Annotated in this window: 57 protein-coding genes, 1 tRNA gene and 6 pseudogenes (2 of these 64 cut by a window edge); 22 read left to right on the plus strand and 42 right to left on the minus strand. The window is 58.2% G+C overall.

What is annotated here, in order from left to right; all coding sequences use genetic code 11:
- The 17 genes and pseudogenes from AC0L39_RS08380 to AC0L39_RS08460 form a co-directional block, all read right to left on the minus strand.
- Positions 1 to 67: the 5' portion of an NAD(P)H-dependent oxidoreductase gene (locus AC0L39_RS08380; RefSeq protein WP_473257063.1), read on the minus strand. It extends 566 nt beyond the left edge of the window; only the first 67 of its 633 coding nucleotides appear in the window; its start codon is at positions 65 to 67; its stop codon lies beyond the left edge, outside the window.
- A 106-nt stretch (positions 68 to 173) separates the two neighbouring features.
- Complete coding sequence (gene rpsD, locus AC0L39_RS08385; protein WP_473257065.1) at positions 174 to 788, minus strand: 30S ribosomal protein S4; 615 nt, start codon at positions 786 to 788, stop codon at positions 174 to 176.
- 198 nt (positions 789 to 986) lie between these two features.
- On the minus strand, positions 987 to 1253 hold the full coding sequence (locus AC0L39_RS08390; RefSeq protein ID WP_473257067.1) for a hypothetical protein: 267 nt from the start codon (positions 1251 to 1253) through the stop codon (positions 987 to 989).
- 107 nt (positions 1254 to 1360) lie between these two features.
- Positions 1361 to 1660 (minus strand): hypothetical protein, encoded by a 300-nt coding sequence (locus AC0L39_RS08395; protein WP_473257068.1) that lies wholly within the window; start codon positions 1658 to 1660, stop codon positions 1361 to 1363.
- A gap of 49 nt (positions 1661 to 1709) precedes the next feature.
- A pseudogene (locus tag AC0L39_RS08400) lies at positions 1710 to 2448 on the minus strand (RNA methyltransferase).
- A 6-nt stretch (positions 2449 to 2454) separates the two neighbouring features.
- Positions 2455 to 2931: a transcriptional regulator NrdR gene (nrdR, locus tag AC0L39_RS08405; protein ID WP_473257070.1), complete on the minus strand. Its 477-nt coding sequence runs from the start codon at positions 2929 to 2931 to the stop codon at positions 2455 to 2457.
- Positions 2932 to 2943: 12 nt separating this feature from the next.
- Positions 2944 to 4254, minus strand: a complete 1311-nt coding sequence (gene glyA / locus AC0L39_RS08410) for a serine hydroxymethyltransferase (protein ID WP_473257072.1) — start codon at positions 4252 to 4254, stop codon at positions 2944 to 2946.
- Positions 4251 to 4730: an RpiB/LacA/LacB family sugar-phosphate isomerase gene (locus AC0L39_RS08415; RefSeq protein WP_473257074.1), complete on the minus strand. Its 480-nt coding sequence runs from the start codon at positions 4728 to 4730 to the stop codon at positions 4251 to 4253. Before AC0L39_RS08415 ends, glyA begins: the two co-directional genes overlap by 4 nt.
- A gap of 85 nt (positions 4731 to 4815) precedes the next feature.
- The gene (gene parA / locus AC0L39_RS08420; RefSeq protein WP_473257075.1) at positions 4816 to 5436 is read right to left on the minus strand and encodes a ParA family partition ATPase; all 621 of its coding nucleotides are present in this window, start codon (positions 5434 to 5436) and stop codon (positions 4816 to 4818) included.
- Between the two features lie 137 nt (positions 5437 to 5573).
- The gene (locus AC0L39_RS08425; protein WP_473257077.1) at positions 5574 to 6347 is read right to left on the minus strand and encodes a sterol desaturase family protein; all 774 of its coding nucleotides are present in this window, start codon (positions 6345 to 6347) and stop codon (positions 5574 to 5576) included.
- 20 nt (positions 6348 to 6367) lie between these two features.
- Positions 6368 to 7717, minus strand: a complete 1350-nt coding sequence (gene rpoD, locus AC0L39_RS08430) for an RNA polymerase sigma factor RpoD (RefSeq protein ID WP_473257079.1) — start codon at positions 7715 to 7717, stop codon at positions 6368 to 6370.
- Positions 7718 to 7727: 10 nt separating this feature from the next.
- Positions 7728 to 7931 (minus strand): annotated as a pseudogene (locus AC0L39_RS08435) (RNA polymerase sigma factor RpoD); the annotation flags it as partial.
- The gene (locus AC0L39_RS08440; RefSeq protein ID WP_473257081.1) at positions 7861 to 8391 is read right to left on the minus strand and encodes an RNA polymerase sigma factor region1.1 domain-containing protein; all 531 of its coding nucleotides are present in this window, start codon (positions 8389 to 8391) and stop codon (positions 7861 to 7863) included. The pseudogene AC0L39_RS08435 and the gene AC0L39_RS08440, both read right to left, overlap by 71 nt.
- Positions 8392 to 8400: 9 nt before the next feature.
- Positions 8401 to 8607, minus strand: a complete 207-nt coding sequence (locus tag AC0L39_RS08445) for a hypothetical protein (protein WP_473257083.1) — start codon at positions 8605 to 8607, stop codon at positions 8401 to 8403.
- A 736-nt stretch (positions 8608 to 9343) separates the two neighbouring features.
- Positions 9344 to 10613 (minus strand): annotated as a pseudogene (gene dnaG / locus AC0L39_RS08450) (DNA primase); the annotation flags it as partial.
- Between the two features lie 44 nt (positions 10614 to 10657).
- Positions 10658 to 11422 carry a hypothetical protein gene (locus AC0L39_RS08455; protein ID WP_473257085.1) on the minus strand — a complete coding sequence of 255 codons (765 nt, stop codon included), beginning with the start codon at positions 11420 to 11422 and terminating at the stop codon, positions 10658 to 10660.
- Positions 11423 to 11435: 13 nt separating this feature from the next.
- The gene (locus AC0L39_RS08460) at positions 11436 to 11885 is read right to left on the minus strand and encodes a GatB/YqeY domain-containing protein (protein ID WP_473257088.1); all 450 of its coding nucleotides are present in this window, start codon (positions 11883 to 11885) and stop codon (positions 11436 to 11438) included.
- Between the two features lie 159 nt (positions 11886 to 12044).
- Here AC0L39_RS08460 and carA point away from each other — a divergent pair, with 159 nt between their 5' ends.
- The 7 genes and pseudogenes from carA (at position 12045) to greA (ending at position 18836) form a co-directional block, all read left to right on the plus strand.
- Positions 12045 to 13223 (plus strand): glutamine-hydrolyzing carbamoyl-phosphate synthase small subunit, encoded by a 1179-nt coding sequence (carA, locus tag AC0L39_RS08465; protein WP_473257090.1) that lies wholly within the window; start codon positions 12045 to 12047, stop codon positions 13221 to 13223.
- Positions 13223 to 13798, plus strand: coding sequence for a hypothetical protein (locus AC0L39_RS08470; RefSeq protein ID WP_473257092.1), 576 nt, complete (start codon positions 13223 to 13225; stop codon positions 13796 to 13798). The genes carA and AC0L39_RS08470 overlap by 1 nt, the downstream gene beginning before the upstream one ends.
- A 10-nt stretch (positions 13799 to 13808) precedes the next feature.
- Positions 13809 to 14054 carry a hypothetical protein gene (locus tag AC0L39_RS08475; protein ID WP_473257094.1) on the plus strand — a complete coding sequence of 82 codons (246 nt, stop codon included), beginning with the start codon at positions 13809 to 13811 and terminating at the stop codon, positions 14052 to 14054.
- Positions 14029 to 14388: a hypothetical protein gene (locus AC0L39_RS08480; protein WP_473257096.1), complete on the plus strand. Its 360-nt coding sequence runs from the start codon at positions 14029 to 14031 to the stop codon at positions 14386 to 14388. The genes AC0L39_RS08475 and AC0L39_RS08480 overlap by 26 nt, the downstream gene beginning before the upstream one ends.
- Positions 14385 to 14921, plus strand: a complete 537-nt coding sequence (locus AC0L39_RS08485) for a hypothetical protein (RefSeq protein ID WP_473257098.1) — start codon at positions 14385 to 14387, stop codon at positions 14919 to 14921. The genes AC0L39_RS08480 and AC0L39_RS08485 overlap by 4 nt, the downstream gene beginning before the upstream one ends.
- Positions 14921 to 18245 (plus strand): annotated as a pseudogene (gene carB, locus AC0L39_RS08490) (carbamoyl-phosphate synthase large subunit). The gene AC0L39_RS08485 and the pseudogene carB overlap by 1 nt, the downstream one beginning before the upstream one ends.
- Positions 18246 to 18359: 114 nt before the next feature.
- Entirely contained in the window at positions 18360 to 18836 is a 477-nt protein-coding gene (greA, locus tag AC0L39_RS08495; RefSeq protein WP_473257099.1) for a transcription elongation factor GreA, read from the plus strand.
- Positions 18837 to 18846: 10 nt separating this feature from the next.
- Here greA and AC0L39_RS08500 read toward each other — a convergent pair whose 3' ends face one another.
- The 6 genes from AC0L39_RS08500 to AC0L39_RS08525 form a co-directional block, all read right to left on the minus strand.
- A complete protein-coding gene (locus AC0L39_RS08500) occupies positions 18847 to 19344 on the minus strand; it encodes a GNAT family N-acetyltransferase (RefSeq protein ID WP_473257102.1) in 498 nt (165 codons plus the stop codon).
- 32 nt (positions 19345 to 19376) lie between these two features.
- Positions 19377 to 19607, minus strand: a complete 231-nt coding sequence (locus AC0L39_RS08505; protein ID WP_473257104.1) for a DUF4170 domain-containing protein — start codon at positions 19605 to 19607, stop codon at positions 19377 to 19379.
- A gap of 100 nt (positions 19608 to 19707) precedes the next feature.
- Positions 19708 to 20298, minus strand: coding sequence for a hypothetical protein (locus AC0L39_RS08510; RefSeq protein ID WP_473257105.1), 591 nt, complete (start codon positions 20296 to 20298; stop codon positions 19708 to 19710).
- Entirely contained in the window at positions 20291 to 20659 is a 369-nt protein-coding gene (locus tag AC0L39_RS08515; protein ID WP_473257106.1) for a hypothetical protein, read from the minus strand. The genes AC0L39_RS08510 and AC0L39_RS08515 overlap by 8 nt, the downstream gene beginning before the upstream one ends.
- Positions 20656 to 21120, minus strand: a complete 465-nt coding sequence (locus AC0L39_RS08520; RefSeq protein ID WP_473257108.1) for a phage holin family protein — start codon at positions 21118 to 21120, stop codon at positions 20656 to 20658. Before AC0L39_RS08520 ends, AC0L39_RS08515 begins: the two co-directional genes overlap by 4 nt.
- Positions 21121 to 21144: 24 nt before the next feature.
- On the minus strand, positions 21145 to 21735 hold the full coding sequence (locus AC0L39_RS08525; protein ID WP_473257110.1) for a hypothetical protein: 591 nt from the start codon (positions 21733 to 21735) through the stop codon (positions 21145 to 21147).
- Positions 21736 to 21928: 193 nt separating this feature from the next.
- Between AC0L39_RS08525 and eno the strand changes: the two are divergent.
- Positions 21929 to 23211, plus strand: a pseudogene (eno, locus tag AC0L39_RS08530) (phosphopyruvate hydratase).
- Between the two features lie 36 nt (positions 23212 to 23247).
- On the opposite strand, the gene AC0L39_RS08535 reads toward eno, so the two are convergent.
- The 4 genes from AC0L39_RS08535 to ribB form a co-directional block, all read right to left on the minus strand.
- Positions 23248 to 23823, minus strand: coding sequence for a MarR family winged helix-turn-helix transcriptional regulator (locus AC0L39_RS08535; protein ID WP_473257111.1), 576 nt, complete (start codon positions 23821 to 23823; stop codon positions 23248 to 23250).
- Between the two features lie 225 nt (positions 23824 to 24048).
- Positions 24049 to 24192, minus strand: coding sequence for a hypothetical protein (locus AC0L39_RS08540; RefSeq protein WP_473257113.1), 144 nt, complete (start codon positions 24190 to 24192; stop codon positions 24049 to 24051).
- A 239-nt stretch (positions 24193 to 24431) separates the two neighbouring features.
- Positions 24432 to 24854, minus strand: a complete 423-nt coding sequence (gene ribH / locus AC0L39_RS08545; protein WP_473257115.1) for a 6,7-dimethyl-8-ribityllumazine synthase — start codon at positions 24852 to 24854, stop codon at positions 24432 to 24434.
- 7 nt (positions 24855 to 24861) lie between these two features.
- Positions 24862 to 26109: a 3,4-dihydroxy-2-butanone-4-phosphate synthase gene (gene ribB, locus AC0L39_RS08550; RefSeq protein ID WP_473257117.1), complete on the minus strand. Its 1248-nt coding sequence runs from the start codon at positions 26107 to 26109 to the stop codon at positions 24862 to 24864.
- Between the two features lie 529 nt (positions 26110 to 26638).
- Between ribB and AC0L39_RS08555 the strand changes: the two genes are divergently transcribed.
- Complete coding sequence (locus tag AC0L39_RS08555; protein WP_473257119.1) at positions 26639 to 28000, plus strand: hypothetical protein; 1362 nt, start codon at positions 26639 to 26641, stop codon at positions 27998 to 28000.
- Between the two features lie 31 nt (positions 28001 to 28031).
- On the opposite strand, the gene AC0L39_RS08560 is transcribed toward AC0L39_RS08555, so the two are convergent.
- Positions 28032 to 29183, minus strand: coding sequence for an AlbA family DNA-binding domain-containing protein (locus AC0L39_RS08560; RefSeq protein ID WP_473257121.1), 1152 nt, complete (start codon positions 29181 to 29183; stop codon positions 28032 to 28034).
- 144 nt (positions 29184 to 29327) lie between these two features.
- Between AC0L39_RS08560 and AC0L39_RS08565 the strand changes: the two genes are divergently transcribed.
- The 6 genes from AC0L39_RS08565 (at position 29328) to AC0L39_RS08590 (ending at position 33357) form a co-directional block, all read left to right on the plus strand.
- Positions 29328 to 30476 (plus strand): tyrosine-type recombinase/integrase, encoded by a 1149-nt coding sequence (locus tag AC0L39_RS08565; RefSeq protein WP_473257123.1) that lies wholly within the window; start codon positions 29328 to 29330, stop codon positions 30474 to 30476.
- Positions 30477 to 30501: 25 nt separating this feature from the next.
- Positions 30502 to 31089, plus strand: coding sequence for a hypothetical protein (locus tag AC0L39_RS08570; RefSeq protein ID WP_473257125.1), 588 nt, complete (start codon positions 30502 to 30504; stop codon positions 31087 to 31089).
- A 112-nt stretch (positions 31090 to 31201) separates the two neighbouring features.
- A complete protein-coding gene (locus AC0L39_RS08575) occupies positions 31202 to 31426 on the plus strand; it encodes a helix-turn-helix transcriptional regulator (RefSeq protein WP_473262328.1) in 225 nt (74 codons plus the stop codon).
- The gene (locus AC0L39_RS08580; protein ID WP_473257127.1) at positions 31423 to 31596 is read left to right on the plus strand and encodes a hypothetical protein; all 174 of its coding nucleotides are present in this window, start codon (positions 31423 to 31425) and stop codon (positions 31594 to 31596) included. Before AC0L39_RS08575 ends, AC0L39_RS08580 begins: the two co-directional genes overlap by 4 nt.
- On the plus strand, positions 31593 to 32021 hold the full coding sequence (locus AC0L39_RS08585; protein ID WP_473257129.1) for a bifunctional DNA primase/polymerase: 429 nt from the start codon (positions 31593 to 31595) through the stop codon (positions 32019 to 32021). The genes AC0L39_RS08580 and AC0L39_RS08585 overlap by 4 nt, the downstream gene beginning before the upstream one ends.
- On the plus strand, positions 31993 to 33357 hold the full coding sequence (locus tag AC0L39_RS08590; protein ID WP_473257131.1) for an AAA family ATPase: 1365 nt from the start codon (positions 31993 to 31995) through the stop codon (positions 33355 to 33357). Before AC0L39_RS08585 ends, AC0L39_RS08590 begins: the two co-directional genes overlap by 29 nt.
- Positions 33358 to 33507: 150 nt before the next feature.
- On the opposite strand, the gene AC0L39_RS08595 is transcribed toward AC0L39_RS08590, so the two are convergent.
- From AC0L39_RS08595 to AC0L39_RS08610, 4 genes are all read right to left on the minus strand, one after another.
- Positions 33508 to 33774, minus strand: coding sequence for a hypothetical protein (locus tag AC0L39_RS08595; protein WP_473257132.1), 267 nt, complete (start codon positions 33772 to 33774; stop codon positions 33508 to 33510).
- A 303-nt stretch (positions 33775 to 34077) separates the two neighbouring features.
- Positions 34078 to 34587, minus strand: coding sequence for a hypothetical protein (locus AC0L39_RS08600; RefSeq protein WP_473257134.1), 510 nt, complete (start codon positions 34585 to 34587; stop codon positions 34078 to 34080).
- A 5-nt stretch (positions 34588 to 34592) separates the two neighbouring features.
- Positions 34593 to 35339 (minus strand): hypothetical protein, encoded by a 747-nt coding sequence (locus tag AC0L39_RS08605; RefSeq protein ID WP_473257136.1) that lies wholly within the window; start codon positions 35337 to 35339, stop codon positions 34593 to 34595.
- Positions 35340 to 35399: 60 nt separating this feature from the next.
- On the minus strand, positions 35400 to 35975 hold the full coding sequence (locus AC0L39_RS08610; protein WP_473257138.1) for a hypothetical protein: 576 nt from the start codon (positions 35973 to 35975) through the stop codon (positions 35400 to 35402).
- 434 nt (positions 35976 to 36409) lie between these two features.
- Here AC0L39_RS08610 and AC0L39_RS08615 point away from each other — a divergent pair, with 434 nt between their 5' ends.
- The 4 genes from AC0L39_RS08615 (at position 36410) to AC0L39_RS08630 (ending at position 43260) form a co-directional block, all read left to right on the plus strand.
- Entirely contained in the window at positions 36410 to 36559 is a 150-nt protein-coding gene (locus AC0L39_RS08615) for a DUF5818 domain-containing protein (RefSeq protein WP_473262330.1), read from the plus strand.
- Positions 36560 to 36862: 303 nt separating this feature from the next.
- Positions 36863 to 39658 (plus strand): NACHT domain-containing protein, encoded by a 2796-nt coding sequence (locus AC0L39_RS08620; protein WP_473257140.1) that lies wholly within the window; start codon positions 36863 to 36865, stop codon positions 39656 to 39658.
- Between the two features lie 286 nt (positions 39659 to 39944).
- Positions 39945 to 42620, plus strand: coding sequence for a hypothetical protein (locus AC0L39_RS08625; protein ID WP_473257142.1), 2676 nt, complete (start codon positions 39945 to 39947; stop codon positions 42618 to 42620).
- Complete coding sequence (locus tag AC0L39_RS08630; protein WP_473257143.1) at positions 42541 to 43260, plus strand: hypothetical protein; 720 nt, start codon at positions 42541 to 42543, stop codon at positions 43258 to 43260. The genes AC0L39_RS08625 and AC0L39_RS08630 overlap by 80 nt, the downstream gene beginning before the upstream one ends.
- A gap of 141 nt (positions 43261 to 43401) precedes the next feature.
- Here the strand turns inward: AC0L39_RS08630 and AC0L39_RS08635 are convergent.
- Positions 43402 to 43477 (minus strand) — tRNA-Lys (locus AC0L39_RS08635).
- Between the two features lie 104 nt (positions 43478 to 43581).
- Positions 43582 to 43740, minus strand: coding sequence for a hypothetical protein (locus AC0L39_RS08640; protein WP_473257145.1), 159 nt, complete (start codon positions 43738 to 43740; stop codon positions 43582 to 43584).
- A gap of 339 nt (positions 43741 to 44079) precedes the next feature.
- Here AC0L39_RS08640 and AC0L39_RS08645 point away from each other — a divergent pair, with 339 nt between their 5' ends.
- Complete coding sequence (locus tag AC0L39_RS08645; RefSeq protein WP_473257147.1) at positions 44080 to 44856, plus strand: helix-turn-helix transcriptional regulator; 777 nt, start codon at positions 44080 to 44082, stop codon at positions 44854 to 44856.
- Positions 44857 to 44867: 11 nt separating this feature from the next.
- Here the strand turns inward: AC0L39_RS08645 and rodA are convergent, their stop codons facing one another.
- The 5 genes and pseudogenes from rodA to AC0L39_RS08670 all read right to left on the minus strand — a co-directional run bounded on the left by rodA (position 44868) and on the right by AC0L39_RS08670 (position 50626).
- Positions 44868 to 45986 (minus strand): rod shape-determining protein RodA, encoded by a 1119-nt coding sequence (rodA, locus tag AC0L39_RS08650; protein WP_473257149.1) that lies wholly within the window; start codon positions 45984 to 45986, stop codon positions 44868 to 44870.
- Positions 45983 to 48063, minus strand: a pseudogene (mrdA, locus tag AC0L39_RS08655) (penicillin-binding protein 2). The gene rodA and the pseudogene mrdA overlap by 4 nt, the downstream one beginning before the upstream one ends.
- Entirely contained in the window at positions 48063 to 48626 is a 564-nt protein-coding gene (gene mreD / locus AC0L39_RS08660) for a rod shape-determining protein MreD (RefSeq protein ID WP_473257151.1), read from the minus strand. The pseudogene mrdA and the gene mreD overlap by 1 nt, the downstream one beginning before the upstream one ends.
- Positions 48623 to 49531: a rod shape-determining protein MreC gene (mreC, locus tag AC0L39_RS08665; RefSeq protein ID WP_473257153.1), complete on the minus strand. Its 909-nt coding sequence runs from the start codon at positions 49529 to 49531 to the stop codon at positions 48623 to 48625. Before mreC ends, mreD begins: the two co-directional genes overlap by 4 nt.
- Before the next feature lie 51 nt (positions 49532 to 49582).
- Positions 49583 to 50626, minus strand: a complete 1044-nt coding sequence (locus AC0L39_RS08670; protein WP_473257155.1) for a rod shape-determining protein — start codon at positions 50624 to 50626, stop codon at positions 49583 to 49585.
- 188 nt (positions 50627 to 50814) lie between these two features.
- Here AC0L39_RS08670 and mutL point away from each other — a divergent pair, with 188 nt between their 5' ends.
- Together mutL and AC0L39_RS08680 are read left to right on the plus strand one after the other, a co-directional pair.
- Positions 50815 to 52650 carry a DNA mismatch repair endonuclease MutL gene (mutL, locus tag AC0L39_RS08675; protein WP_473257157.1) on the plus strand — a complete coding sequence of 612 codons (1836 nt, stop codon included), beginning with the start codon at positions 50815 to 50817 and terminating at the stop codon, positions 52648 to 52650.
- Positions 52650 to 53138 carry a hypothetical protein gene (locus AC0L39_RS08680; RefSeq protein WP_473257159.1) on the plus strand — a complete coding sequence of 163 codons (489 nt, stop codon included), beginning with the start codon at positions 52650 to 52652 and terminating at the stop codon, positions 53136 to 53138. Before mutL ends, AC0L39_RS08680 begins: the two co-directional genes overlap by 1 nt.
- Here AC0L39_RS08680 and AC0L39_RS08685 read toward each other — a convergent pair.
- From AC0L39_RS08685 to ychF, 3 genes are all read right to left on the minus strand, one after another.
- Positions 53135 to 53869, minus strand: a complete 735-nt coding sequence (locus AC0L39_RS08685; protein ID WP_473257160.1) for a MauE/DoxX family redox-associated membrane protein — start codon at positions 53867 to 53869, stop codon at positions 53135 to 53137. The two genes, AC0L39_RS08680 and AC0L39_RS08685, sit on opposite strands and share 4 nt — an antisense overlap.
- Positions 53870 to 53919: 50 nt before the next feature.
- Positions 53920 to 54735, minus strand: a complete 816-nt coding sequence (locus tag AC0L39_RS08690) for a DUF1206 domain-containing protein (protein WP_473257162.1) — start codon at positions 54733 to 54735, stop codon at positions 53920 to 53922.
- Between the two features lie 64 nt (positions 54736 to 54799).
- Positions 54800 to 55770, minus strand: partial view of a redox-regulated ATPase YchF gene (ychF, locus tag AC0L39_RS08695; protein ID WP_473257163.1) — the 3' portion only. It continues 130 nt past the right edge of the window; the window shows 971 of its 1101 coding nt (coding positions 131–1101); its start codon lies beyond the right edge, outside the window — the gene reads right to left on this strand; its stop codon occupies positions 54800 to 54802.

The following is a 55770-nucleotide window of genomic DNA, read 5'->3' on the forward strand; positions in this document are numbered from 1 at the left end:
AGATATCGAGCAGGTGCGAGCAATATCGTCCTTCGTCCGGATGCCCGTCGATCAGCAGCACGTTCATCGAGCAATCCCCCTAGCGGCACAGTCGATTGTGTGCCTGCATCGCGCGCAAAAGGAAAGGGCGGCCCCGGAGGACCGCCCTTTGAAAATTTCGCTGTTCCCGCGGATCAGCGCGAGTAGAACTCGACCACGAGGTTCGGTTCCATAGTGACCGGGTAGGGCACTTCGTCGAGCTTCGGCGCGCGGCTGAAAGCGACCTTATCGTTGCCTTCCGGCACGACGTAATCGGGAATCTCACGCTCGGGCAGACTCTGTGCTTCGATCACGAGAGCCATTTCCTTGGCCTTGCTACCCAGGCTAATGACATCGCCCAGATCGCAGCGGCGCGACGGAATGTTGCACTTCACGCCGTTCACATAGATGTGGCCGTGGTTGACGATCTGACGTGCAGCGAAGATCGTCGGAGCGAACTTCGCGCGGTACACGATCATGTCGAGACGGCGTTCGAGCAGGCCGATCAGGTTCTGGCCGGTGTCACCCTTCATGCGGGTGGCGTCCTTGTAGGTCGAGCGGAACTGCTTCTCGGTCACGTCGCCGTAATAGCCTTTCAGCTTCTGCTTGGCGCGCAGCTGCAGGCCGAAATCGCTCATCTTGCTCTTCCGGCGCTGACCGTGCTGGCCTGGGCCGTAGGACCGCTTGTTGACCGGGGAATTCGGGCGACCCCAGATGTTTTCACCCATCCGGCGGTCGAGTTTGTACTTGGCGCTCTTGCGCTTCGACATAAGTCTTTCCTTCAAATTTGCTGAGCCACCCGAACTGGTGGCCATTCAACCCGGCATCGCACCGCCGAGAATTGCTTCTCGGCGCGGCCACCGCTTCACCGGGGTGCGGGGCCCATTTGCGAAGGCGCGCAATTAGCAGGAATCTGCCGCGCGTCAAGGTTCAGTTGCAGCGCCTCCGGCAACCGGATCACGCTGTAATCAACGGCGCTGGTTGAATTCGCGCCACTCGTCGGACGTCTTGCATACCTTGGTCGCGCGCCGGCTGCTCATGTCGAGCTTTACCCGGCGGCAGATGCGCTTTTCTTCCTTCACCTCGGGGATGACAATGGTGGTGCTCTCGCTCTTGTCCTTGGCATCGTCAGCTTTCGCCTGCGCTTCGCCTGCTTCCTGTTCGGCTTCGGGCTGGTGGGCGAGGACGGGCGCAGCGAAAATAAGCGCTGCAGCGCCAATCACAGTCAGTTTCATGATATATCTCGTGGAGTTAAGGCTTGGAGGGGCCTGCTGAATAACAAGGCCTTGGGGCAGTGTCCATGCCGCAATCCAGTCGGCTCTTCACCAAATTGGTCGGTTGCTTAGCGGTCAGACCGCCGACTGGCATCGATCGCGCCTCTGTCCTGTATCATCAGGCCTATATCCTGAGCGCGGTTACGTATCTGCTTCCATTGCGCTGCGGTATAGCAGACCTTTTCTCTGACCCGCGTGCCGGTCTTTGCGTATCGTTTGCAGATTATGCGGTCGGCGTCGTCCTTGGCCTTGTCCTTCGTGTCCTTGACTGCGGCATCCTGCGACTGAGTGTTCGCAGCCTCGGAAGTGGTAGCGGGCGATGCCTGTGCCATCGCCGCTGCAACGAGAAAAATAAGTCCGTTGGTCATGGTTCCTCCTCCTTGAATGGCAGCAGTCCCCTCTGCCTCGAGACGGAAATTAGTCCATCTCCTCTATATTTCTCGCCTTTCCGGACGTGCGAGTCAATGAGGAGAGCGCGCCGCGCAAGGTCCGCACTTCGAGGTGATTCCACCCGGGCTTGGTCAGAACTGTGCGCAGGGTTCGCCGGGATGCTTCCGCGCGGTCGGGCGGAAAAAAGTACCCTTTCGGCTCCAGCATGCCTTCCAGGTGCTGAATGAGACCGTCGAGCTCCTCCTGCGGAGCCGGTGGCAACAGCTCTTCATCGGTCGGCTTTACGAGACCGACATGCTTCGACCATTCATAGGCGCAAAGTATCACAGCCTGGGCGAGATTCAGCGATCCAAATTCGGGATTGATCGGGACAGTCAGGATGTGGCGGGCAAGCGAAACATCCTCGGTCGCCAGCCCCGATGCCTCGCGCCCGAACAGGATCGCATGGCGCCCGCTTTTTCCATGCATCAGCCGCGCCGCCTCGTCGGGGCCGACCACCGGCTTGGTCACGCCGCGTTTGCGCACGGTGGTGGCGTAGACATGCTCGCAATCGGCCACCGCATCTGCCGTGGTTTCATAGACTTGCGCCTGATCAAGGACGATATCCGCTCCGGCTCGCAGCAGGCCCGGTCGAGGGGTTGGGCCAGCCATCGCGCGGTGCGACCAGCCGCATCTCCGTGAGGCCGAAATTCAGCATCGCGCGCGCGGCCTTGCCGATATTCTCGCCCAGTTGCGGGCGGACGAGCACGATAATGGGGGCGGTCATTTGCCGCTAATCCTTCGCCGCGTCGGCAACAGTGCTGGCAAATTCCTCGAAATCCCGCGCTTCTGAAAAGTCGCGGTAGACGCTGGCGAAGCGGATATAGGCGACGCTGTCGATCTGCTTTAGCCCGTCCATCACCATCTCGCCGATCTTGGCCGAGGCGACTTCCGGCTCGCCCGCAGTTTCAACCTGCCGCTGGATGCCCGAGATCAGCTGGTCGATCCGCTCCTGCGTAACATTCCGCTTGCGGCAGGCGAGCGAGACCGAGTGCTCCAGCTTCGATCGGTCGAAGGGTTCGCGGCGCGGCTCCGAACCGTCCTCGCCCGCCTTGACGATAATAACTTCGCGCAGCTGTATGCGTTCGAAGGTGGTGAAGCGTGCGCCGCAATGCGAGCATTGGCGGCGCCGGCGGATCGCGGTCGCGTCCTCGGTCGGACGGCTGTCTTTTACCTGGCTATCATCGTGAGCGCAGAAGGGGCAACGCATGCGGTTTCAGACTCAGGCGTCGGGGTAGACCGGGAAGGCCGCGCACAATTCGGCCACTCGGCCGCGCACGTTTTCCTCGACCTGAGCATCGCCTTCCGCGCCGTTCTTGGCGAGGCCATCGACCACCTCTGCAATCAGCTTGCCTACGGTGCGGAATTCAGCCGGACCAAAACCGCGGGTCGTGCCCGCAGGCGTGCCGAGGCGAATACCGCTGGTGACGAAGGGCGAGCGGGTGTCGAAGGGAATGCCGTTCTTGTTACAGGTGAGCCAGGCGCGATCGAGGCCTTTTTCTGCGTCCTTGCCGGTCACGCCCTTGGCTGTCAGATCGACCAGCATCGAGTGGTTGTCCGTTCCGCCCGACACGATCCGCAAGCCGTTTTCCTCAAGGCTGGCGGCGAGCGCGCGTGCGTTTTCGACGATGTGGTGGGCGTAGGTCTTGAAATCGGGCTGCAATGCCTCGCGGAACGCAACCGCCTTGGCCGCTATCACGTGCATCAGCGGTCCGCCCTGAAGGCCGGGGAAGACCGCCATGTTGAGCGGTTTGGTCAGCTTCTCATCATTCCACAGGATGATGCCGGAGCGCGGACCGCGCAGGCTCTTATGCGTCGTCGAGGTGACGATATCGCAATGCGGGAAGGGCGAAGGATGCGCGCCGCCAGCGACCAGGCCGGAAATGTGGCTCATGTCGCACAGCAAATAGGCGCCAACTTCATCGGCAATATCGCGAAATGCCTGAAAATCCCAAGTCCGCGAATAGGCCGTTCCGCCGCAGATGATCAGCTTGGGCTTGTGCTCGCGCGCGGTCGCGGCGACCGCATCCATATCGATCAGCTCGTCGCCTTCACGCACACCGTAGCTGACGGGATTGAACCACTTGCCGCTCATGTTGACGGGCGAACCGTGGGTGAGGTGGCCGCCCGAATTGAGGTCGAGGCCCATGAAAGTGTCGCCGGGCGAAAGTAACGCCAGGAACACAGCTTGGTTCATCTGGCTGCCCGAGTTCGGTTGCACATTCGCAAAATCGCACCCGAACAGCTGCTTGGCGCGCTCGATTGCCAGCGTCTCGACCACATCGGCATAGTCGCAGCCGCCGTAATAGCGCTTGCCCGGATATCCCTCGGCATACTTGTTGGTGAAGACGCTTCCGGTGGCTTCGAGCACGGCCTTCGACGCGATATTCTCGCTCGCAATCAGCTCGATCTTGTCCTGCTGGCGTTTCAGCTCCTTATCGATGGCGTCCGCAATTTCCGGATCCGCGGTGGCAAGGTCGTCATTCCAGAATGCATCCATCGAATTCAGGACTTCGTTTGGCTGTGTGCTCATTGGTGGGTCTCGATATGATCGGGAGAGGTTGGCGGATTGCCGAGCTTTGCGACGCGGCGTTGGTGGCGACCCGAAGGATCGCCCGCATCAGCAAATTCGGTATTCAGGAAGGTAGCTACGCAAGACTTCGCCATTTCGATGCCTATCAGGCGTGCTCCCATGGCGAGACAGTTGGCGTTGTTGTGTTCACGCGCGAGAGCAGCGGACAGCGGCTCGGACACGAGCGCGCACCGCACGGAAGGGTGGCGATTGACGCTGATCGAGATGCCGATCCCCGAGCCGCATAGAGCGATACCGAATTCGACCGTGCCATCGGCGACGACACTGGCGAGCTTGTAACCGTAGTCGGGATAGTCGACGCTTTCGCCCGCACCGGGGCCAAGATCGGCGACTTCGTGTCCTTCATCGATCAACCATTCGGCCAGGTCGGCTTTCAGGTCGGTCGCGGCGTGATCTGAGGCAATGGCAATACGCATGGGATACACATAGGAGCGCCGAGCGATTCTCTCCACCCCGAAGACACGGCTTTTCGACCGATGGAGCGCGCGCTCCTCGATGGCGTCAGGCGAGCTTCTTGTTAAGCCACTTCCAGAGTTTCTCGATCTCCCTTGCTGCCTTGCCTTCGGGATCGATCTCGGCGGCTGTCTCGCCCTTCGCCGATGATCGGTGGAATGCCGCGCGATCACCGAGAGTGACAGAGCACATTTTCAGCCCCATTTCCCTCGCAGATTTGCGCGCGTCTTCGGACAGTACGGTTGCCCCCGCCGGCACGGAATTGAGCACAACGAAGGCGGGCTTTTTCGCAAAGGACACAAGGTCGGCAATCGGTTCGAGCGCGTGAAGATCGAATGCGCGCGGTTTCGACGGGATCAGCACGATGTCAGCCACCTTGATCGCCTCGCGCGCTGCAGCGTCTGCATGAGGCGGCGTATCTATGACGACGAAATCGACGCCGTTCTTCTTGGCGCTGTCGATGGTGCGGCCGAGCCGGGCAGGGGGGCTGGTGACCACCACGGGGAGGAAATCCCCGCGCCAATCGCTCCACGCAGCGGCCGTGGCCTGCGGATCGGTATCGATAACGCAGCTTTCCCGCCCAGCCTGCGCGGCACGCGTCGCAAGGTGAACGGCGAGGGTGGTTTTGCCCGAGCCGCCTTTCTGGCTGACGATAGCGATGGTTGGCAAAGCTGGTGTTTCCTCAAGCTGCGGCGGCTGAATATTTCGGGCAATCGGACCGGCATACCCCGTCGTGCGACCATTCTGGTGGGCGCCAGAGATAAGCGATCTTATCCTGCCAGCGCGGCGCGGTGTCGATGCGGTCCTTAAGCTGTTTGAACCCTGCGAATTGCGCTGTCAGCGGATTGTAGTCGTAGACCGGCTTTACAAGCCCAGGATTGGGCTCTTCGCCCAGATAAGCGGCGCTTCCAAAGATCCTGTCGAACAACAGCGACACCTGGCTGTAATTCCGGTCGATGTATTGCGGCTGATTCTGCGTGGTGAATTTTATGCATCTTGGGCGTCATCAAAACACGGTCGACCCAGCCGAGCTGTCCAACCCAACTGGCGTGGTTCCAGATACCAAAGGCGTTGGTGAATACACTGACAGCGATATAGAGCACCGGATCGATACCGATGACCGCTGGGATCAGCGCAAACAGACCTTTCAACTGGCCATCAAGGAAGAATCCCCGCGCAGCGGTGGTATGGTTGAACTCGTTCGAAGAGTGGTGGATTGCATGAAAGGCCCACAGCAGGCCGATCCGGTGGCCAAACCGGTGGTCCCAGTAATACGCAAATTCGTGCGCCACGAAGGCGATCGGAATTGCAAGCAGCAGCGGAATCGCATCGAAGACGCGAAAATTGTCGTAGACCAGCACATACAGCGCTAGGGGAACCAGCAAGCCAATCGCGAGATTGAGGGCACTCGAAATCAGATTGAGCCCGATCGAATTCAAGGCGTCCTTGTTGTGGTAATCGGGGTTCGCCCTGAAAGCCCAAAGCCGTTCGAGGATGACGCTGCCGAAATAGACAACAGCCAGAATGGTAAGGGCGGCAGGACCACCGATGAAGTCAATAGCTGTTTGAATGCTCTCCATCGGCGTGTCCCTTCGTCAGTTCACTGATCCAGGAAACTGCGCATCTTGCGGCTCCGCGATGGATGCTTCAGCTTGCGCAGCGCCTTGGCTTCGATCTGGCGGATACGTTCGCGGGTCACGCTGAACTGCTGGCCGACTTCCTCGAGGGTGTGGTCGGTGTTCATCCCGATGCCAAAGCGCATGCGCAGCACGCGTTCTTCGCGCGGCGTCAGCGAGGCGAGGACGCGGGTGACCGTTTCCTTGAGGTTCGCCTGAATGGCGGCGTCGACCGGAATGATCGCGTTCTTGTCCTCGATGAAATCGCCGAGATGCGAATCTTCCTCATCGCCGATGGGCGTCTCGAGGCTGATCGGTTCCTTGGCGATTTTCATCACCTTGCGCACTTTTTCGAGCGGCATGGACAGGCGCGCTGCCATTTCCTCGGGGGTTGGCTCGCGGCCTTCCTCGTGCAGGAACTGGCGCGATGTGCGCACGAGCTTGTTGATCGTCTCGATCATGTGGACCGGAATACGGATCGTGCGGGCCTGATCGGCAATCGAACGGGTGATTGCCTGACGGATCCACCACGTCGCGTAAGTCGAGAACTTGTAACCGCGGCGATATTCGAATTTGTCGACCGCCTTCATCAGGCCGATATTGCCTTCCTGGATGAGGTCGAGGAATTGCAGGCCGCGATTGGTGTATTTCTTGGCAATGGAAATCACGAGACGCAGGTTCGCCTCGACCATTTCCTTCTTCGCGATACGTGCTTCGCGCTCGCCTTTCTGCACCATGTTGACGATGCGGCGGAATTCCGGAAGCGCCATGCCGGTCTGAGCGGCGATGTCGGTGATTTCCGCACGGATGCGGTCGATCGCGGCCTCTTCCTTCTCGGCGAAGGCTTTCCACTTCTTGTCCTTTTTCGCATTGGCGATGATCCAGCTGTCGTCCAGCTCGTTACCGACATACGATTTCAGGAAGTCGATCCGCTTGATCTTGTGGCGCTCTGCCAGACGTAGCATCTGGCCGCCCAGCGCGGTCAGGCGGCGGTTGAAGGCGTAAAGGTTGTCGACCAGGAATTCGATCTTGGTCGCGTGGAACTGCATGCTTTCAACTTCGGCGGTGAGTTCATCGCCGAGCTTTTCGTACTTGTTTTCCTTCGCCTTTGGGAATTCGCCGCCAGCAGCCAGCGTCTCAACGCGCTCGGCCTGAAGTTTCTCGAAGGTTTTGAACAGCTTCGTGATGCGGGCAAAGCGCTCGATCGCGTCGGGTTTCAGCGTGGCTTCCATCTGCGCGAGCGAGAGGGTGTTGTCCTCCTCTTCCTCGTCGTCCTTCTTGGATCTCGCCGTCTTCGCCTTCCTCGTCGGTGTCGTCAGACTCGTCTTCGTCATCATCGCGAATGGTCGGGCCGGCGGTCTCTTCGGAGATTTCGCCGTCGTCTTCCTCGTTCTCCTCCTCCATCTTGTCGGGCGGAGGCTCCTTGGAAAGCATCGCGTCGAGATCGAGGATTTCGCGCAGCTGCATGTCTTCTGCGTTAAGCGCTTCGGACCACTGGATGATGGCGTGGAAGGTGATCGGGCTCTGGCACAGGCCCATGATCATCATGTCGCGGCTCGGATTCGATGCGTTTCGCAATGGCAATTTCGCCCTCGCGGCTCAGCAGCTCCACCGCGCCCATTTCGCGCAGGTACATGCGCACCGGATCATCGGTGCGGCCATCGGCAGCGGCTTTCTTTACCGCAGGAGCCTTGGCATCTTTCTTGGTTTCTTTCTTGGCATCGGCGCCGACAGAGATCTCTTCGACCTCGTTTTCCTGTTCCGCCTCGGCCTCGGCATCCTCGTCGTTCTCGACGATTTGCACGCCCATTTCGGACAGCGCCGTCTGGATGTCCTCGATCTGGTCGGGGCTCATCTCACCCGAAGGCAAAGCCTCGTTGAGCTCATCATAGGTGATGTAGCCCTTCTTCTTCGCCTTGGTCATCAGCTTCTTCACCGACGCCTCGTTGAGGTCGATCAGTGGAGCGTCTTCTTTGTCTTGCTTTTTGCTTTTAGCGGTCGAGGCCATGTAACGCTATCAATCCATCTCGAGGTTGTCTGCCGTCTCGCCCCCTTGGCTGTCCGGCACCACCGAATTTTCTTCCGTGGCCGCTGAAGAAGCGGCCCTTTTGCGCCCGAATGCTTTCAGACGCTCGTCAACTGTCATGAGCTGCTGCCGCAAGCGGGCCTGTTCTGCAAAGGACCCTTCCGGATCATCCTCAAACTTCGCAATCGTCGCTGCCATGGCAGCTTCGAGTGCTGGTTTATGGGCCAGCAACGACACAGCTTCGGCCAGTTCCTCGCGCGCTTCACCGGGGGCGCGCCTTCTCGGAGGAAGGTGTAACGATTGTCTACCGGTGGGGCAGGATAGCCTTGCTCCGCTGATATGGCGCTTTGAGCGCCTGAATCAAGCGTTTCCGATAGCTCTATCAGCGATTCAATTGCAGGTGCGGTCATTGCATCACAATTCTAGCGATCCGCCGCTCACGCTCTACGATCTTTTGCTTCACTTCGACAAGCCTAAGGAACTCTAGCTCATTCTCGGGTGAAGGGTCTGCTTCAATCTTCTTCATCGCTTGATCTAGATGTTTGGCTACCTTGGGCTTGTCGACCAAAACGACAAACGCCTCGTCAAGGCATTCTTGCACATATCCTCGTGTGGCGTCCTTCGCCAAAAATGGAAAGGCAATCGGACCTTTCCATTTTGCAATTTCCTCCAATTTTGTTGGCAGAGCGGAGCCATCATTAAGCGAGTCATTTGCCTCCCAAAACACATCGATTGCCTCCTCAATCTCAGGGCTAGGCGGCTCGTATTCGTCGATGGAACTCTTGTATCGCTCGAACAGTTCGGGATGGCGCGCAATTGCGGCTAGAGATGCACGTAATAATGCCTCGCGACTTCCACTCGCCACGAAATAACTGAGCCTAGCTAGGTTCTCTTTAGAAAGAAGCCCATGACCATTCGTCTTCGAAGTCCCAAATTTTTTCGGGTAAACGTGCTGATAATATAGATCGACAAGTTCGCGTCGATAAAGTCGCCGAAGTTCCTCATCTTGGATCGTATACGCTTGATCTATGAGACGACGTCGCAAGTAAGCTTTCTGCTCAGGTGTATCGAGCGGAGTAGCATCGCGTTCCGCCTCCCAAAGGAACCGGACAAGTGGAGTGGTGTCATTCAATAAGTTTTCAAAAGAACCTGCACCGCGTTTTCGAACCAAGTCGTCGGGGTCCATTCCTACGGGCAACTGAAGGATTTGCAGTGAATTCGGCGCCTTGAGTAGCGGGAGCGCTCGCTCGACCGCTCGCATCGCGGCGCGCTGGCCTGCATTGTCCCCGTCGAAGCAGAGCACCGGCACCTCGACCATCCGCCACAGCATTTCGAGCTGCATTTCGGTAAGCGCCGTGCCGAGCGGGGCCACAGCGTCCGTAAAGCCGGCCTGCGACAGCGCAATCACGTCCATATACCCTTCGACCACAATGACCCGGCTCGGTCTGGCGTGAGGCGGGCGCGGCGCGGTGCAGATTGTAAAGCGTGCGCCCCTTGTCGAACAGCGGTGTATCAGGGGAGTTGAGGTATTTCGCGACGCCGTCCCGGTCCGCAAGGATACGCCCGCCGAACGCGATCACCCGCCCGCGCGCGTCCTGGATCGGGAGCATGACGCGCCCGCGAAAACGGTCATAGGTCGTGCCGTCATCGGTCTTGATCCGCATGCCGGTGTCCACCAGCATTTCTTCATCGTAGCGAGACAATGCACGATTGAGCGCCTGCTTGCTTTCCGGGGCATACCCAAAACCGAATTCGCGCAGTGTCTCGTCCGTGAGATCGCGGCGGCGCAAATATTCGAGCGCTTCGTGTCCGTCTGCGCTGCGCAGGTTGTCCATGAACCATTCCTGCGCATCGGTCGTCACGTCGATCAGGCTGGCGCGCTTTTCCGCTTTCTTTGCCGCGACCGGGTCGGGGGCGGGGACTTCCATCCCGGCCTCAGCAGCGAGTTCCTTGATCGCGTCGATGAAGGACAGCCCTCGCTGCTCGGTCATCCAGCTGATGACATCGCCATGCGCGCCGCAGCCGAAGCAGTGATAGAACTGCTTCTGATCGTTGACATAGAAGCTTGGCGTCTTTTCGTCGTGGAACGGGCAGCGGCCCTTCCATTCGCGCCCCGCCTTAGTGATCTTGTCCGTCCGCAGGATAACGCTCGAAAGCGTGATCCGAGCGCGCAGCTCGTCTTTCCATTGCGGGGTGATGGTCATGCGGGGAAAATGCGCCCCGCACGCCAATCATTCAAGCGGTAAATTCAGTCTGCAGCCGAGGACGCTGTGCATGCATTGGTCGCTGCGCCATCCATCGCGGGATACGGGCCTTCGCCTGATGCCGTCACACCGTTGGCGCGGATCGCATAGCTGACCGCCGGTCCCGCCGGGGGCAGGGTAGAGCGCCAGTAGAAGGTGATCGGCTCGGCATCCTCCCATTGGTCGCCGCCATCGCCAGCATTTGCCGTCCAGTAAATCTCGCCGTCTTCTTCGCAAGTTACGACAATATTGATGCTGGGGCCGGCAGCAGCAATCGCTTCGGCTTTCGAGAACCCGGCTTCGCCAGTGAAACCATGTGCAGGAGCGGTCATCATGAAGGCTCCTGCGCTTTCGACGTCGATGTCATCGGGACCTGCGCCAGCGCCGGTTGTCGGGTCCATGTCCTCGCCCGGATAAACGGTGTGGACATAGGTGTAGATCGTGCCATCGGGCGCGCTGGCCGGATCGCACGTCTCCATCCCTGCCGGACACGCAACATACGAGGTGATGTCGGCAAGGATGCCCGCTTCATTGCTGAGGCTCGTCTGGACCTCCGGACCGCGCGGCCCAACGATCTTTGCGCCAAGCTCCAGATCGGCGAAATCGCCCGGATCAATTGCCGATGCAAGCGCGGCAGCCTCACCGTCTGTAGTGGCGACTTCGAGTTCCGCTGCATCTGAATCGTCGGCATCGTAATCGACTTCCGCTGCGGGATCGCCGCAAGCCGCCAAAAGCAAAGCTGGCGCGACCAAAATCGAATGGCGGATCATGATTTAGTTCCCCTCAAAAACTGTTCTTAAGCATGGCACTAGCGGTGCCCATATCCATAACAGCGCCGTATTTGCCTTTCAGTTCCGCCATGACGCGGCCCATATCCTTAACAGATGTCGCGCCAGTTGTTGCCTTGGCCTCCTCGATTGCAGCGCGGGTTTCCTCCTCGCTCATCATCTGGGGCAGGAATTCCTCGATGATGGCGAGTTCCGCGCGCTCGTTCTCGGCGAGTTCCTCGCGATTACCGTCAACATACATGGTTATCGATTCGCGCCGCTGCTTCGCCATTTTCTGCAAAACGGACGTGACGAGATCGTCATCGGGGATGTCCTTGGAGCTGGTGCGCTGCTCGATATCGCGGTCCTTGATCTTGGCGGAGATCTGGCGGAGCGTCGCAGTGCGGTCCTTCTCGCCTGCTTTCATCGAGGTGATGGTCGCGGCTTTGATGTCATCACGGATCATGGCGGGTTCGTCTTTTCGTCTAAGTTGTGGATGGATCGCTATATGGGCGCGCTCTACCGCATTGCGAGAGCGCCGCCTAGGTTGACGCAGGCCCGCTGTGGGCCTAGCCGATGGGACTTAGCGACATTGCTGGAAACACCTGACCCCGGAGAGCCCCAAATGGCCCGATCCGCCGCCACTCCTGCGCAACCTGACGGTGCGACGGGCTTGCTGATTCTGGCCGATGGGACGGCGATCTGGGGGAAAGGCTTTGGCGCGATGGGATCTGCCATAGGCGAGGTGTGCTTCAACACCGCGATGACGGGATATCAGGAGGTGATGACCGATCCGTCCTATGACAGTCAGATCGTAACCTTTACCTTTCCGCATATCGGCAATGTCGGCGCGAACGAGGAAGACGTGGAAAGCCGCGGTCTGGGTGCGGTCGGCTGCATCGTCCGCGAAGAAGTGACGCCGCATTCCAATTTCCGCGCGCGCGATGAATTCGTCGAGTGGATGAAGGCGCACGGCAAGATCGGTCTATCCGGCGTCGATACGCGCGCGCTCACCCGCCGCGTCCGCATGAACGGCGCGCCCAATGCGGTGATTGCGTATGAGCCGAGCGGGAACTTCGACGTCGGTGCATTGCTCAAACAGGCGCAGGAATTCAGCGGACTGGAAGGGCTCGATCTCGTCCCGCGCGTGTCGCGACAGGAGAACGAGGATTGGCGCGGCGGGCATTGGCAGCTTGGCTTCGGCTATACCGAGAGCAACCGTGAGCGCCCGCATGTCGTGGCGATCGATTACGGCGCGAAGGACAACATCTTCCGCAATCTCGTGAAAGCGGGCGCGAAGGTCACTGTGGTCCCGGCGCGCAGCACCTTCGATGAAATCATGGCGCTGGAGCCGGAGGGCGTGTTCCTCTCCAATGGCCCTGGCGATCCGGCAGCGACTGGCGAATATGCCGTGCCGGTGATCAAGGCATTGCTGGAGCGCGACGTACCGCTGTTCGGCATCTGCCTCGGCCACCAGATGCTGGGCCTCGCAGCGGGCGCAAAGACTGCCAAGATGCACCAGGGCCACCGCGGCGCAAACCACCCGGTCCAGCGCGTCGGGAGTGCGTGGGGCGAGAGCGAGGGCCTAGTCGAGATCACCAGCATGAACCACGGCTTCGCAGTCGATGGCGAGACCCTGCCTGACACACTGGAGCAGACGCATGTAAGCCTGTTCGACGGCTCGAATTGCGGGATCGCGGTAAAGGGCAAGCGCGCGTTCGGGGTGCAATATCACCCGGAGGCATCGCCGGGACCGCAGGATAGCTTTTACCTGTTCGAGAAGTTTGTCGGGGGGCTGGGGTAATGGAGGCTCCTCCTTTCGACTACGGCGCCGCAGAAGAAAGAATTGTTGGCGAACTAGTTGATTGCGGGCTTGAGCGATCAGGTATCACCGTACGCTACGACGAGACGATCCAAGCGTTCGAGGTTACAATCTTCGACGCAGCCAACCCGCGAGCTCAACAATTCGATTGTCTTGAGAAGACGTCCGTCCAATACGAAATTAGGTTTGAGGATGAGAACCTGAATTCCGCTTACTGGGAACCGATGCATTCGCGTTTGCAAGCTCAAAATCTTGCCAGCGCTCGCGAAAATCTTGCTGAGAAAGGGTTACTCGAAGGGCTGCCGAGTTTGGAAAGTGCGGGTGGATATACGGGCTTCCTCCCCTCTCTTGAAGTGCATTGCGGTTTCGCTGCCGGCTCGATGTTGAGGCTGATAGGTGACGATCAAGTGGTCTTTGAACCGAACGTTCCTTTCGAGCAACTCGATTTCGAGCGCTCTTTTTGCGTTTTCAATGGGTTGCTTCTTGCAGGTGTCACCATTTTTGGATTTGCAGGCAACGAACAGGTTGCTCCGCGCGACGACAGTACAAATGAATGAGCGCGCCGCTATGATCCTGGCCTTACTCGCCGTCCCCGCACTCGCCCAGAACCCGGCGATGACGCCGCCGCCTGCTGACGCTTGGCCGGGCGCTGTGATTGCCCCTAGCGTGGCGTTTCAGGGCGACGGCTCGGTCACGCTTGAGCAGGGCGCGGGCGGGTTGCCGGTGCTCGTATTCTGGCGGCTCGATCCTCTTTCGCGAGGACACCAGCAAGCCAATCGCGGGCCGGATGGATTGCCGGATCGTCGCCAGTGACGGGCGCTTCACGGAAGAGCGCTTCGACCCGGACGCCTTGCACGAGGTGAGCGAGGAGCTGCGCGAGGCTCAGGGCTTCAAGGACGAGGACGTCCTGCGCGATATCGGGGACACCGTCCGCCAGATCGACATTGTCGGACGGCGGACCGCGCCGCACCAGCATTACGTCCTCAGCTACATCCTCGTGCGCGATGGGCAGCGCCTGATCGACATTCGCCGCAATTGCACCTTCATCCACGGCGCCGGGATCAGCCGAATTGACGCCTTGCCCTATGTTTATCGGTATACGAAGCTCACATACGCATTCGAGCCGAATACGGGAGAACAGGGATGATACGCCGCGCGATCACACTTACCGCCGCCATGGCAGGCCTTGCGCTGCTGCCGGGCTGCTCGCTGTTCGACGACACGGATTGGCGCGAGGGAGAGGAATCTGCCGAAGAATGCGCCCAGCGCATGTCGGGCAAGCTCGAATTCAAGGAGGCTCTTGCCCAGCAGGAAGGACGCTTCATCCCGACCTTCACCTTCGATATCACCAAGATGGAGCTTGAGGACATGCAGGCCCTCATCGTGCCGGGCAGCGATGAAACCGCAGGCGCGCGCGCCATGGCCGCTACCAATGAGACATCGACCGCAGTAACCCGGTTCATGACCCAGCCAGTAGATGAAAAAGGAGCGTTCTTCCTTGGCCAGAACCCCGCGCTTTACCGCGTACGCGGACAACCAAAGCCACTCCTGGACATCATCACGGCCGGATGCGCGCGTCAGGTCGCGGGAATGCGGCTGACCGAAATATCCCTGCAGCGCGCCGGCTCCGCTACCGCCGAAACAACCGAAACCGATCCCCAAGAGGACGAAGCCTCCTGATGCCCAAACGCACCGACATTTCCTCCATCCTAGTCATTGGCGCCGGTCCGATCATCATCGGCCAGGCGCGCGAGTTCGATTATTCGGGCACGCAGGCGATCAAGGCGCTGAAGGAGGAGGGATACCGCGTCATCCTCGTCAATTCGAACCCGGCGACGATCATGACCGATCCCGAGTTTGCCGACGCGACCTATATCGAGCCGATCACGCCCGAGATCGTGGCCAAGATCATCGCCAAGGAGAAACCCGACGCCCTGCTGCCGACAATGGGCGGACAGACGGCGCTCAACTGCGCGCTGAAACTCGATGAAATGGGCGCGCTGGCCGAGCACGGGGTCGAGATGATCGGTGCAAAAGCCGACGCCATCGACAAGGCGGAGAATCGGCAGCGCTTCCGCGATGCGATGGACAAGATCGGCCTCGAAAGCGCCCGCAGCGGTGTCGCCAACACGCTCGAGGAAGCGCGCGGGCTGATCGAGCATACGGGCCTGCCTGCAATTATCCGCCCGAGCTTCACCCTTGGCGGAACGGGCGGGGGCATCGCCTACAACAAGGCCGAGTTCGACCGGATTGTGGGCGAAGGCCTCGATGCATCGCCGACCACCGAAGTCCTGATCGAGGAATCGCTGCTCGGCTGGAAGGAATACGAGATGGAGGTGGTGCGCGATCATGCGGACAACGCCATCATCATCTGCTCGATCGAAAATGTCGATCCGATGGGTGTGCACACAGGGGATCTCGATTACGGTCGCCCCGGCGCTGACCCTGACGGACAAGGAATACCAGATCATGCGGAGCGCCAGCATTGCGGTGCTGCGCGAGATCGGCGTCGAAACCGGCGGATCGAATGTTCAGTTCGCGGTCAATCCCGCGGATGGCCGCCTGATCGTGATCGAGATGAACCCGCGCGTGTCGCGCTCGTCTGCACTCGCATCCAAGGCCACCGGCTTTCCGATTGCGCGCGTCGCGGCAAAGCTGGCGGTGGGTTATACGCTCGACGAGATCACGAACGAGATCACCGGCGCGACGCCTGCGAGTTTCGAGCCGACCATCGATTACGTCGTGACCAAGATCCCGCGCTTTGCGTTCGAGAAATTCAAGGGCACCGAGCCGCTTCTCTCTACGGCGATGAAGTCGGTCGGCGAAGTCATGGCGATCGACCGCAACTTCGCCGAGAGTATGCAGAAGGCTCTGCGCGGGCTCGAAACCGGGCTTGACGGGTTCAACCGCGCGCCCGAGCTGGAAGGCGCGCACAAGGACGTGATCACCGCCGCAATTTCGCGCCGGACACCCGACCGGCTGCTGAAGGTCGGGCAGGCGTTCCGCGAGGAACTGACCGTCGAGGAAATTCACGCTGTCACGGGATATGACCGCTGGTTCCTGCGCCAGATCGAGGCGATCATCTACGAAGAGCGGATGCTGGCGCATAACGGCCTGCCGCGCACTGCAGACGAGCTGCGCCGCCTCAAGTCCATGGGCTTTTCCGACCGGCGCCTCGCGACGCTTGCCGTGCGGTCGGTCGGCGTGGCTGGCGGTCTTGCCGAAACGCAGGCGAAGCGGTCCGGGCTGCTCCACGATGCGCTGCAGGCGATGGCAGGGGCGACCAGCGAGAGCGAAGTGCGCGCCCTGCGCCGCAAGCTGGGTGTCCATCCAGTTTACAAGCGGATCGATAGCTGCGCCGCCGAATTCGAGGCGATAACGCCTTACATGTACTCGACATACGAAGCCCCGAGCTTCGGCGAACCGGAGGACGAGGCTGCTCCCTCCGACCGGAAGAAGATCGTGATCCTTGGCGGCGGGCCGAACCGGATCGGGCAAGGCATCGAGTTCGATTATTGCTGCGTCCACGCCTGCTTCGCGCTCGCCGAGCAGGGCTATGAGACGATCATGGTCAACTGCAATCCGGAGACGGTATCGACAGACTACGACACTTCCGACCGCCTGTATTTCGAGCCGCTGACCGCCGAAGACGTGCTGGAAATCCTGCGCGTTGAACAGCAGGCTGGCGAGCTTGTCGGGGTGATCGTGCAATTCGGCGGGCAGACCCCGCTGAAACTGGCGCAGGCGCTGGAAGACGAGGGCATCCCGATCCTCGGCACCTCACCCGACGCCATCGACCTTGCCGAGGACCGCGAGCGGTTTGCGAAGCTCGTCAACAAGCTCAAGCTCAAGCAGCCGGAAAACGGCATCGCCTACAGCCGCGACGAGGCGGCGGCGAGGGCGGCTCATATCGGTTATCCAGTGCTGCTACGCCCGTCCTATGTGCTCGGCGGGCGGGCAATGGAAATCGTCGATTCCGAAGCGCAGCTCGACGATTACATCAAGTCCGCCGTGAATGTGTCCGGCGACAGCCCGGTACTGGTCGACCAATATCTGCGCGATGCAATCGAGTGCGATGTCGATGCGCTTGCCGATGGCGACGAAGTGCGCATCGCAGGCGTCATGCAGCATATCGAGGAGGCAGGCGTACACTCGGGCGACAGCGCCTGCTCCTTGCCGCCCTATTCGCTGCCGGCAGAGATCGTCGAGGAAATGGAGCGACAGGCGGTAGCGCTTGCGAACGCCCTGAAGGTGCGCGGCCTCATGAACGTTCAGTTCGCGGTGAAAAACGGTGAGGTTTACCTGATCGAAGTGAACCCGCGAGCAAGCCGCACCGTGCCATTTGTCGCCAAGGCGATTGGGCAGCCGGTCGCAAAAATCGCCAGCCGGATAATGGCTGGCGAAAAACTCGCGAATTTCGAGCCGTTCAAGCGCGACTTGCCATACATGGCCATCAAGGAGGCGGTTTTCCCGTTCAGCCGGTTCCCGGGTGCCGATTCCAACCTGACGCCGGAGATGAAATCGACCGGAGAGGTGATGGGGATTGACCAGACTTTCCCGGCAGCGTTTCTGAAGGCGCAGATGGGTGCGGGGATGACGCTGCCGCGCAGTGGCACCGTATTCGTGTCTGTGAAGGACACAGACAAGCAAGCCATTGTACCTGCGGTGAAAACCCTGATAGAAGAAGGCTTCGAAATCGTCGCAACCGGCGGTACAAAGGAGTATCTGAGCGAACATGGCCTCAATGTTGAACGCGTAAACAAGGTCGCAGAGGGCCAACCCCATATCGTTGACAAGATGATTGATGGGGAGATCGATTTGATCTTCTGCACCACGGAAGGGTGGCAATCCTTGCGCGATTCAAAATCGATCCGCGCGACAGCACTTGAAAAGAAGGTGCCATCCTACACGACCGCTGCTGGCTCGGTGGCCGCAGCGCAGGCAATTGCCGCCATAAAACCGGATCAACTTGAAGTCCGCAGTTTGCAGGACTATTATAACTGAGAATTCACGCCGTCCCTCCCGACATTCTGCTGTGTAGAGGCCGCCTCGCCAAGAGACGGTCACAGTCGAAATGACGCGGTAAAATGTGGTTGGGACCAGAAGGAAAGAATTGGAATGGCTACGATGGAAAAGGTCCCGATGCTCGCCGAGGGGTACGAGCGCCTGACTGCCGACCTGAAGGCTTTGCGCGATGAACGCCCGAAGATCGTCGACGCGATCGAAGAAGCGCGCGCGCATGGCGATCTGTCGGAAAACGCCGAATACCACGCTGCGAAAGAGCGTCAGGGCCAGGTTGAAGCCATGATCGGCGATATCGAGGGCAAGATCAGCCGCGCTCAGATTATCGATCCAGCAACGCTGACCGGCGACAAAATTGTCTTCGGTTCGACAGTCACGTTGCTCGATGAAGACGACAAGCCGGTCAAGTACCAGATCGTAGGTGAAACCGAGGCTGACGTCGCATCAGGCCGCATTTCATTCAGCTCGCCTTTGGCGCGCGCCATGATCGGCAAGCAGGTCGAAGACGAGATCGAGGTCACGGTCCCGTCAGGAGACAAGTTCTACCTCGTCGAAAAAATCGAATTCATCTGATCAATGCGCGTTAAACCTCTCTATTGAGAGGTTTTTCCATCGCGTAATTGTGGATTTCCACTGACCCATCACCATGTGCGATCTCGAAATCGCGTCGGTGCTGAACAATGTAACCGGCTCGCTCGAAAGCGGGCCGGGCCAGTTCGCTTGCTTCGGTGTAGAGTCGCGCTGCGCCGAGTGACCGCGCTTTCGTTTCGCACTCTGCGAGCAATGCATCGGCGAGGCCGCGCCTCGTGTGCATGGGATGGCAATAGAGCATGTCGAGATGGCCGTCAGGCTCAAGCAGGGCGAAAGCGACGGGCTGATCGTCCGCGTCTGCTGCGACAAGAATGTATGCGCCGTCTTTGGCCCGCGCGATGAACCGCTCCGGCCCGGGATGGCGCGCGCCCCAGGCATCGACCTGACGGCGTGAATAGTGCCGCGAGCCGACTTCGCGGATGGCTGCGACGGTCAGCTGCGCCAATGCGGGCGCGTCTCCATCAATGAAGGGGCGGATTGTGTAGGCCACTGGCGCTAGGCCTTAGTGCGGAATTGCACCGATTACGCGTCGGGTGTCAGCAATTTGTGGATGTGGACCACGACATATTTCATCTCGGCATCGTCCACGGTGCGGTGGGCCTGTGCGCGCCATGCATCGACGGCGTCATCATAAGTGCTGTAGATCCCGACGACGTGCAGGCTTTCCGGATCCTGGAACTCGATCCCGCGCGGGTCTGTCACACGGCCGCCCATTACGAGGTGGAGGCGCTGGCTTGGGGTGGTTTCTTCCATCTGAACGTCCTTGGGGAGGCAAAGTGAGAATTCACGCGCCCCTTAGCGTATCGGGCGGCAGGAGCAAGCCTGCGTGCGCTGCCGCACCGATTTACGCGGGTTAACTCGTGACCTTGCCTTTCAAGCCTCGCACGGCCCGTCCGGCGCGGCGGCGGGTGCGGCGCGTTACGCTGCGGCCCTTGTCGACCGCGTTGCCCGCGAAATATTCGGTATCTCGGCGGATCTGCCTCGCCTTGGAGCTCGCGCTGTCGCCGAAATCCTCGAGCTTGTCCTGACCGGCCTGCGCCGTGTCCATCGCTTCATCGATCAGCTTGATCCCGTATGCGGTGATGGCATCGGCCAGGAGCGCGCCGAAGCGCGAAACCTGCTTGGTCGAGACATTTCCGACGGCATCCTTGGTGCTGCGAGCAGCGCTGTTGACAGCATTCACCGTGCCGGTCGCGGCGCTGCGGGCTGCTCTGCGTCCCGGTGAGGTCATGGCGCCGATCGCCAGTCCGACTGCGACAGCGCCGCCAAGGACGGTGAGCGGATGATCTTTCGCAAACTGGGTGGCAGCACCGGCGGCTTCCTTGGCCTGTTCGGCGAGGGTGCGCTGCTCGATCCGGCGCTCGCTCGCCTCGATCTTGGCGCGCAGTTCGTCGCGCTTGTCGGGTGCAGTGTCGTTTGTGGGGGTAGGGGCGGTTTCAGTCATCGGGGTCTCCGGACGGGGTAGATTGATCGGCGCTGTTTTCAGGCGCGTCGTTGTTGTAATCGGGGTCGACCTGCTCGTTTTCCTCGCTGGTCAGGCCGAGCAGTTCAAAGATCGGTTCGCGCGAAATCCAGAGCAGGATTGCACCAACCAGCGCGGCAATGATGCCGGGATTGTCATCGGCCCTGTCTTTCGCGGTTTCCAGCACGTCCTTGGCGCCTTCACCGACACGGTCGACCATCCTGCTGGCGATCCCGCCGCCCGACAGGGACGCGCGGACATGCGCAAGGTCGGTCAAAAACACCTCAAGCGCCGCATCTCTCAGGGCGCGATCCTCGTAAAAGGACGGATCGAGTTTCTTCACGCGCCGCTTTCTTTGTCAGACGATCCGAACATCAGGCCAAGGCGGTCGGTGTTACGCTTTGCTTTGAGCCCGAGCCAGACGGTCAGGATCAGAAGCACGCCGACGACAATGGCGATGGCTCCCCAGATCGTCACGAGCGGTTCGAGCGCTATCACGAGGCCCACGGCAAGGGCGAGCACCGCGATATGAAGTGTGATCGCCGCCACCACCAGAAAAGCGATAGCCTTGCCGACACTTGTCCCGGCGATTTTCGCGCGAGTTTTCTGGAACGCAATCTCTGCCTCAGCATAGGTGCGCCCATCGTCAATAAGCGCAGCAAGCTCGTCAGTCAGCGATTCGTCGTATTCAGCCGCGTCCTCATCGGCAGCGGCATCGGCGGGGGGCGCAGTTTCTGCGTCAAAGGGACCGACCGGATCGAGAGCGTTGCGCTCATCGTCTACCGGACGTTCGTCATCACGCATTCACTGTCCCCCCAAGGACCGTAGTTATTTGCTTGAGCCGCGGAAAAGGCGCGCGATCAGATAACCGGCGACCGCGGCGATGCCGAGTGCAGTGCCGGGGCTCTTGCGCACGAATTCACGGGCGTCGTCGCCAAGCTCGTCCACGCTCTTCGCATCGAGTTTCGCCGAAGTTTCGGCGAGGCTGCGCGAAGCCTTGCGAGCGTAATCGCCATATTGCTCGCCCAGACGGTCGTCGATCTGCGGAGCAGTATCTGCAATTACCTTGCCAATCGAGGCGATGCCGTCGCTGGTCGCAGACTTGGCGTCGACCGCGAGGTCACCGGCACGGTGCTTGGCCTTCTCGCCGTAAGCGCGCGCTTCGCTCATCAGGTCGTCGCCCTTGCTCTTGGCCTGCTCGCGGTATTCGCCAGCACGGTCGCCAGCCTCGGCTCGCAGCGCAGCGGCGCCGGCCTTTGCTTCTTCAAGCGCGGCATTGAAGCGAGTTTTCGCCTCGTCAGCCGGTTTCGCGGTCGCTGCGGTCTTCTTCGGCTCAGCCTTCTTAGGCGTCGTCGACTTGGTCGTTGCGCCCTTTGTTGAGGTCTTTGCGGGGGTCTTGGTAATTTTCGTGTCAGCCATAGTCTTTCTCTTAGCCCTCCAATATCTTGCTTTTCCAGACGGAATTCGCGGGGTTGTAGTTTTGAAATCAACGCGCCTTGCGCCCTGATGTTCCGACGAATAGGGGGAAGCGGAAAAATCAGGTGGCGCATGGTGGTCCGACACCGGTCTAGGTGTGTTATCTGTATACAACACTTTTCCAGCGGAGCCAAGCATGACAGCCATTATCGACCTTCACGGACGCGAGATTCTCGACAGTCGCGGCAATCCGACCGTCGAAGTCGATGTGCTGCTCGATGACGGCAGTTTCGGGCGCGCCGCTGTACCTTCCGGAGCGTCGACCGGCGCGCATGAGGCGGTCGAACTGCGCGATGGCGATAGCGCCCGTTACAAGGGCAAAGGCGTGCTGAAGGCGGTCGAAGCGGTGAATGGCGAAATCCGCGACTTGTTGATCGGCGCGTTCGATGCCGAGGATCAGCGCGACATCGACCTCTCGCTGATTGCGCTCGACGGGACTGCGAACAAGGGCCGCATCGGTGCAAATGCAATCCTCGGAACCAGCCTTGCTGTGGCCAAGGCAGCGGCGAACGCGCGCGGCCTTCCGCTCTATTCCTATCTCGGCGGGGTATCGGCGCATGTCCTGCCGGTGCCGATGATGAACATCATCAATGGCGGCGAGCATGCCGACAACCCGATCGATATCCAGGAATTCATGATCATGCCGGTCGGGGCCGATAGTCTCGCCGAAGCCGTGCGCTGGGGCTCGGAAGTCTTCCATACCCTGAAAAAGGGCCTGTCCGACAAGGGTCTGGCCACAAGCGTTGGCGATGAAGGCGGCTTTGCCCCTGACCTCGCCAGCACGCGCGCTGCGCTCGATTTCATCATGGCATCGATCGAACAGGCCGGTTTCAAACCGGGCGAGGACATCGTGCTGGCGCTCGATTGCGCGGCGACCGAATTCTTCAGGGATGGCAAATACGAAATTTCGGGCGAGGGGCTCAGCCTCGATGGTGCCGGCATGGCCGATTACCTTGCCAAGCTGTGCGCCGATTACCCGATCCGCTCGGTCGAGGACGGTATGGGCGAAGACGATTTCGATGGCTGGAAAGCGGTCACCGATGCGATTGGCGAGACAGTGCAACTGGTTGGCGACGACCTGTTCGTGACCAATCCCGAGCGGCTGTCGGACGGCATATCGCAGGGTCTTGCCAATTCGCTGTTGGTGAAGGTCAACCAGATCGGCACACTCACCGAAACGCTTGCGGTACCGTCGATATGGCGCACCGCGCTGGTTACACATCCGTCATGAGCCATCGTTCAGGGGAAACCGAAGACGCAACCATCGCTGATCTCGCCGTTGCGACGAATTGCGGGCAGATCAAGACCGGATCGCTTGCCCGGTCGGACCGGCTTGCGAAATACAACCAGTTGATCCGCATCGAAGAGGAACTGGGCGACAGTGCGGTCTATGCCGGGCGCGGCTGCTTCGGCGGCTGACAACTGGCCCCAAATTTCGCTATTTTTCCAGCTCGGTCAGTCTACGCCTGAGGCGCCGGCGAAATAGGCGTCCATCTTCTCGAGACCTTTTTCAGAAAGGCGAACAAGCACACGGCGTTGATCGCTGGGGTCGTGTTCGCGAACGATCAGACCCTGTTCTGCCAACACGCCAAGCCATCTGAGACCCGTGGTCGGCGGCGCAGCCGAGCCGATACAGGCGCTCGAGACCGAGACCGGATTATTGTCCGAATGCGCGACGTAGAGGTCGAGCAGAATGTCCCATGCGGGCTCGCCGAATAACTCGGGTGCACTGAATATCGCGTCACGCTCACGCCGAACTGAATAGATAGCCCGTGCCATTTCGGCAAAGACTGTGCGCTGGAGAGCGGGATCTCCCGACAACGCAATCGGTGCGCCATTCCTTTCATTGTGTGGTCCCGCATCGCCCGGATCCAGCTCACTACCGGCGGAGATGAAGGTTCCATCACGGAGCCGCTCTGCAATTGCCGCCAACTGCTCGGCCATTGAGTGCAGGTCTCCGGTTTCGAGGCCCGGAACGGCAAGATCGGCTTGTGAGGAATCTTTGAATTCAGAAGGCTCTGCGCGTCCCATCACTGCGCACCGTGATCGGCAAGCAAGACGCTATTGGTCGCAAGCGACAGTATGCCTGTGACGCTCCGGACGTTGCGATGGATTCGGGTAAGTCGCATTGCGCCTCCTGACGAGGCCAAGGCTGGCTTAATCCCCTAATAGGGTCTTTTACCTCGTTGAGAGAGAGATAGAACAGCGGGCGGCGAATGCCATTAAGGGCGAACACCTACCGCGCTGTATAACCCGTCAAATTGCGGGAGCGATTGCCGGGGCCAGGCAGAGCAGATCCGGGTCGAAGGGAGACAGGCTCTCCTCATTCACCACCGCGATATTGGTGCGCAATTGCTCAATCGCAGCATTGACGTGAATGGCAGCGATGCCCGCTCCCACTTCGTCAAGGATTTCCAGTTGCTGCTCGAGCGAGTTCTATCACGCAATAAAGGTCGCGTGCGTCCGGTAGCGGCATGTCAGCCATACATTGATCCCATTCCAAGTCTGTTTCGCGATCCCTGACCCCCACGGCCCTCCCGGATCGCGATTGCCACATTGGACACTACGCCTGACTTATGAAATTCTACATCCGTAGAAACACGTATCTCACCGGGAAACAGTCCGAAAATTGGCTCGCTTTACCGCACGAAACGAGCTGTAAGAGCGTGCAGGGCAAGTGCCGCCTTGGCCGCCTCGCCGCCTTTGTCTTTTTGTCCAGGGTCCGCCCGGACCAGCGCCTGCGCCTCGTTTTCGACGGTCAGGATACCGTTGCCGATGGGGATGCCGTCCATGGTAAGCGCCATGATAGCCCGCGCGCTTTCGCCTGCGACGATCTCGAAATGATAGGTCTCGCCTCTGATCACCACGCCGATTGCGACAAAGCCATCATATTCGCCGCTTTCGGCAGCGAGCGCGATTGCGCCCGGAACTTCGAGCGCGCCGGGCACTGTGAGCACGTCCGCCTCGTGCCCGTCCGCTTCCAAAGCGGCCTTTGCGCCAGCGACGAGCATATCATTGAGCTGTGCATAGAACCGCGCTTCGACGATCAGGAATTTGGCCATGTGGTGCTTACTCCGGGATGGATTTGAAATCGGTGATGGTCAGGCCGTAGCCTTCGATGGCGACGAGGTCGGGACGTGAATTGGACAACAATACCATGTCGTGCACGCCAAGATCGGCGAGGATCTGAGAACCGATCCCGATATTGCGGATTTCCTCGTCCTGGCTCCATTCATTCGCGCCGATCCTGCTGGTGAGGATCACGATTACGCCTGAACCGTGTTCGCCAATTACGCTCATTGCGCGCTGCAACGTGCGCTTGCGCGGGCCTGGCTGGCCGAGGATGTCGTCAAACACGGAGATCGGGTGCACGCGGGCGAGGGTGGGTTCATCCGGTGTCACATGCCCTTTTTGCAGGACATAGGCCTGGCTGTTCTCGACCTGGTTGCGATATGTGATCAGCCGCCATTGCCCTCCGTAATCGCTGTCGAAGCTGCTTTCGTCGATGCGTTCGACAAGATGATCGTTGCGCATCCTGTACGCGATAAGGTCGCGGATAGTGCCGATCTTGAGGTCGTGCGTGCGCGCAAATGCGACGAGATCATCGAGCCGGGCCATCGTCCCGTCCTCGTTCATGATCTCGCAGATCACGCCGGAAGGGTTGAGCCCGGCTAGGCGCGAGATATCGACCGCCGCTTCGGTATGGCCTGCGCGGACCAGAGTGCCGCCATTGCGCGCCATCAGCGGAAAGACATGGCCGGGGGTGACGATATCGTCGGCGCCCTTGGTCGCGTCGATTGCCACTGAAACAGTGCGCGCTCGGTCTGCTGCGGAAATGCCTGTGGTCACGCCTTCCTTCGCCTCGATCGAGATCGTGAAGGCGGTCTGCATGCTTTCCTTGTTGTTGCGGCTCATCGGTTCAAGGCCAAGCTGGTCGACCCGCGCCTTGTCGAGGGCAAGGCAGATCAGGCCGCGCCCATGCGTCGCCATGAAATTGATCGCGGCCGGGGTTGCCATCTGGCCGGGAATGATGAGGTCGCCTTCGTTCTCTCGGTCCTCGTCGTCGACAAGAATATACATGCGGCCATTGCGCGCCTCGTCGATGATCTCCTCGATCCCGACAAGCACGGGCCGTTCATCATTCGCATCGAGGAAGGACTGGAGCTTTGCCAAGGTGTCGGAAGTGGGGTTCCAACCCGCCTCCGCTGCATCGCGCAAGGTGTTGGCATGAAGTCCGGCTGCGCGGGCAAGTCCGGCCTTGGTGAATTCGCCTGATGTGACAAGTTCGCGGACGCGTGTGATGATCGATGTGCTCATGATTGCGCAGTATCACATCACGATGTGATTACAACCTAGCACTTGTCACAGTACAATGTGCTCAGACACTGCGCGATGCATCGGTAAGTCGGCATGACTATCGGAAATTCGATGGTGGACGCACTAGGGTTCGAACCTAGGACCCGCTGATTAAGAGCACGGCTTAAGCTCTTGTTATATCGCTGCAAATAGCCTCATTTCGTTCAAAAATCATACGGTTGGGGTCCGCAGATCGTTGCAGGTTCTTTCAGGTCTAAGCAGGCAAGTTCAGGCGTCTGTTACCCCAATGGGACCCAGCATGAGACATGCATCTTATTGAAACTCAAATTTCCAGAATATCTCGCGCGGCATCTAGTGCGACGTGTGGGCCGGAGCGTCGGTCCAAATGACCGGCGGGTCAGTTCCATTGCTATATCGAAATGTTGCATCGAAGTCAGGATGTTTTCCGCCATAGTTCGACGAACTATCTATGAGTTGGGCGAGCAAATTTGCAGCGCGGTCGACTGGAATCGGGGAGTCAGAAGAAGAGATGAATGATGTCTGCGAGTGCCTTCGCCTGATCCAGCTCAACGATAGGGAATGGGCGAGCTTGATTTGGATCGGGCTTCTGGTCCTCTATATCCTCTTCCAGCCAAAACTTCGGTCCTCAATGTGGGACGTCGTCCAAGCCTTCTTTCAATGGAAGATTCAGATCGCGATCGCTGCTGCGGCTGGCTGGACTGCGGCAAGCGTCTGGCTGCTGGCGTGGCTAAGAATTTGGCAGTGCGACAATCTCTCAGCGACCATTATCTGGTGTCTCACAACTATGATCGTCACGTTGGCTGACACTGCAACGAGCAAGGAGGGTGTAGGGAGGTTGCGGAAGGTAGCTCGCGAAACGATCGCGATTACTGCCTTTGTGGTCTTCATCTCTGAACTTTATACCTTACCGTTGTGGGCGGAACTCGTACTTTTGCCCGTAATGGCCGTAGTCGCGATGATGGCGGTCATAGCTGAACATAAGGCAGAACATGCTCGGCTGGCTGGTCCCCTAAACGCCTTTCTTGCAATTGTCGGGTTGGGTCTGGTTGCGTTTAGCGGCTATCAAATCGCGACACATTTTGGCGATTTCCTCTCGTTGGGCACGGCTCGCGATTTCATGGTGCCTACGCTGCTTTCCCTCATGTATTTGCCGTTCCTCTATCTGATACTTGCGATCTCCGCGTATGAGAATGCGGCAGTTAGGTTGACCTTTAGATTGAATGATAAGCAACTACGGCGAGAGGCATATGTCCGCGGATTTTTCGCCTTCGGCGTCAACGTTGATCTGATCAATCGCTACTTCCGTGCATTGACTGCAACGGATGCGACTGACCGCAAACGCATTCGTGAGGCGATCAGCGAAGTACGCCGTATTCGCCGACGAGAAAAGCGTCCTCCACCAGTTGATTGGTCAATAGGATGGTCACCTTATGAGGCGAAGAACTTCCTCGCGAAGGTGGGATTGAACACGGAGGACTATCACCGAACCGTTGTGGACTGGTCAGCAGAATCTGCACCTTTGAAGGTCAACGATAGCTTCCTTGCAGATCGATTGACCTACCGAATTTCCGGTATCGAGGAGGCTGCGACCAAGCTTTCGTTGGAGCTGAATGCGAATTTGCCGGGGGAGCCAGAAAACTCCGAGACAATCTTTCTATCGGCAGCAAAGACGCTCATCATGCGAGCTCTTGGTGACGAACCTGCAGAACGTTTTGCCGTTCAGTATGAAGGAAGCGACGAAGGGGTCTTAGAGGCGGGCAAATTCAAGATCGAATGGCAACGGGATGAGTGGGGTGACCAGAAATATGGCGGCTTTTCGCGAAGGTTGAAGATCACACATCCATCGTACAAAGACCCCTTCCTAGATTAAATGCCTCGACCAGACTCGACACAACCGCTTCTTAAGACGTTTGATCGCTGGTAGGGTCATCAGGACGGCGAACCCCAAATGCGAGCCAGAAAGATCGGAGCACCGGAAGCAGAGCTGCTCGATTCATTGTCTCGATGCGTAGCGAAGGCAGTGTGACCTGATCACGCCATGCCGGATCAGACCAACATTCATTGTTCACGACGAGGTGATACTTTCGAATGCCCGTCAAGCTGGCGTGGACCGTCCACGGTCCCTCTATGCCGAAAGGTTGGAGTCTTGCGACGCCGGATATCGCGGCGTCTAAAACACCATCCTCGAACCGCTTGGGCCAAACAATAGGCGCTTCATCTTTGCGGAGTTCATGGACGACACGTCCGATCGTCCAAACAACGTCGATTCTGCCTTGGCGATATGTGATTGCATAGGAGCGAACAGCCCCGCTTTCACTTGGGTTGGTGTGAAGCAAGACACCTTCAATCATCTCCACGGAATCCATGTAACCGGACGGCTTAATGGGTGCGAGCGCATTTTCGGGAGTAATGTCGAGATCACGGCTTTCGCGAAAGTAGGTCATAGGCACTAGCGATACGATTGCTTTCGGATCATCGCCGAGCCCGACTGGCAGCTCGCCCCGAACAGCTGCGTCAACCGCTTGCAGGTGTAGGGAGCGGATGCGATTGGGAAGGGCCTCGCCAGCTACGAACGACTCGCGCAATTCGTGCGTGTCCATCTCATATTTGGCATTTGATCGTCGGCTGAAAAAGCGGCTCCAATTGCTGAAGATGATCCGATGAGGTCCTACTGGGCTTGGTGGCACGCGGATAAGCATTACCCCTCGGTCTTCTGCGGAGGCGATCCAACGAAAATGAAGACCCGGAATACGGGGCTCTACACCACTTTGGATGATGTCCTCCCACCGCCGAAGCTCGGCGTCCGGATCGTCAACTGATAACTCGGCTATCGCGGTCGGTATGCCCTTGGGGGCATCGATTCCGTATAGGAGGTCGCCGCCCTGCGAGTTGGCGAATGACGTGACGTCTGCGAGAAACTCGCGCTTGCTATCTTTGCCCTTCGGGTTGGGCAGATCCCTTTTGTATTCGAGTGTGCGGCTTTCAGGGACACCGTTTGCTATCAGCCTATCAAGCGTGTCCGTACCGATGGCCTCGAGCGGTCCAGAGATCATGATTGCTTCCTGCCTTACCTTAGTTCGAATCCTGCATATCGCATCAGACTATAGTTTTCTGCTTCATACTGTCCGGGACCCAGAGTTTTCTTTGAGATTGCTAAAAAAATGTGATTGTTAGTGTGCCGTTGAAAGGAACGGCACATGCGCAAGGCGCTCAAGGACAAGTCGGTCAAGGCCCTCAAACCGAAGGCCAAGCGCTACGAAGTACATGATGTTCTGTGCCCCGGTTTTAGCGCTCGTGTCAGCGTACGTGGGACGATCAGTTTTAGCGTCAAATATCGCTATGGCACTAGGCAAAAGCGCTTTTCATGCGGTGCCTATCCTCGCGTAACTTTGGCCAAAGCGCGAGAGATCGCGATGGAGGCGTTGCGGCAGGTCGATGATGGGATCGATCCGGCAAGACGTCGCCGTCAGATTGACCTCACGGTTGAGGCTGTGGTCGCTGACTTCATAAAGAAATACGCCTGTCCGAACAACAGAAGCTGGAAAGAAGCACAGCGTGTTCTGAACCGAGAATTGGTTAGTTTGCATGGGCAGCGTGATATTCGAAAGATCTCGCGCGCCGATATTCTCGAGATCATGGATGCCGCGTCTGCGCGTGGTGCGCGCTATCAGTCGAACCGAATTCTCGCGCATATTCGCAAACTCTATGGCTGGTGTATGGAACGCGGCATCGTCGAGACCAATCCGACCAACGGCATCCGCAAACAACACAAGGAAATCGCGCGGGATCGGGTTCTCGACGAGCAGGAGATTGTTCGTCTGCTTAATGCCTGCGCTCAAGATGGCTATCCATACAGGCAATACGTCCCGCTGCTGTTGGCCACAGCCCAGCGCAGAGGAGAATTGGCCAATATGACCTGGTCTTCCCTCGATCAGGAAAAACGGACGTGGACCATCCCGGCCGAGCGATCGAAGAACGGCAAGCCGCATATTGTACCGCTCAGCGGCTATGCGATGAAACTGCTAGATGAAGTGCCCCAGTTTGTTGACTGTGACCTTGTGTTCACAACCACACGCGTTTCGCCAATCAGCAGTTTCAGCAAGGCGCTTCGCCGCCTTCACGCGGTCTCTGAAACTTCTGATTGGCATATGCATGACCTTCGCCGCACAGCCACTTCAGGCATGGCTAGTTTGGGCATCGATCCTCATGTTGCTGAGAAGATTCTCAATCATATGACCGGAATCATCTCGGGTGTGGCGTTGGTGTACAATACCTTTCAATACTCGACTGAAAAGCGCGAGGCTTTGGAAAAGTGGGGGCGGTATCTTGAGAACCTCGAAGACTGAACTTCCGTCTGATGATCTCAAACACTTGGAGGACGCATTCAACGCGTTGGGAAAACACAAATTCGGAACTCAATGGCCGACTGGTTTGGCACGTCATATGAGGCTCGGCCCCAAATCAAATGAGCTAAGTAAGCACGACGTTGAGATGGGAAGATGGGCCATCTCCGCACTTGTCCAATGCGTGCAGAATGGCTGGTTGCCTCTTGTTTATTTCAGGGGTGTTCGGCGAATATGGTATTATTCGAGTTCAAATGAGCCGTCGCTCTTTGCTCTTTATCCAATGCCCACAGATGACGACGAGGGCCAGATCGAACTTGAGGGAGGCAAAATCTATCCATGCATGGTTGATTTGCGAGATTTTCCTAAGCTCTTGCGAACGAAGTTTGAGAAGCAGCCAACTGCAAAACGCGGTCGGAAACGACAATTCGAAGAGTTTGACGACGCACTCGCTGAGTTCTTCAGCTACAATCCACTGGGCATGCGGGCGAGCGAGGTAATCCTGTCTCTGAAGGCATCTTTCAAAGGGCCATGGCCTGAACGTTCAACAATGTATGAGCGCATTAACGAAGCGCGATCAAACGCGAGAATGTCCGGTATTCCAATTCCGGACTAATGGCGGACGGACTCTAATAGCCGACCTGACGAGCTGGCGTCATAAAACTTTTCGACGTCGCAAGACGGGGATGGCCATCCTCATCAATTTTAAGCTGATGAGGAATCTCAACATGACAGACCAATCAACTGACGGCGTTGTACGCCGCCGTTTCTACACGCGTGAGCACTTGAGGATTCTAGGTGTTACGCAGAGTCCAAGCACACCTTTGCGCCTAGAGGCTACGGGGCGCTGGCCCAAGCGGGTCCGAATTGGGGACCATTCGGTGGCGTGGTTGAAGGACGAAGTGGATGCCCACCTCGACGCACTTGCCGATGAGCGGGAGGCAGCCCGATGATTCATTGCACCACACGCCAATTTGACGATCCGCACACTGGTCGTCGCAAAACACGCGTCTTTTTATTTGAGGCGGACACTCAGGAAGAATACCAAGCGATCATGGAAGAGATCGCCCGAATGCCATTGCCGGGTGTTCCGACCGAAACGGGTGGGGAGGGCGATCAATGAACAAACCCTCATCCATTCGAGTACGCTTCGATCAACCCGCCTCGGTTTTTGGCATGATGCGGTGGTTTGCGGGACAGGGCATCCCTGTTCTGCCGGTCCACGGCGTCGATAGTGGTCGCTGCAGATGTGGGCGCAAGAACTGCGAAAGCCCGGGCAAGCATCCGATCAACACGCTTGTTCCAAGCGGGGTGAAAGGAGCGACGACAAAGCTCAAAACCATCCGCAAATGGCTTCGCGAATATCCTGAGATGAAATATGCAGTTGCGACCGAGGGCCTGACTGTCATTGATTGCGACAGCAAGGAGGCATTGGCCTCGTTTCGATCCCGCTATCGTACCGCCGCCGACATTCACCGTGAAGACAGCGCGAGGCTTCCATTTCTACTTAGCTGGCGAAATGCCTTCGCGAAACGGCGCGCAACATAAGCTTGACGTAAAGAGCGGGAAGAGGGCTTATGTGATCGGCCCCGGCTCCCGTCATGTAAGTGGCGCAATCTACGCAGTCTGGGAAGATCGGCCCATTGCCAAGCTTCCCGACAATATCGCTTCGATCACAACGAAGGATCGCGAGCGTGAGGAGGAAACCGGCGGTAGAAAGATCCCAAAGGGTATGCGCAACAGTACGCTGACTCAGTTTGCAGGCTACCTCCACTCAAGAGGCGTTCCGCAACAAGCTGCTCTGGCGGCGTTGAAGGCGCTCAACCTGGATATGGCTGATGAGCCTTTGCCTGATCGCGAGGTGCGAAAGATTGCCCGCAGCGTATCGCGCTATCCGACCAAGGCGTTCCCCCAGATGGTTCCTTTCTCGGAGATCCCCGAGGAGCAGCTGGAATTCTTATGGTACCCCTACATCTGTCTCGGCACTCTTGGCTTGCTTGACGGGGATCCCGGCGATGGCAAGAGTCAGTTCACCGCATGGCTCTGCTCGCGCGTGAGCCGGGGTCAGACCCTGCCCAACGGCGAGAAGCTCAAGCCTGCAAATTGCTTCTTGCTCAACTTCGAAGACTTGAAGGGCGCAGTGATAAAGCCGCGATTGATAGCGAACGGGGCAAACCTGTCTCGCGTGTTTATCCAGACTGTGGCGTTCGATCTCTCCAAGGAGATGACGGACTGGTTGGACGGAGAAATCGCCGAGAACCAGGTTCGCCTTGTGTTCATTGATCCGATCCAAGCAACGATGACCGGCGTGGACGGCAACAGCAACATTCAGGTTCGCGAGTTCATGTCCCGGCTTGCGGAAATCGCCGATAGGCGGCGCTGCGCGATAATTTGCGTCCGCCATTTCGGTAAGGGGCCGCAAGAGCAGGCCATGAAGAAAGGACTGGGGTCGACCGACTTCGTGGGCATTGCGCGCAACCAGTTCGGCTTGGTTCGGCGCAGTGATGATGTGCGTGGTTTCATCCTGTTCCACCTGAAGACCAACTTCGAAAAAGGCGATGCCATGCTCTTCACTATGGGCGACGCAGATGGTCGGAAGGGCGAGCAGCCTAAGATCACGTTCGACAAGTTCACCAAGATCGACGCCGACGAGTTCTTGTCAGCCGATCCTTCGTCACGCGGTCCTCAGCAGGACGAGCGGCAGGTTGCGAAAGACTATTTGCTAGAGGAACTGGCCGACGGGAGAAAAGAAGTCGGGCCGCTGAAACGCAACGCCGAGGCGCGAGCTATCCGTGCATCAACCTTGGACCGGGCGCGCAAGGAACTCGAGATTGAACCTCGACGTGAAGGCAAGAAGTGGTTCTGGGAATTGCCGCCTGATTGATCAGGTTTTCACCTTTTCAAGTTTTCAACGCCGGGGAGGGGGAGGGAGTGCAATCACATCCCTCCTCTTCAATCACCAAATGATCGCCGGTGTTGAAAACCTGAAAACATGAAATTCCAAGAGAAGACCGGATTGTTCGCCCGGCCTCCTTCACTCGGCCAAGGTTGTCAGCGCCTTCCTCGCTTCTTCGAGTGCGTCCGACCCGACCACCCATTGCCATGGCTGACGCGGCACATGGGCTTCGGCTAGGGCTGGGAACTCATTCCTCTTGCTGACCGCTAGCCGCAGCAGCATTCGCGCTTCACGCGGCTTCATCTTCATTTGCTTGCATAGATCGGCAAGCGCGATCGTCTTGGCTTTGTTGGTCGCTTTCCGGTTGCGAGAGGCAGCGCCTGAGTTGGTCGTCGTCTTCGTCATAATGGTCTCCTGTCGTTGACCATCAGACCGATTAAGACAGGTTTCCGGCGCTTGTCAGGTTCGAAATCCAGAAATCCCAGAAGGCTGGACCCGCTGATTTTGAATGAGGCTGTCCGGGGATAAAAGACCGCGAAATCGCGTGCCTTTTGGCTGCGCGATTGGGCCGCTGGGTCACCACTGGGTACCAGACCACATTTTATCATCTACCTGCGGACCCCGCCCTATTTTGATCGAAACCTAAGCCAAATTTCATTTTGCGAAACGGCCTGCTTCCTGGGAAGCGTTTCGATCACATTGTGAAAACTAGAGACCCTTTATACTTCCTTCCTGTAGCTCGCTGACCGCCTGCTCCAGTAATCTCGTCAAGGCTGTCTTCATTATCGTGCCCGTGATCTCAGCACTCTCGGGCGGCACAAGATTGGGGTTCCCTGCCTCGACCTTAATTTGCCGCTGAGCGGTCTCATAGATATCAACGAACGAGATCGACAAAACGAGTCGATAGGCGTTAAAGGTGTCACGGGCCGAATGCATGTGCGCGATGTACTCCGCCATTGCTTGTCGAGAACGCTCACTTGCATCATAGCCGTGAGGATCATCCGAATACTCCTCGTCCATATGTGTCGCGATGTTCGTCGCGGCTACGAGAGACGAGATAATTTTGGAGTAGCCCTCGCGCCGCTGGTCCCAGAGCCGCTCGCGCGCAAACTTTTTCCGCTCGCTCCGAGAGATGAGGAGCGTTGTTAATGATGAAATTCCGCCACCAACGATCGCTCCGATCAGCCCGATTAAGGCAACCTGTGTCTCTAGACCCATACCAACTACTTCTTGACCCCCGGCCACTCCTCCGAAAGTTCGTCCATGCGTTTGGTCAAATCCACAGCGGCTACATAGTGTTTCTCGTCTTCGAGAAGCTCCGCATGATGTAATGAACCTGTCAGAGTAGCGCTTGCCATCATCATAGGGTGCATCCTCTTGTTGAGGCCCCTAAGTTTCTCTTGCGATGCGTCCATTTTCTCACTGCCGTCTGATATTCCTTGCATTAGAGAGACCCCGGTCACATGCGAGGAAATACCAGAGAGCATCCGATGCCAGCCGTAAAGTCGTGGAACGTTGCCCGCTCCCGCAAGAGATTGCCACTCAAGCCGCGCTGGTTTGATGCCCTCGGGGAGGCTATCCGTCAGCATACGCAGATTTGCTTCACTGTCACGAACGAGGTCGGTCGCGCCATCTGCGCGCTGCATCTTGATTTGGCCGGTAAGTGTGGCGGCCGCGTCCGCTCGAACCAGGGCTATAAAATCCGCCTGCATCCTTTGATTGGCGGCAATGCAGATTGCGGCCTCGATCCCTGAGCGCAAAATCATAGCCGCTTCTAGCGGAAGCGATTGCTTCCAGAGAGCCGTGAAGCCTATGTGATTAGTCCGTAAGCGTTTGTAGATCAGCACTGACATCATTTTGGGGTCAGTAAGGGGAGCCGAGAATGTTCTTGAAACATCCCAAATCGATTCCGCTAATCCTGCGATCTCATCGAAGATCGCCAACTCATCTTTCGTTGGTTCTGTGCCCACCAGCGAATCCTCCAATGCTTGCCACGTAGGCGAAGCTACCTGATAATTTTGAAACAGCGGCTAAATCTCACCGATCATCGCGCATAGCCGATCTCGATAGAGTCTCTCCGCGTCCCACTTGGCCTGCTTGAGGCTCTGTACCTTGGCATATCGTTTGCGGCCGCGCGGGCGAGCATAGCGACTATTGCCTTCCACTTGCCTATGGAGCTTGCGCACCTTGCGACGGGCACGGGACAGGTCATCCTCGCCCTGGCTAGCATAGGTCATCCTATGGGCCTTACGGGATGCGAAAATGCCATCGGCTAAGAAGAGCTGTTCGCACCGCGCGCCGGTCAGCGGGCAAAGGAAGTAGCAGCGATAGCCTCCGTAGGGGCAGGGGATGCATTCGATCGCTGCGCGCTGGGCAGTCGCATCACCGGCAATGCGTACCGATGCATCATCGGCGTCGCTCAAATCGACGAAAATTCGCACCTCGAGCGCCTTTAGGTCCTGATTTAGCCAGCGTAACGTGTCATACGTGCATTCACCGGGTTTGAGCAGCCCAGCGCGCTTCAGGACGCGAAGGTCGATGACGGGAAACTGCTCGACTGCTCCGCGATGGACGATGCGTTTCCGCCCGGAATTGATGCCGCCCATGATGATCTCTCTGTGTCGCTGATACTGGGCGATTATACGAAATACTCTGGCCAAGATCAGGCGAAACCCCGGCTATACAGCTTTCTATTGCCTGAAAGGCGCACCCGTCCCATACAGCTTGGTGATGCCGCCACGCACGGCATTGGGGATTAGTAACCCCGAACACAGCGGTTGGACTGCCCGTAGTGGTCCACACTCCTTGACCTATGGTCGGGGAGCCTATGGCGTATGTCCAGGGCTCTCGGGCCTAAAGGCTATAGGGCCGACTGTGTTCGGTTTACTAACTCCCCGATCACCAGAGGATCAGGTGTGAAGTCGAAGCGGGGGCGTACCGCCATCGACTTTACGGGGAGATACCCAGAATGCCTATGGGAACACGTCACGTGGAGACGGGTGTTCTGCGCCCTTCGCAACATGGCCTTTACGCTCTAGAAATGGATGGAGGCGGCGTCTGGCAGCTTGACTGCGGATGGGGATGGAAAGCGAGGAAGCTTGTCGGTCAGCGTGTCACGGTCGAAGGCATCAGGGGTGGGTTTAATTTGCTGGATGTCAAAAAGATGCGGACCACGGATCTTTCTAAGTAATCTAGTTTTAAACACCATCTCGTCTGGCAGCTCAAGGTAGCTGAGTTTGGCCCGTTTGCAGACAGACTGCTTTAGGTTCGATAGGAAAATAGGGCGGGTGTCCGTCTGACGCGCTTTGAATGATGAAAACTGTGAATTTGCCAAGGCTCAGGGAGCTAGACCTCCCCAGCTTTCCGTTCTACCAATGTTCCCATGACAAGGGATGGCGACATTGCAGACTATGCGGCAGTCAAAAGAGTCGATGTCGTTAGAGCTTCTCGTGACGGACACAGTTATCACGAGGCCTGGGCAGCAAGGTCGGCATTGGAATTGTTGCCGCCCAAAACCACTCTTTCGGCGATTGCCGTTGAAGGATTTGGGTTGGACGACGAGGACGGACTCAGCTCATCAGCAATGGAGATTGCTGATCTGGTTAGATACCATGGGGGACGAACGGCAAAGCACGCCGACCTGATTGAAGTCATCCAGTTCAAATACTCAATAAGCGATGCAGAAAAGCCAATTCGTGCCGCAGATCTCGCAAAAACACTAAGAAAATTTTCAGAAACCGATCGAGACCTGAGAGACGAGCTTGATGACAAGAAGGTTGAGCAATCGGTTCAGTATATCTTTTCGACTAATCGACCAATTCATCACAACCTAAGCAAAGCGTTGGCAGGACTGATCGCCAACAAAGAATTGGAGGGCGACGCAAAGAAGCAAGCCGTTCAACTCAAGACAGCGGTGATCGACCGAGTTCCTCTGGTTTCGATTTTGCGGCGCTTGGACCTACAAGGTAGCCAAGGATCGCTTCGGCACGCCGAACAAGCTGTTCGCCGCCTCCTGTTTGCATGGGGCGAAGCAAGCGATCCTGAGTCAAATACAAGACTTCTCAAGCTCCAGAGGTTGATGCGGGAGAAAGCCGGGTTTGCTGGTCAGGGCAACAACCAAGTCGCGAGAGTCGATGTGCTGGCGGAACTTGGAATTGATCACGAAGATGTCCTTTATCCGACCCCGGATGCATTTCCGCCGGTTGCGAACCCTATTTCTCGGCCAATCGCGCAAGTAATTTTAGAAGCGGCAGTTACGTCAAATCTACCAATCGTTATCCATGGCGCGGGCGGGATGGGAAAGACCGTGCTCATGCAAACGGTAGCCAACCACCTTCCGTCGAAGCAGCATGCAGTGATCTTCGATGGATTTGGGGCAGGAAAGTGGCGCGACCCAGAAGACGGGAGGCACCTGCCCAGACGAACGTTAGTACACTTGGCCAATCTACTCGCGGGAGAGGGCCTCTGTGACATCTTGCTGCCTACGAGTGACATCACAGGGCTTGTAGCGGCATTTCGGCGAAGGCTGGTTCAAGCGGTCAAGACATCGCGCCAACGTGATTCAACAAGCGGCATCGTGTTGATTTTGGATGCCATTGACCATGCGGGGATGGAAGCTCGCGATACAAATAGCACATCATTTGCGCACCTGATCCTGAAATCACTTTCAATCGAGCCAATCGACGGAGTGACGATCATCGGGTCATGCCGCACTGAGGGCCTCGATCTCGCGATTGGCAGTGCAACCGTTCACCAAATTGAAGTGCCGGCTTTTTCTGACGAAGAGGTCCGGGAACTTGTACTGTCGCGTGATCCCACTGCGACGCCGGCAGAGGTTGCAGCGCTAAAATCACGATCTGGAAGAAACCCTCGTTGCCTTGATGGACTTCTCGGCGCGGGCCGTCCTTACGATGGAGAACGGCGTGGTGGCAGCGAGGCGACAGACGCGGAAGTTCTCAACGCGTTAATCTTGTCAAGGATAGAGGCCGCGAAAAATGTAGCTCGCTCCAAGGGAGTTGGAGAAGACGAACTTAATGTCATTTTGTCGGGCTTGTCTCTGCTGCCACCCCCTGTGCCAGTGGAGGAGTTGGCGGCTGCGCAGGGCATGAATTTAGCGGCTATAGAAAGCTTTGCTTCAGACCTTGCTCCATTGTTGGAACGGACTCCAAGTGGGTTGATGTTCAGAGATGAGCCAACGGAAACTTTGATCCGTTCGTTGGCCAAATCTGATACTGCAGCGAATGAATTAGTAATTGAGCGCCTGAGCGGACGGCAGGCTGTCTCTGATTATGCCTGTAGAGCATTGCCCTCGGTCTTGGTCGCGACAAAACGCGTCGATGAGCTTTTCTCATTGGCCTTCGACAAACGTGTGCCGCCGTCTGCAAGCAAGGTTAGCCAAAGGGACGTTCGGATGGCGCGGCTTACTGCAGCCATCCAGGCGACATCTGCCGCCGAACGATATGACAGTCTGATAAAACTATTTCTGGAAGCTTCGATTGTTGGAGCAGGGCATGAGCGATCGGATCGGTTTCTTTACGAATATCCAGATCTTGTGGCGATCTCTGGGGATCACGAAGCGCTACGCCGACTTCTTGCGACGAAGGTCGGGTGGCCCGGCGGTCGACATTCTGCTCTCTCACTCGCTTACGCGATCCGCGGAGAACTGGGGGAAGCTCAGCGCAATTCCAGTCGAGCAATTGATTGGCTGAATTGGGCTCAAAGGCAAGAGAGCGGCAGAGTGGTCGGGAATGGTCGCCTGTCTGATCGTCTCGATGAGATTGGTTTCACGTTTACTGAAATGCTTAGCGGCAATCAGGATCGCGTAGCTATCTGGTTCGCCAAACGAAAAGACGCTCAGGCGTTCGACAGGTTTGCAAGCCTGTTAGATTTGCTCGAACGTCAGGAACATTCGAACAGGGAGAAATCTGAAACAAAAGCTCAGATTCTGGATCGCTTGAAGCATTGCGAACTGGGGTCCCGGAGCCTCATACTATCTGCCTTAAGATTTTCGCCAGATGACGCAGAATTTACCCGTTGTCTTCTGACGACGCTGGCGGGTCTCTCATCTCCAGATCCGAATACTAGGGTTCCAATTTCTGCAACGCTGTCTGCGTCTGCCCAAGCGCTTAAGCTGGGCATGAAGAAGGAAGCGAAACAAATTTTCGTCGATGCGAGACGACCCTCAGTCCACGATTTCTCGAGCTATTGGCCGACAGACGCGCGCAGAACGAATGGTTGTTCAAGCTGGCATATCGGCTTTGATTTCTTCGAAGCCCCCTACATTCCTTGACCTCGCCCCGAGCGAACTTGTCGAAGCCGTACCGAAATATGTGAGAAAGAAGGGGTCCGTAGCTTTTGAAGCCGAACTTCCGAAGCGGCTTTCGGCGATGGTGAATAGATACCGTAAGAACGTTCGAAGAGGATCAAAATATGGTTCGACCCGAAGCTCACTGAGTCCGGAATCTCTGCAGACCTATGAGAATGCAATAAAGCACCGGATAAAGCCGCTTCTCCCTTATGCCAGATTAGTAGGAGAGATGATCTCACCTCCCTCTGGAACTACTTCATTCAGAGTTATGGATGAGGCGATTTCCCAGCTGCAAGCCGACATTTCAGAAGCGTCGTCATATCCATACCGAGATCAAAAAGAGTATATTGCTAGGGTCGGAGTAGCTTCGCTTTTTCAGGTCGGCGATGCGATCGGTGCTTTCGATGCGCAAAACGCCCGTCGCTTAGTCTCTCTTATCAAAGAGGGCCACGGGCTTTTTACACCTTTACTGACCGAGATGGTAACGCGCCTCTCCCGGACACCAGAATTGCACGACGCTGCTTTAGATCTAGCAGCATTTGTCGAGGCCCAGATCGCAACAGATACCGACATCAACGCGCGAATCTCTGCATACGGGGACTTGGCGCGCGCTGTCTGGCGGGTCGGTGATCCGGAAGCCGCCGCGTATTTTCGTCGAGCGTTGGACTTGGCGGAGGCTGTCGGTTCGGACGATTTTGATAGAACGAACTACCTACTCGCACTGACCGCCGAGCATAGCGGCTCAGTCTTGGATCGCGTGGCGGCTCACAATCTTACTAGAATTCTAGAACTCAATCAGCATGAACCGCATAAATTTCCGTGGGCGGAATTTGCGCGATCGCTTGCACCTGCGGCTGGAAGGGATGCTCTTGCGATCATATCTAGGCTAGATGACCGGGATCACATTGAGCTTGGTGCGACCTTGCCACCAATGCTCGGAGAGCTTGTCGAAAGAAGTTGTCTCTCTGCGGATTTAGCCACTTGTTTGCTTGGCTTAGAGGAGCCTGGGGAAGCATGGAATTGGCGCCTCGACCACTTAGCAGAGATCCTTTGCAAAAATTTGGCTCCTGAAAATATCGAGTGGCTGTTCGAGGTACTTCTTACTGAGATCGACCGGAGTGATCGACTGAGGCCTCGGTCATCCACAATTGGTGGATTAAAGATTCTGGCGGAAAAGCATCTCAAATATTCGTCGAACGCCGTGTCGAGAATTCGTGCTCTAACCACACGCAATCCACCCGAGAAACCGTATCAACCAGAGAAAAAGCAAAGTGAGAGTTTTCGCTTTGTGGGCATTAATTTTGGAGATGCCGACGCAATCGATGCAGCGATCGAGAATGACACTGAAGGCGATGATCGTAGAAAATGGCCCTCCCGGACTTTGGCGCATCTGGCCGAAAACGTGCAAAGTCCTGCTGAGCGATTGCACTTCGCCCGTGCCCTAACGGAGGTTCAGGCGGCTACCTTGTCAGACAAGCTAAACGCGGTCGAGGATCATCTGGAAAATTGGGCCATCAGTTCAAACGCCCTGCGTGATGAGATGCCTCAGCTTGCCATCCAACTAGCTTCGAAACATGCGCCCGAACTAATCGGCACGTCATGGGAGAATTCTGGCATATGGCGTGGACTAACAAACGCTCTTCGCGGTGACCCAAAACTTATTGTCAGGGCCGCTATATCAGCGTTGGGGCGAGACACTTCTGAGCTATCAGGCGACTCGTGGCTTTGTCTCGCAACGCGCCTCGCACCGGTTGTAAGTGGAAGTGCCCTCGGCAAGGGTTTAAATCAGTATCTGCTGACCACAGGACATGGATTGCCAGATGAAGTTGGTGACGGCCCTTGGAACGATGGATTCTTAGTTCCTGAGGAGGAAGAGGATATCGTGGCCATGCTGATCTGGTCGCGACTGGGGAACATGAAAGCAGCATCTAGATGGCGAGCTGCCCATGCGGTTCGAAGACTGATCGAGGTCGGGCGAACTGACGTGGTCGACAAGATTGTTGGGTATTTCGAAGGACCACCACCGAACGCATTTCTGCATGCAGGATATCCGTTCTACAAGATGCACGCGCAACTGTGGCTCTTGATCGCGCTAGCACGTGTGTCGCGAGATCGACCACACGACGGTGTCCGCTGGCGGCGGCTGTTCAGCGAGGTAGTGGACAGCGCAGTTTCTCCTCATATTGTGATGAAGCATTTTGCTGCAGAAGCCCTTGCAAGCATTGCGTCGGCATTGCCTAGCAAGGAAGCGTCGGAACTTCGCTCGCAGGTTTCCGCTGTCAATCGATCGCCTTTCCCGATTCAAGAAGTACGTCAAAGAGAGATCGATGAGCCTGACGAAGAGCCAAGCTTTGAAGATCGTTTCGGTCAGGATTACGATTTCAGGAAGTATGTGAGTTCCGATCTCACTACAATTTTTGGCATACCAGGAACTAAAGTCGATAGAGAGCTCGCTGAGATCGTCCACGGTTGGGATGAAAAAGTATCCGGTATGTACGATTGTCCGAGATCGCACTCAGAGGACTATAGCCGCGAAAGTGGAAGTGCGGCGGTTCCTGCAAAGGATCGCTATGGCGCTTACTTAGGATGGCATGGTGTCATGCATCTGGCTGGAAAGCTTTTGGCCTCAAGACCGATCGTAAAAGGGTGGCAAAATAAACCGTGGGAAAGCTTTTTCAGTGACTTTGAGCTCACCCGTTCGGATGGTCTCTGGCTTTCGGACATAACGGACAGATTTCCGCTAGATCTGACTAGCGGGATCGAGATGCCTGAAAAAGAGGACAAACGAAGTTGGTCGATTTCGCAAAGTGATCGAGGTGAACTCGCGGGCGCCTTGAACTGGCCACTTACGGGAAAGGTGTCTGATGACATTGTCGTTTCCGGCTACACGTACCGTTACAGAAAATCTCAACGTGCAAGTTCGCTCGGTTCTAGTGCCATCTGATAGTGCTGACTGCGTTGCGCTGGCCGTCCTCGCCGAGTCGAAATTCTTCCAATGGTTGCCTTCGCAACCGCACGATGAGGATTGGGAATACGGAGAGGGATCACAAGTACATGCTTGGCTAGAGATGTTAGAAAGCCACTCGAAGGGCATCGATCAAAACGATCCATATGCGGCATCCAGTGCGACAAGCCGTCCTTTGCCTTCGGCGTGGCTTCAAAAAAGGGCCTCGCTAGAGGCTGAAGATACTTTTGGAGGAACCTGGAAATACAAATCCAAGCCGGCCTTCCGTGCAGAAGCCTGGGGTTCTGAAACTCGACGCTATCGCGAGTCAGTCAACATTTACGGCGAAAGAATCATTGCTGACGGCGATTTCCTGCGAGAATTCTTGAGTGAGTCCGGGTTGGCTCTTGTGGCATTTGCTAAGGCTCAGAAATACATCTCAAAAGACGAGATCGGGTCCACCGATGGAGATGGGAGCTTTCGAAATCGCACCCTCGCCTTGATCATTGAGCCAAGTGGTAAAGTTCGACCAATCACCCGCATGCCTGAAGCGGCAAAGACCGCTGTGCAATCGATTAGTGTAGAAGGTCACACAGATTTTCGCGATCGATTTGCCATTCTTCGCAATCTACGAAGTTGATATAGCAAGCATAAAGGTCTCGAAAGGATATGTCTTGGATTGAGGCGCAAAGCAGCCAAACAGGCAATCGCTATTCTGTGACCCCATTGGGACCCACGCGCGGCAACACGCCGCCCCAATCACCCATAAGCGCTTGAAAAATGGTGGACGCACTAGGGTTCGAACCTAGGACCCGCTGATTAAGAGTCAGCTGCTCTACCAACTGAGCTATGCGTCCATTCCGATCGAAACATCGGATCGCTGGATTTCGGAGTGTCTGTGACAGCGTCTCGAATCAAGCGAGGCGCTGCATATAGCGAGACTTTCGAAGATGAAAAGACCTTATGCTGCGTCGCGGCGAACGACCTCGTCCAGGCTGTCGCGCATCTCTTTGGTCAATGTTAGCCGGGATTCGAGCAAGTCATGCAGCTCGCGGTCGATCGCGAGCATTTGCGAACGTTCCAGTTCCGCTACTGCCTTAAGCGCCTGGGCCTGAGACAATTGCGTGATCTTATGCAATTGGCGCAGGGTTGTTTTCAGGCCCTCGGCCTCCCGCAGGTGGACTGCGCGCGCAATTATTGCAGCGCGACTTGAGCGAACCACGCCCGCATTCAGCCGCCATGAGCCGCTTGGCGACGATCCTGCACAGTGATGCACTCTTCTCGCGAAAGCGAAACATGGCGTCCTCCACCAGACGGATTTGTGAATCGGATGCCTGGCGACAGGGACCATTGGGGGGAACCCTATCGCCAGGGCTTTCACGTCCAACGTTGCTGGTCGGCAGAACCGCCAGCGCGCGACCCGAACGTGGGCGCTCCGTAGAGCAACCAAGGGCCGGTTATGCCGCTACCTGACGTTGACGGAAAGTCGCCCAACTGGGTGACGTGGTGTATTCATGAACGGGTCATGCAGCGCTATTTTGGCAAAATCGAAACACTCGAGGACATTGGGGAGGTCCTCTGGTACGCGGTTGGCGTATGCGAGGATCTGGGCGTCATCCGGCAAAGCTATCATTTCACTCCGCTTTTCGAAGGGCCGACCTCTTCGCGCACGGTCGTACATGCGCATGGCTTCGATGATGAATGGCTCAAATGTTACGACGATCCGGACTTTCGCAAGAAGGACCCAATTCCGGACCGCATCATGGCTCATGGCGGCATGATGACTTGGAAGGAGGCGCAAGGAGCGGCGCCGAACACGCCCGAGAACGAAGAATATTTCGCGGCGATGAAGAAATTCGGGCTCGAGCACGGATTTGGGGTGCCTTTGTTCGGGCCGCGCGGCCGGAGCGCTTATGCGTCGTTCGATTTCGGGCATCCAATCGAACGGGAAAGCGAGGCTACACTCGGGACGATCCGCAGTGTCTCGCAGGCTGCGCATCAGCGCGTTTGCGTACTGCTCGATGAAGAGCGCGAGGTGGTCGAATTGTCGCAGCGCGAGCAGGAGGTTCTGGAATGGATCGTGCAGGGCAAGTCCGCGTCGGTAATCGCGGATATCCTCGAAATCTCACCTGATACGGTTAAAACCTACTCGAAGCGGATTTACGCCAAGCTGGACGCAAACGACCGCATCGGGGCCGTGGTCAAGGCGCTCAAGATGGGGCTCGTCAACGGCTGAAGGCGGCGGGTCTAACCCGAGAGACCGCCGCGCGGGGCATTGCGGTTCCAGCGGTTGACCATCATCAGCGCGCCGATACAGATCATGTTCGTCAGCATCGATGATCCCCCGTGACTCATGAAGGGCAAGGGGATGCCAACGACCGGCGCGAAACCCATCACCATCAGCAGATTGACTGCAATGTAGAAAAACATCGTCGCGACCATGCCGGAGGCAAGCAGGTTGGAAAAACGGTCGCGCGATTGCAGGGCGACTCTCCACCCCCAGCGCATGATGATCGCGAAGACTACGATGACGAACAGCCCGCCGATCAGCCCCCATTCCTCAGCCATGGTCGCAAACACGAAATCGGTGTGCGGCTCGGGGAGGTATTGCAGGTGGCTTTGCGAGCCGTTGTTGAACCCCTTGCCAAAGATGCCGCCCGAACCGATGGCGATCTTCGATTGGGTGATGTGATAGCCTGCTCCCAGCGGATCGGCCTCGGGATCGAACATCGTCAGAACGCGGCGCTGCTGGTAATCCTGCAGGCCGAAGAAGAATGCGACCGGCGCCGCCGCGGCTGCGGCAACACCTGCACCGATGAACCATCGCAATGGCAAACCGGCGAGCAGCATCACGACCCCGCCGCCAAAGGCGATGGCAAGCGAGGTTCCGAGGTCGGGTTGCAACAGGACGAGCCCCATTGGCACCGCAATCATCGCGCCGGGAACAAGCAGCGAGCGCCAGCTGGCGATCAATCCGACCGGAAGCGTGGAGAAATACAGCGCCAGCGTCACCACGATCACCGGCTTCATCAGCTCTGATGGCTGAAGCACCATGAAACCAAGATCGAGCCACCGCTGGCTGCCGCCGCCGACCTGTCCGATAATCTCCACCGCGATCAGCAGGACCAACACAATGACATAGGCGGGATAGGTCAGGAATTTCACGAGGTCGCGCGGCAGCGAGGCGATGACCGATGCCATCACTAGGAACACGCCGAAACGGACCAGGTGCGAAGATGCGTAGGGCTGCATCGATCCGCCCGCCGCGGAATACAGCACCGCTGCACCAAACCCGATCAGCAGGAACAACGGGATCAGCATCCCCCAAGGCTGGCGCGCTATCGGTTCGGGTATGATCCGGTTCATTCCGTCGGCACCGCTACCGGAGGGGGAGAGCCCGATGCCGCCGGATCGGGCCGGGGCGCGATGGCATCGTCGGCAATCGCTTGCGACTGCGCGGCCGCCAGCCGGGCTTCCGCTTCGACCTGATCGAAGATATCCTCGTCACGCCGCGGGGGCGGAGTGACGGTCGCGCCGCGCGCCGAAGCGTAAGCGGTATAGCGCGCCTCGAGCCGTTCCTGCGCGGTTCCGCCCCATTGCTTTTCCAGTGCGTTGAGTGCCTCGATCCCCTTCTGCGGGTCGAACATGAAAGTCATCACGTCGCGCGCGATCGGATAGGCGGCGCCGGACCCGCCACCATGCTCGATGACGACCGCACCGGCATAGCGCGGGTTCTCGGTCGGCGCGAAGAATGTGAAGAGGCCGTGATCGCGGTATTTCCACGGTCCGCTTTTACCATCGGAGAAATTCAGCGAGACGACCTGTGCGGTCCCGGTCTTGCCCGCCATCTTGATATCGTCGAACGGAAGGCGGTACCGCGCCCCGCTGTGCCGGGGCCGTTGACCACATCGCTCATCGCCTGGCGAATATAGGTGATCTCCTCCTCGCGGAAATTGTAATTGGACGGAGTGGCTAGTTCGTCTCCGAGAATGAGGCGCGGTTTCAGTGCCTTGCCGGTTGCAAGGCGCGCGCTCATCACCGCAAGCTGGAGCGGACTGGTCAGGTAATAGCCCTGGCCGATCGACGCATTGACCGTGTCATAAGCGCGCCATTCCTGGTCGAACTTGTTCAGCTTCCAATCGGAGGTCGGGACGGTCCCGTAGAACTGGCTGGTGACAGGAAGCGGAAATTCCTGCCCAAGGCCCAGTTGCTTGGCAAAGGCGGCGACATTGTCGAAGCCGACCTCCTGCGCGAAATGATAGAAATAGCTGTCGCACGACTGATAAATGGCCTTCGCCATGTCGACGACGCCGTGATTGCTCCAGCAATTGAAAAAGCGGTTTCCGATCCGCCGTCCCCCGCCGCAGACGATGGTCTGGTTCGGGTCGATCCCCTCTTTCAGGAACGACATGCAGTGCATCGGCTTAACCGTGGAGCCTGGAGGGTAGAGCCCTTTGAGCACCTTGTTGCGCAGTGGTACGCGTTGGTCTTCGCGCAGCATCGCATATTCGACGCTGCCGATACCGTCGGAAAAGCTGTTCGGGTCGAAGCTGGGCATCGATGCCATGCACAGCAGGTCGCCCGTCTGGCAGTCCATGACGACAACCGATCCGCTTTCGAGACCGATCCGGCGCGCCGCATAGTCCTGCAGCGGCCCGTCAATCGTCAGCTTTATCGGGTTGCCCTGAATATCCTCGCGCGTTTCAAGGTCGCGGATGATCCGGCCCGATGCGGTGACTTCGACCCGGCGCGCACCGGGGACGCCGCGCAGGTTTTTCTCGAACTGCTTTTCCAGACCGTCCTTGCCGATCTTGTAGCCCGGCGTGATGAGAATCGGGTTGCGGTCCTCTTCGTACTCTTCCTCCGACGCCGGTCCGACATAGCCGATCAGGTGTCCGACGCTCGCGCCGGTGGGATAGAAGCGGGAGAAGCCGCGCTGCGGGACGACGCCCTGCATGTCGGGAAGGCGCACGCTGAGTGCGGCAAATTCCTCGTAATCGAGGCCGCTAGCGACCTCGATCGGAGCGAAGCCGCGCGCCGATGCCAGCTCCTGCTTGATATCGGCGATCCGGGCTTCATTCAGCTCGAGAAGAGCGCCGAGCTGGTCGATTGTCGCTTCGGGATTGGCCAGACGTTCGGGGATGACGTCCACGCGGAAATCGGCCCTGTTCGATGCGAGCGGTGAGCCATTGCGATCGAGGATCCACCCGCGGCGCGGCGGGATCAGAGTCAGGTTGACGCGGTTGCTTTCGGATTCGAGCCGGTATTTCTCATTCTCGGCAATCGCGAGATAGCCCATCCGCACGGCCAGCAGGACGCCGATGCCGCCCTGGATCGTGCCGATAACCATACTGCGGCGGTCGAATGTGTTCTTCAGGGTGGACGCGTTCACCACCTGGTTGCGCCGCCGCACGCCCTTTTTCTTGTTGAACAGGCCAGCCATCAGCCGACCCTTCTTGCGCGGGTCAAACGGTAGCGGTCCAGCCACGCGACAAGCCGCGCGAACAGCGGATACAGCAGCACAGCCAGCACGATCTGCGGGATCGCTGCCAGAAACAGGTGAGGGGTGAGTGTAGCTCCGGAAACCACCATAGCGGCCAATATATACATGATCAGCGCTAGACCTGCGGTGAACCAATCCTGCCAGAAGCCGCGCCAGGGAAAGCGGGTTTCGATAATCTCGAGCACGATCATGCAGATCGACCATAGCATCACGGCGCTACCGAATGGCTGCCCGCTGAACAGGTCGTCGAACGCGCCAAGCGGGACGCCTACCCATAGCGGCAGGAAACCGGGGCGCATAATGCGCCAGCCAAGCAGCATCATGAAGCCGAGCGGGGGCAGGATCGGCATGGTCGGGGCGAGAAACAGGATCGGAATTAGCGAACCAAGCAGGATGCTGACATAGGGGACGGTGTTCGCGCGCCACGGCGCGACCGTGCGATTGATCCCGCCGCTATAATTGCTGGCGCTGCGGCGCGGCGGAGAACCAAGGCCGTCCTTCAATTGCCGGCCTCCGCTTCCTGTAGTGTAGTCTCCGTCGAGATCAGCGAGGAGTCCGAAGCTTCCACTTCGTAGATCGGTTCGATAGATACAAAGTCGGTTGCGGACGGATCTGCGATCAAGCGGGCCATGCCGCCGTCTGGTGTCAGCTCGCTTAGCACGGCAACCGCGACGCCGGGTCGGTAATACCCGCCAGCGCCGCTGGTGACGAATACGTCGCCGACCTCGAGCGGATTGAGGCCGAGATTGATGAGGCGGATGCGCAGCAGGCCATCGCCGCGCCCTTCGGCAAAGGCGACCGTTTCATCGGTGGAGCGGCGCACCGGCAGCACGCTTTCGGTGTCGGTCAGGAGCAGAATGCGCGATGAATTGCGCGCGACCTCGAGCACCCGCCCGATAACGCCGCGCGGGCTTCGCACCGGCATCCCGATTTCAATCCCGTCCGAGCGCCCCTTGCCGATATAGGCAAACCGGCGGCTGCTCGTGGAGGTCGAGCCGACGAGGCGGGCCACGGCGACTGGCTGTATCTCGCTTTCGGAAAGGGCAACCAGCGATTTCAGCCGTTCGTTCTCTTGCTCGACCGATTTCGCTTCTTCGAGCCTGATGCGGGCCAGTTCCACTTCTTCGCGGAGCGCGGCATTCTGGCTTCCGGCGTACCAATATGCAGAGATCGTGTCCCAGATGCCGTTGGTGGAGGTGCGCACTACGGCAGTGCCTTCACCGACGGGCGCGACTGTATCGCTCGCACCGTTCCGCAGCGGGGCGAAGGCGGGCGGCTGCCACAGCGACAGCGCGAGCAGGCCGAGGCCGAGCAAGGCGCCAAGCCCGGCGAGCACATAGCCCGTGAAAACCGAATACTGGGCCTTTCTCGAAAACCCCGATGATCGGCGCGATGACGGCGGCGCCATGCCCGCACTTCCCTTCTTCTAGCTCGCCGGGAGGAATACTCCCGGCTGCAATTATGCGCTCATCAAGACGCCGCGATAGATCGGATCTTCCATGGCACGGCCGGTGCCGATGGCGACGCAGGTCAGCGGGTCTTCGGCGATGGAGACCGGCAGGCCGGTTTCCTCGCGCAAGTGTTCGTCCAGACGGCGGATCAGCGCGCCGCCGCCGGTCAGGACGATACCCTGGTCGACAATGTCAGCGGCAAGTTCCGGCGCGGTGTTCTCGAGCGCGATACGCACGCCTTCGACGATTGCGCCGATGGGTTCGCTCAGAGCCTCTGCGACATGCGCCTGGTTGATCGTGATTTCCTTGGGCACACCGTTCACAAGGTCGCGGCCCTTTAGCGTGATCGTCTCGCCCACGCCGTCTTCGGGCGTGACCGCAATGCCGTAATCCTTCTTGATCCGCTCGGCGGTGGAATCGCCGATCAGCAGATTGTGGTGGCGGCGAACATAGGACACGATGGCTTCGTCCATCTTGTCACCACCGGTACGAACCGATGTGGTGTAGGCGAGGCCGCGCAGCGACAGCACCGCAACCTCGGTCGTGCCGCCGCCGATGTCGACGACCATCGAACCAACCGGCTCGGTCACAGGCATGTCTGCACCGATAGCGGCAGCCATCGGTTCGAGGATCAGGTGAACCTCCGACGCACCCGCATTCGAGGCTGCGTCCCGGATCGCGCGCTTTTCAACGGATGTGGAACCCGAGGGCACACAAATCACGATTTCAGGATAGCGGAACAGGTTGCGCTTGCCGTGGACCTTGCGGATGAAGTGCTTGATCATCTCCTCGGCAATTTCGATGTCCGCGATCACGCCGTCGCGCAGCGGGCGGATCGCCTCGATCGTGTCGGGCGTCTTGCCCATCATCATCTTGGCATCGTCGCCAACGGCCTTGACCCGCTTGATCCCGTTGATGGTCTCGATGGCAACCACCGAAGGCTCATTCAGGATGATCCCCTGGTCCTGCACATAGACCAGTGTGTTGGCGGTCCCGAGATCGATCGCCATGTTTTGCGAACCGAACTTAAAGAGATTTGCGAAGAAGCTCATTATGTCTTTTTTCCACGGATATCGGGGCGCTCAGACGCAAACCCCCTGCAATAAACAAAACCCCACAAGGCATGACCGGTTCCGACTAGCGAATCCGTTCATAAAACGCCAAAATAATTGTTGAAGGGCACTTAAAATATGCCCCGTTACCCTCGAATTTGCGGTGCATGAACGCTAGCCTGCGACAAATGCCCCAAATTCGCCGCCTTCCTGACGATCTTGTGAACCGGATAGCCGCCGGAGAAGTGGTCGAACGCCCGGCTTCTGCGCTCAAAGAGCTGGTTGAGAACGCGATTGACGCAGGTGCCGCGCGAATCGGTGTAGCGCTGACCGACGGCGGCCTGACCCGGTTCGAGGTTACCGACGATGGCTGCGGGATGAGCCGGGACGACATGGCACTTGCGCTCGAACGCCATGCCACTTCGAAGCTTCCTGACGGCCAGATTGAAATGGTCGAGACACTGGGCTTTCGCGGAGAAGCCTTGCCCTCCATCGCCAGCGTCGCGCGCATCGCTATCGAAAGCCGGGTTCGCGGCGCCGATGATGGCTGGCGCATGGTGCTCGATCACGGTGACCTTGTCGAAGAGGGGCCGGCGGCCCTGCCGCCAGGAACGCGCATCCGGGTCGAAAACCTGTTCGGTAAGGTGCCTGCACGGCGAAAGTTCCTGCGCACGCCGCGCAGCGAATACATAGCCTGCCTCGACATCGTTCGGCGGCTCGCAATGTCGCGTCCGGAAATTGCCTTCACGCTGGAAAACGGGTCGGAGGGAAAGACACGCAAGGCGCTGAGCACGCAAGTGGACGAACCGCTTGCCACGCGCGTGTCGCAGATCATTGCTCGCGAATTAAAGGACAATGCGGTCGCCATCGAACTTGCGCGAGAGACACCCCACGGGGTGATGCGGCTGACGGGCATCGCGGGATTGCCAACCTACAATCGCGGCGTGGCGGATCACCAGTACCTGTTCGTGAACGGACGCCCGGTGAAGGACCGGCTGCTGATCGGAGCGGTGCGCGGGGCCTATTCCGACATGCTGGCGCGTGATCGTCACGCGGTGCTGGCGCTGTTCCTAGACATTCCACCGCAGGACGTCGATGTGAACGTCCACCCGGCCAAGACCGAAGTGCGGTTTCGCGATGCAAGCGGCGTACGCGGGTTTATCGTCTCCGGCCTCAGGCAAGCGCTTGCAACCGGCGACCGCCGCAGCGCGCAAGGGCCGGACCGAAAGGCAATGGAAAAATGGCAGCAGGAGCCGGCACAGGCAGAACCTGCTGCCTTGCGGTCCATTTTCGAAGGCCGCGATTGGGCGGCATCGCAGCCCTCGCGCGTCAGCGAGCCGCGTCCGGAATGGACGCCCCAATCGCCAGACGCGCTGCCAACAGGCCGCGCAGAGGAAGCCGTGCCGATCCCAGAGGAGGCGAAGGAATTCCCGCTCGGCATCGCACGCGGGCAGGTCGCCAACACCTATATCGTGGCAGAAAGCACCGACGGGCTGGTGCTGGTCGATCAGCACGCCGCGCACGAACGGCTTGTATTGGAGCGACTGCGCGCTGCTGGGGCTGGGGAGGCGGCGCGGCGCTCTCAGGCGCTGCTTGTCCCGGATGTGGTCGAACTGGATGAGGCCGATTGCGACCGGCTCGAAGACGCAGCCGAGGGTCTTTCCCGCTTCGGTCTCGCAATCGAGCGCTTCGGTCCCAGCGCAATGCTGGTCCGCGCCGTGCCCTCCGTGATTGCAAAGGCCGATAGCGCCAAGCTGCTTCAGGACCTCGCCGATGACATCGCCAAGCATGGCAAGAACGATGACAGCGGATCGCTGCTGCTGGCCGAACGGCTTGAATATGTTCTCGCCACGATGGCGTGCCACGGATCGGTTAGGGCAGGGCGGGTGCTCTCGGTGGCGGAGATGAACGCGCTGCTGCGCGAAATGGAAGCAACCCCGCGATCAGGCCAGTGCAACCATGGGCGTCCGACCTGGGTGAAGCTCGACATGGAAGACGTCGAGAAACTGTTCGGGCGGCATTGATGCGGACGCTATCGATCTTTGCTGTACTGCTTTGCGGAGCTTGCGCTGCGGAGACCGACACTCCCGCCGAAGGAATCGATTTTGAAGCGATGAACGAGGCGGCGGAAGGTCCGCAAATGCCGAGTGAACTGGAACCGATGACACTGGCCGGGATGGTCGAAAACAAGGTTGCGGGGGCAGGGTGCAACATCGTGGACTCCGAAAGCGACCGCCCGATCTTTTGGGCAAGGGACGATGCAGCCCATTTCCAGATCAAGGGCGAAGTTCTCTCGCTAGCGCCGCACGGTGAAGGCTCTGAACAACTCTTCGGAGTGCACAACCATTATGATGGGCGTATGCAGTCGGTTGAACTGGATATTGATCTCGGAACGTACGAGCCACAGGGACCGGATCGAGCGACCTATCAGGGCGCGTTGACTATTCGAGACGCGAAAGAGCGGCTAGTCTTCACGTATCGAGGGCCGATCCGATGTGTAGCGTGGCCCTAGCTTGAGAGGCCATAAAGCATCCACACCGCCATGCCCATCATCGCCAAATTCTCGCTCAGCGAGATGAAGCCCAGCGGCACGTCGCCGCTGCCTCCGACGCAGGCGCATTTGATGTCGCGTTTCTGGATGTAGACCGCGTAGAACACGCTGATCGCGCCGATCGTCCCGATAATGAAGGCGACGGGGATCGACAGCCACGGCAGAACGCGCCCCGCCATCAGCACCGCCGCGAGCGCCTCGAGATACGGATAGGCATAGGCATACGGCACAAAACGCTGACCGAGCAGGTCATAGCCGACGAACATGGTCGAAAATTGCTCGACATCCTGCAATTTCAGCATTGCGAGCATTCCCATCGAGAACGCGACGAACCATTCGATGGTCCTCACTTCCAATCCGCCCAGCAGACCGAAAGACAGCGACACGGCCAGCGCCGCTGCCACGGCAAACACGGCGAGGACGGGCCGGTAACTCTTGCCGCCTTTCTCTTTGGCAATGCCGAAATGTTCGCGCAGCGCGTCGTAACCGCCGATGCGTGTTCCATCGATGAACACTTGCGGTGTGGTCTTCACGCCGTGTTTTGCCATGAAAGCATCGGTTTCGGGCCGGGACGTGAGATGAAAATCCTCAACCTTGAAACCCTTGCTTTCAAGCAGGTATTTCGCCTTGGTTCCATAGGGACAGACATGCTTGTCCATCACCATGCGGTGCAATTGTGCTGTCTTGCTCATGCTCGTGATATATACCCCCTTGGGGTATTTTCAAGCAGGACTACTCGGGATCAGCTGGTGCGGAATTTCGGCACACCCGCTTCGCTGTCCAGCTCCGGGATGATCCGGTAGCGCGCAAGGATCAGGCTGAACAATCCGAACAGCAGCAAGCCCGCAGCCGTGACGGTAAAGAGCCAGCCAGTCCCGGCAAGCGAGGCCACAGCGCTGCCCAGCGTTTTGACATTCTCCGCGCCGCCCGACAAGAAACCGGTCTGGACCAGCGACCAGCCGATTACCGCATAGACGACCGCGCGAGCGGCAAATCCGATGCCGCCGAGCATGCGCGTCGATGAGGGAGCCTGGCTGGAAATGCGGTTCATGAAATCGCCGCTGATCGCTTTTTTCGCTTGCGCCAATGCGGCAATGAAAAACGCGAGGCCAAATATCCCGATCACAACTCCGCCGAAACCGATGGAGAGAACGCCCGCCGCTGCATCCGATGCGCCGCTGCCACCGGAAGTCCCGCTGGATGAGGTGCCGCCGGTCGCAACCTTGTACGCGGTCCATGCCAGCACGAGGTGAGCGATACCGCTGCCGGCGTGGCCGATGCGCTTGCCCCAGCCTTTCGTGTCGGATCCGTTGTTTTCGATATCGAAGAGCGGGGAGGCGAAGCGGAACAGCGCGTAGGCGAACAGCCCAACCACCATCACCCACAGGAAAAATGTCCCGGCGGGAAAGTCTTCTACCGCCTTGAAGATGCCGTCCGTACCCTTGCTGATTTCGCCTGCGCTGGTGAGCGCGATCAGGCCGAGCACGAAATACAGGATTGCACGGCTGAAATAGCCGATGCGGACCAACCAGTTGAATTTCTCAGATTTGTCGACCACGTGATTTTCCCCGATGAGTGTTTGAAAACTTAACGGAATGAGCGGCCAACGGGTTCCGAGATTATCAGACGTTGAATTTGAAGAGCATCACGTCGCCGTCCTGCACGACATATTCCTTGCCTTCCTGCCGCAATTTGCCCGCATCGCGCGCCGGCGCCTCTCCGCCGAGGCCGACATAATCGTCGTAAGCGATGGTTTCGGCGCGAATGAAGCCCTTTTCGAAATCGCTGTGAATCTCGCCCGCAGCCTGCGGTGCCTTCGCGCCGTCTGGAAACGTCCATGCGCGCGATTCCTTGGGACCGGCGGTGAAGAACGTCTTGAGGCCCAGCAAGGTGTAGCCTGCGCGGATGACCCTCGCGAGGCCGCTTTCTTCCAGTCCCAGTTCGGTGAGATATTCGGCGCGGTCCTCCTGCGGCATTTCGACCAGTTCGGCTTCGATTGCGGCCGAGACCACGACTGCCTGCGCGCCTTCGGCTTCGGCCTTGGCGAAGACCTTGGCGGACAGGTCATTGCCGTTAGCTGCGTCCTCTTCGGAGACGTTGCAGACATACAGCACCGGTTTCGCGGTGAGCAGCTGCGCTTGTTCGAACAGGCGCGCTTCCTCGTCGTCTTTCGGTTCGGTGAGGCGCGCTGGCTTGCCGTCTTTCAGGAGTTCGAGAGCCTGTCCGAGCACGCTGGCGAGCGCCTTGGCTTCCTTGTCACCGGCATTGCCGCGCTTTTGCGCGTTGGGCACCCGCTTTTCGAGGCTCTCGAGATCGGCGAGCATCAGCTCGGTTTCGACCACTTCGGCATCGGCAATCGGATCGACGGTGTTGGAGACGTGCTGGATGTCGTCGTCCTCGAAGCACCGCAGCACATGCACAATGGCGTCCACTTCGCGGATGTTGCCCAGGAACTGGTTGCCCAGACCTTCGCCTGCGCTCGCGCCCTTCACGAGGCCCGCAATGTCGACAAAGCCGAGCTGCGTGGCGATCACCTTCGCGCTCTTGGCGATGGCGGCGATCTTGTCCAGCCGCTCATCGGGCACGGCGACCT

The organism is Erythrobacter sp. K21-9, assembly GCF_055808355.1.

Coding starts and splice junctions, on each gene's coding strand:
- ribH (WP_473257115.1), bottom strand. CDS start 24,854: ATGGCCAAATTCCTGATCGTCGAAGCGCGGTTCTATGCACAGCTCAAT.
- AC0L39_RS08455 (WP_473257085.1), bottom strand. CDS start 11,422: ATGATCCGCCATTCGATTTTGGTCGCGCCAGCTTTGCTTTTGGCGGCT.
- mutL (WP_473257157.1), top strand. CDS start 50,815: ATGCCCCAAATTCGCCGCCTTCCTGACGATCTTGTGAACCGGATAGCC.
- rpsD (WP_473257065.1), bottom strand. CDS start 788: ATGTCGAAGCGCAAGAGCGCCAAGTACAAACTCGACCGCCGGATGGGT.
- AC0L39_RS08470 (WP_473257092.1), top strand. CDS start 13,223: ATGGAGGCTCCTCCTTTCGACTACGGCGCCGCAGAAGAAAGAATTGTT.
- AC0L39_RS08505 (WP_473257104.1), bottom strand. CDS start 19,607: ATGGAAGAAACCACCCCAAGCCAGCGCCTCCACCTCGTAATGGGCGGC.
- rpoD (WP_473257079.1), bottom strand. CDS start 7,717: ATGACGAAGACGAGTCTGACGACACCGACGAGGAAGGCGAAGACGGCG.
- greA (WP_473257099.1), top strand. CDS start 18,360: ATGGCTACGATGGAAAAGGTCCCGATGCTCGCCGAGGGGTACGAGCGC.
- AC0L39_RS08680 (WP_473257159.1), top strand. CDS start 52,650: ATGCGGACGCTATCGATCTTTGCTGTACTGCTTTGCGGAGCTTGCGCT.
- AC0L39_RS08415 (WP_473257074.1), bottom strand. CDS start 4,730: ATGCGTATTGCCATTGCCTCAGATCACGCCGCGACCGACCTGAAAGCC.
- AC0L39_RS08590 (WP_473257131.1), top strand. CDS start 31,993: ATGCCTTCGCGAAACGGCGCGCAACATAAGCTTGACGTAAAGAGCGGG.
- mreC (WP_473257153.1), bottom strand. CDS start 49,531: ATGGCGCCGCCGTCATCGCGCCGATCATCGGGGTTTTCGAGAAAGGCC.
- AC0L39_RS08535 (WP_473257111.1), bottom strand. CDS start 23,823: ATGGGACGCGCAGAGCCTTCTGAATTCAAAGATTCCTCACAAGCCGAT.
- AC0L39_RS08555 (WP_473257119.1), top strand. CDS start 26,639: ATGAATGATGTCTGCGAGTGCCTTCGCCTGATCCAGCTCAACGATAGG.
- nrdR (WP_473257070.1), bottom strand. CDS start 2,931: ATGCGTTGCCCCTTCTGCGCTCACGATGATAGCCAGGTAAAAGACAGC.
- AC0L39_RS08560 (WP_473257121.1), bottom strand. CDS start 29,183: ATGATCTCTGGACCGCTCGAGGCCATCGGTACGGACACGCTTGATAGG.
- AC0L39_RS08610 (WP_473257138.1), bottom strand. CDS start 35,975: ATGGGCGGCATCAATTCCGGGCGGAAACGCATCGTCCATCGCGGAGCA.
- AC0L39_RS08585 (WP_473257129.1), top strand. CDS start 31,593: ATGAACAAACCCTCATCCATTCGAGTACGCTTCGATCAACCCGCCTCG.
- AC0L39_RS08630 (WP_473257143.1), top strand. CDS start 42,541: ATGACATTGTCGTTTCCGGCTACACGTACCGTTACAGAAAATCTCAAC.
- AC0L39_RS08485 (WP_473257098.1), top strand. CDS start 14,385: ATGATACGCCGCGCGATCACACTTACCGCCGCCATGGCAGGCCTTGCG.
- AC0L39_RS08575 (WP_473262328.1), top strand. CDS start 31,202: ATGACAGACCAATCAACTGACGGCGTTGTACGCCGCCGTTTCTACACG.
- AC0L39_RS08685 (WP_473257160.1), bottom strand. CDS start 53,869: ATGAGCAAGACAGCACAATTGCACCGCATGGTGATGGACAAGCATGTC.
- carA (WP_473257090.1), top strand. CDS start 12,045: ATGGCCCGATCCGCCGCCACTCCTGCGCAACCTGACGGTGCGACGGGC.
- AC0L39_RS08625 (WP_473257142.1), top strand. CDS start 39,945: ATGGATGAGGCGATTTCCCAGCTGCAAGCCGACATTTCAGAAGCGTCG.
- AC0L39_RS08670 (WP_473257155.1), bottom strand. CDS start 50,626: ATGAGCTTCTTCGCAAATCTCTTTAAGTTCGGTTCGCAAAACATGGCG.
- AC0L39_RS08440 (WP_473257081.1), bottom strand. CDS start 8,391: ATGGCCTCGACCGCTAAAAGCAAAAAGCAAGACAAAGAAGACGCTCCA.
- AC0L39_RS08565 (WP_473257123.1), top strand. CDS start 29,328: ATGCGCAAGGCGCTCAAGGACAAGTCGGTCAAGGCCCTCAAACCGAAG.
- AC0L39_RS08475 (WP_473257094.1), top strand. CDS start 13,809: ATGATCCTGGCCTTACTCGCCGTCCCCGCACTCGCCCAGAACCCGGCG.
- AC0L39_RS08580 (WP_473257127.1), top strand. CDS start 31,423: ATGATTCATTGCACCACACGCCAATTTGACGATCCGCACACTGGTCGT.
- AC0L39_RS08480 (WP_473257096.1), top strand. CDS start 14,029: ATGGATTGCCGGATCGTCGCCAGTGACGGGCGCTTCACGGAAGAGCGC.
- AC0L39_RS08525 (WP_473257110.1), bottom strand. CDS start 21,735: ATGGCTGACACGAAAATTACCAAGACCCCCGCAAAGACCTCAACAAAG.
- AC0L39_RS08445 (WP_473257083.1), bottom strand. CDS start 8,607: ATGGCAGCGACGATTGCGAAGTTTGAGGATGATCCGGAAGGGTCCTTT.
- glyA (WP_473257072.1), bottom strand. CDS start 4,254: ATGAGCACACAGCCAAACGAAGTCCTGAATTCGATGGATGCATTCTGG.
- AC0L39_RS08395 (WP_473257068.1), bottom strand. CDS start 1,660: ATGACCAACGGACTTATTTTTCTCGTTGCAGCGGCGATGGCACAGGCA.
- ribB (WP_473257117.1), bottom strand. CDS start 26,109: ATGAGCACATCGATCATCACACGCGTCCGCGAACTTGTCACATCAGGC.
- AC0L39_RS08645 (WP_473257147.1), top strand. CDS start 44,080: ATGCCGCTACCTGACGTTGACGGAAAGTCGCCCAACTGGGTGACGTGG.
- AC0L39_RS08520 (WP_473257108.1), bottom strand. CDS start 21,120: ATGCGTGATGACGAACGTCCGGTAGACGATGAGCGCAACGCTCTCGAT.
- AC0L39_RS08595 (WP_473257132.1), bottom strand. CDS start 33,774: ATGACGAAGACGACGACCAACTCAGGCGCTGCCTCTCGCAACCGGAAA.
- rodA (WP_473257149.1), bottom strand. CDS start 45,986: ATGAACCGGATCATACCCGAACCGATAGCGCGCCAGCCTTGGGGGATG.
- AC0L39_RS08460 (WP_473257088.1), bottom strand. CDS start 11,885: ATGATCCGTGATGACATCAAAGCCGCGACCATCACCTCGATGAAAGCA.
- AC0L39_RS08600 (WP_473257134.1), bottom strand. CDS start 34,587: ATGGGTCTAGAGACACAGGTTGCCTTAATCGGGCTGATCGGAGCGATC.
- AC0L39_RS08390 (WP_473257067.1), bottom strand. CDS start 1,253: ATGAAACTGACTGTGATTGGCGCTGCAGCGCTTATTTTCGCTGCGCCC.
- AC0L39_RS08615 (WP_473262330.1), top strand. CDS start 36,410: ATGGATGGAGGCGGCGTCTGGCAGCTTGACTGCGGATGGGGATGGAAA.
- AC0L39_RS08510 (WP_473257105.1), bottom strand. CDS start 20,298: ATGACTGAAACCGCCCCTACCCCCACAAACGACACTGCACCCGACAAG.
- AC0L39_RS08425 (WP_473257077.1), bottom strand. CDS start 6,347: ATGGAGAGCATTCAAACAGCTATTGACTTCATCGGTGGTCCTGCCGCC.